This window comes from Caballeronia udeis, assembly GCF_001544555.2.
GTDB classification, from domain to species: Bacteria; Pseudomonadota; Gammaproteobacteria; order Burkholderiales; family Burkholderiaceae; genus Caballeronia; species Caballeronia udeis.
On sequence record NZ_FCOK02000007.1, the window covers coordinates 1 to 57,671 of the forward strand.

The window sequence follows — 57,671 nt, forward strand, 5'->3', positions numbered from 1 at the left end:
ACTTGCCTTCAACCGGCACGTTCATTTGCTTCGATGTCGCCGTGACCGTGCTTTTGGCCGTGTCGACCTGGGCTTGAGCGGCGCTGGTGAATAGAGCGGTGGCGGCGCAAGCCGCTAATAACCATCGGTACAAGGGTGTTTGCATATCAGGCTTAGGATCGTAATCGATGCAGCATGGTATGCGAGCAGATATGCGGCGGATAGCCACACGGCAGGAACAGATTGTTCTACGGGTGAAGATAATGGAGGAATGGGCAACACGGACTCAGTCGGCGCCAGGTCAAACCAACGCACAAAAAAAGCGCAGCGCCAAAGGATCACCCGACAATCCCTTCGCACTGCGCATCACCATCACCGCCCCCAAACAGGGGCCGGTGATCAATACAACACGTTCTTCGCCACCGGCTGATCAATATTGCCTTTATCGACCATGACCACGCCCGTATCGACAAACTTCGGCGGCGACTTCTTCTCAATCACGCCAATCACCGTCTGAATGCCCTTGTAGCCCATCTGATACGAGCCTTGCACTGCTATAGCTTGGATCGTTCCGTCCTTCACGAAGTTCTGCAGATCCGCATTGCCGTCGAATCCAACCGCAATCACCTTGCCGGCCTTGCCCGACTGCGCCAGCGCGCGGCCCATCCCTACGGCCGTCGGCTCGTTCGCCCCAAAAATTCCTTTCAGGTCCGGGTTGGCGGCAAGCACGTCGGTCGTCTGGTTAAGTGCATTCGCCATTTGCGACTGCGAGTAGAACGGTCCGACCACCTGCAACTTCGAATGCGCCGCCAGATACTTGCGGAACCCGCCCACGCGCCCCACTTCGGACCCTGCGCCGGCCACATACGACATCAACGCAATCTTGCCCGTCTGCCCCACCCGCGCGATCAGCGCCTGAGCGCACATCTCGCCGGCCTTTTCGTTGTCGGTGGAGAGGAAAGCCTGGTAATACGGCTTGCCCGAATCGGACAGCGCCGAATCAATGATCACCACCGGAATATGCGCTTCCCATGCCTTCTTCACGGCGGGCACCAGCGCGTCCGGGTCCGACGCCGCCAGCACGATCCCCGCGACTTTCCGGTTCACCGCATTCTCGACCATGTTCACTTCGGCGGCTATGTCGGATTCGGCGGCCGGGCCCTGGAAGGTCATCGTGTAACCCTTCTCGGAAGCCAGGGCAGCGGTCGCGCCCTTGTTGACGTTCTGCCAGTAATTCGAATCGGCGCTCTTCACGATCACGGCAATCTCGCCGCCCGCCGCAAACGCGCTGCTCGCAGCGACTGCAAGCACAGCGGTAAACATCGCCTTCGTAGTCAGTTTCATGTCTCGCTCCTGTTGATTTTGTAAGACCCCGTGGGCCCCTCTTGCTCTCTTCTACATCGCGAACGCTCCAGGCGCGTTCGATGAAACTCATCTCCGGTTCCGGATCTGGTCAATCCACACCGTCCCCAAGATAACCAGGCCGATGATGATCTGCTGGATGAAACTCGATACCCCGTTCATGTTCAGTCCATTGCGCAAAATACCGATCACGAACGCGCCAATTGCCGTGCCGGAGATCGTGCCGACGCCGCCCATCAGCGACGTCCCGCCAATCACCGCGCTCGCGATGGCATCGAGTTCGTACATCACGCCTTCATTCGGCTGCGCCGTCACCAGCCGCGACATCAGCACGCATCCGGTCAGCCCCGCGAGCGCGCCGGACAGCACATAGGTGAACAGCTTCACGCGATTCACGTTCACGCCGGACAGCCGCGCCGCTTCCGCGTTCGACCCGACCGCGTAGATGTGCCGCCCAAGCGAGGTGCGGCTGAGCATGATGGCGACCAGCACCGCCAGCACGACCATGATGATCACGGGATACGGAATGCCGGGAAACACGATGTCGGGAAAACCGTCCGAGCCCATGCGGACCACGCGAAAAAGCGAGCCGTTGCCGAGTTCGGCGAAGGAATCGCCAAGCCCCGAGACTGGCCGAGCACCCGTGATCTGCAAGGCCACGCCGCGTGCGACAAGCATCATGCCCAGCGTGGCAATGAACGGCGGCAAGCCCATGCGCGTCACGAACAAGCCGTTGAACGCGCCGCAGATCGCACCCACGATCACGCCGCCGAGCATGCCTATGGGCACGGGCACGCCGGCTTTCACGAGCAACGCGGCGGCCACGCCTGATAGCGCGAGCACCGACCCGACCGACAAGTCGATACCGCCGGTAATGATCACGCACGTCGCGCCGAGCCCGAGATAAGCGATGGACGTCACCTGCAACGCGACAGTCATGCCGTTGCCGAGTGACATGAACGCGTTGCTGGTCGCAGAGAACACGACCACGAGCATCACCAGGCTTCCCAGCGCCGCGAACTTCTGGATCAGGTCCTTGCGGCGTTCCCGGGCGCGGGCACGGTCGGCGTGCGCCGGGTCGGTAGTCATCTCAAGCATGGGCGATCCGTCCTGATGCGTAGTGCATGATTTCTTCCTGATTGGTTTTGCGGGTCTCGAGCACGCCCGCTATCCGGCCTTCATGAAACACGGCCACGCGGTCCGTCATGCCCATGATTTCGGGCAGCTCCGAACTGATCAATACAACGCCAATGCCCTGCGCCGCGAGCCGGTCCATGAGTTCGTAGATCGCGTATTTCGCACCGACGTCGATGCCGCGCGTGGGTTCATCGAAGAACAGGATCTTCGATTCGCGGAACAGCCATTTGCTGATGACGACTTTCTGCTGATTGCCGCCCGAGAGATTGCGTGTGATCTGGTTCACGCCCGGGGTACGAATCCCAAGCGCATCGATATATTTGCGCGCAACCTTCGCCTCCTCCTCGAAGCGGATAAAACCGCCCGCGCCTGACACGGCTTCCACGTTCGCGAGCGTGATGTTCTTCGCGACCGTCATCTGCAGCGCGAGGCCATTGCCCTTGCGGTCCTCCGAGAGATACGCAATGCCGTTGCGGATCGCGTCGATAGGCGAATGGATCGAGAGCCGCCTACCTTGCAACTGGACTTCACCCGCCTCGACCGGATCGGCCCCGAACACGGCGCGCGCAACCTCAGTGCGCCCCGAGCCCATCAGTCCCGCAAACCCCAGGATTTCCCCGCGACGCAACTCGAAGCTCACCGGTCCGAACACATCGCGGCGCGTGAGGCCGCTCACGCTCAGCAGCACGTCATCCGTCGGCTGCGATTTGCGTTCGGGAAAGACATCGTCCAGATCCCGGCCGACCATATGCGACACCACTTGCTCGATGGTGGTGGCGGCGAAGTCATCGGTGGAAATGGTGCGGCCGTCGCGCAGCACAGTGACGCGATCGGCAATCTCGGCGAGCTCGTCCAGCCGATGCGAGATATAGACAATGCCCACGCCCGCCTGCCGCAACTCCTTGATGATCCGGAACAAATGCACGGTCTCGGATTCAGTCAGCGACGACGTGGGTTCATCCATGATCAAGAGCCGCGCGTTGAGCGACAGCGCCTTCGCAATCTCGATCATCTGCTGCTGCGCGACCGACAACGACCCAACCAGCGTGCGCGGCTTCAGCGACAGGCCAATGCGATCAAGAGCCGCCTGCGAATCGGCGGCGAGCCGCACCCGGTCGATGAAAATCCCGCGCTTCGGCTCCCGCGCCAGAAAGATGTTTTCCGCGATGGACAGATGCGGGATCAGGTTCAGTTCCTGGTGAATGATCGCGATGCCCGCTGCCTGCGCCTCGAGCGTGGACGCGAAGTGGTGCTCGCGGCCGTCGATGTAGATTTCGCCCTCGTCCGGCCGGTATTGGCCGCTGACGATCTTCATGAGCGTCGACTTGCCCGCGCCGTTTTCACCGCAAATGGCATGCACCTCGCCCGCGCGGACGTCGAAGCTGACGTTTTGCAGCGCGATCACGCCAGGGAAGCGCTTGCCGACGCTGTTCAGGCGCAGCAGGGGCTCGTCCGGCATCGCCTGTGGGCGCGCGGAAGGCTGCATGCGCTGTTGGGCTGCCACGTTCATCGCTGGGCCTCGTCGACTCGTATGAGCATTTGCACCGGCGTTGTCTCCTCGGCAGGGTCACGGGTCGTGGGGGCTGGCGCCGATCATTGTTCAGGCACCAAAGTGGTCAAGCCAATTTTATGTTTCCGCATCTGGCCTTACCTGTTGCGAATGATAATGGCGTTATGCCTACTCTGGAATCGCGGTATTTACCCTTATATTCATTGGCATGCCGGTCGAGCGATGCTGAAAGCAATTGGTCAAGCCACCTTACTGGTCAAGCCACCTTACACTCGGATCCCGGCACGATGCCCCTACTCCCCATGACGACATCTGTAAAACTGGTTGAAACGCGACGGCTGTATCAAACCATCGCCGATCAGATCAACACGCTGATCCGCCACGGCAGTTTCCCGGCGGGTGCACGCCTGCCGCCCGAGCGTGAGCTGGCGCAGCAACTGGGCGTGTCGCGGCCATCGCTGCGGGAGGCGTTGATCGCGCTCGAAATTCGTGGGCAGGTCGAGATCCGGATGGGCTCAGGCGTGTACGTCTGCGACGGCGGTACCGAGGAACCGCCGTTGACCTCCATGGGCGAAAGCCCTACCGAGTTGATGCAGGCGCGTGCGGCCATTGAAGGATGCGTGATCGTGCTGGCTTGCACGCGGCTGACGCCGGACGGAATGGCACGGCTGCAAAAGAGCGTGGAGTCGATGCGTGAACTGATCGCGGCAGGACGCTCGCCGCTGGAACCCGACCGGCAGTTCCATATGACGCTGGCTGAAATTGCGGGAAATTCAGTGCTGACCCGGCTGGTCGGCGAGTTATTCGATGGCCGCAACGACCCGATCGCCGCCAAGGTGAGCGGACTCGCGGAAAACATCACGACATGGGGCGTCGCGCTCTCCGAGCACGAACGGATCTTGAGGACGCTGGAAGCCCGCGATCCGATCGCCGCACAGGCCGCCATGCGGTCGCATCTGAAGGCGTCGGAAGAACGCTGGGTGGGCGGCGTTTGACTGCTTGAAGCGCGGCCCAAGCTTTCAATCGAATCTCCGCGCACCTTCCCGGCATCCTCCAGCCCTGGAAAATCAGCCCGACGACTCACCAAAGCATGGAGAGCGCGCAGAGGTGCAGTCGCAATCTGCGAAAACGGATTGAGACATGTTATTGAGAATAATTCTCGTGTAAAAGTTTACGATGCGCGGGGCATCGCCGTCCTTCACGGGCGGTCGCCGTTCCGAACGATGCTGCGTAAAAACATGGGCAAAGACAGCAGGAATGTCCGTGCCTTCATCACGCCTTCACCATGCAAACGGCCCGCTTGAAGCGGGCCGTGGATGACGAAAAACGTGCTGCGGGAAACAGGAATCTGGAAGCCGAAGCGAGGTGAAGATCAAACGAGCGGACGTTTGAACGCGCCCGTCTGCAGCCCTTGCGCACTGTGTCACTTCCAATTCGCCGCTTCCATTACTGCCGCTTGGACGCCTCCTTCTTCAGTTTCTTCGCCTCTTTCTTTTCTTTCGGCGATTTGACAGCGACCTTCTTCTCGGTTTTCTTCGCGTCCTGGCTCTTACTCATGATGTGCTCCGTGGTTGACCTTGCATTATTGCCCGAGCCGTTACGCTTTGGAACATGAGCGACATAAAAATCCATCGCCGGAACCGGCTGCACGACTCGAGGCTAAAACAAAAACAGTGCTAAAACGCTTAATCGATTTTCGAGCGCAGCTCTTGCGCGCTCACTCTCAACGCCTGGTAGCCGGACCGTGCGTGCTCAGGCAAATCCGGATCGCCGATAAGCGTGCCCAGCGTCTCGATCACGCTATAGAGAATGCCCTTGGCCGCGCCTGCGGCCATGGCGCCCGACGCGTAGGAATGATCGACGTGGCTGATGGCGGCATCGAAGTGGTCCTGTTCGGGGGGCTCGTTCACCGCGGGCTTGACCGGGTTCTCTGTCGAGTTGGGTTCCATGATGGTCGACCTCTTCTGGTTAATACTTCATGACTGCGACGTCTTGACTAAGACGTTGTTACTGCGGCGTTTTGTCGTGCACGACCATCAGCCGCCAGGTGTTAGTCGCTGATCGGCTGGATCATGTGCACACGACGCTCCGTCGCGGGTTCCCGAACCGGCGCGCCGCATTCAGTGAGCAGCTTGCGCAGTTCGAGGATGACCGGGAAAACCTCATGGTTATGATCGGCGCCTTGCCGGTCATGCGCTTCCTGCTCGCGCTCCACAATCCATCGATCTTCCTTGAAGATACGCTCGGTGAACCACACCAGCAACGGCCATGCTGCATCCAGGATGCCCGGTATTTTCGGCCGGCGGATGGACAGCAGGCCAAACGTCCGGTTGGTGCGCTGCTCGGCATCCAGGGGCACGTACGCGATCCACAGGTCCATCACCATCGTCTGGTCCTTGGTGCGGATCCGGAGCGTCTGGTACGGATACTCGGTGCGGATCGTCATCACGTCCTTGTTGTTCTCGTCGGGCTTCGTGCCGCGCTTCTGGCTGAACACCAGCGCCTCGCCGATGGGTTGCTTGCCCTCCTCGCGCGCGAACGTGTAGTTCACTTCCACCCAGTCGTCACCGCGGCTGCGACCGACCGATCGCGCCTTCATCTGGCCCATCTGCTTGCGATGCAGGAACTGATGGTTCATGTCCATCAGGTTCTCGTGCATGAAGCTGTAATGGCACTTCACTTCGCGCCCGAAGCGGCGGGTTTTGTAGGCTTTGTCGCCAACCGAACCGAGTGCGGGAAACGGCGTGGTCTCGGCGAGCAGCGGGTCGCCAGGGAAAATGAAAATCAGGCCGGCTTCTTCGCGGCACGGATACGAGCGCACGCCGTTCGGCAGGCGTTCGCGCCCGAGATACGGGACGTCGATACAGCGGCCGGTGCAGTCGTAGGTCCAGCCGTGATAACAGCAACGAATGGATTCGCCGTCGACCACGCCCGCATGCAACGGCACCTGCCGATGCGCGCAGCGGTCTTCAAGCGCGAACACCTTGCCGGTTTCCGTGCGCACGAGCACGACGGGGTCGCCCGCAAAACGAACGCCATGCGCCTTACCGCGTTTTACTTCCCGCGACCAGGCTACCGGGTACCAGTGATCGGGGTGGATATCGACACGGCGCAGATCGCGCGCCGGCGGTTGAATTTGTTGTGACGGAAGTTCGCCTGGAGCGACATCCTGTTGCAGCGCTACATGCATGTACGATGCCTCCGCTTGAGGGTATCGGCAAAAAAGGACCAAAAAACGGACGAAAAAGGTGCTTTGAGGAGACGTTGCAACCAAAGGCCTAACGCAGTCTACACGAGAGGACCATTGAGGCACGACACGGGTTGGCTGCGGGCATCGGAGGCGGGCTGGACGGGCCTGCGCAGGCGGTGCGGCGGCTTTTTGCGGCACTTCTCCGCTCGGCCGGAGCCCATTCTCATGATATTTTTGCAACGTCCTTTGCGAGCTCCCCTGCACCGTCCATCCACCGATGCGGAACCATTCAGGCGTGCTCCTGATCGAACCGCCCGGCGCTGGATCCGGCTGCCTGAATCTGTCCACTGAGTCTGTCCACTGAATCTGTCCACTGAGTCTGGCTACCTGAGTCCGGTGGCTTCAGCCTCGATACATCAGAATCGTCAGATGCCGGTGCGCCTGAATATGAGGCAGAAGTTGTTCGCGGGCATGGGCACGGCTTGTTCCATCCACAAGTCTGCGGCACGCCCGAGCTCCACCACGTCTTCCATATTCCGAACGCCCCAGGCGGGGTTGGTGGCACGAAGCTGGTTGTCGAAGGCTTCGTTGCTCGGGGCGGTATGCGCTCCGTCGCGCTTGTAGGGTCCGTACAAAAAGAGCACGCCGTCGCTTGCCAGGCGCTCGCGGGCCCCCTGGAAAAGCGCTTGGGCTGCCTCCCACGGCGCGATATGGATCATGTTGATGCATACGATTGCTGCAAGCGAATCCGGCACGTTCCAGGGCGTCGACCGGACATCCAGGGCGACCGGCGCGTTGAGGTTGGCGAGTGAAGCGTGCTTGCGCCAGGCTTCAATGGAGGCGCGCGAAGCAGCGTCGGGATCGCTCGGTTGCCAGGTGACGCCAGGCAGCGCGGCGGCGAAGTGGACGGCATGCTGCCCCGTGCCGCTCGCGATTTCCAGGACCACGCCGGCCTCGGGCAGGACACGGCTCAGTACCTCGAGAATAGGTCCGCGATTACGTTCGGCAGCAGGCGCCGAGCGGCGGAGGGTATCGGAATTATCGGCGTTGTCGGGGGTCACGGTGCGTTTCCAGATGAAGTGCTGGCGAGCGTATGCGCGCGATAGGCCGAGGTCAAGCAAAGCGCAGCCGGTAGCCTTGCGGCGAACACGAGGAAAAATGCCGATGATGACTGACGAATGACCAAGGACACGAGCCCGACCGGCCTGCCGATGAAGACGCACCCCTTAGAATGACGCTCCGGACACGCTGTCAGGACAGGAAGCAAGGTTGACCGGAGAAGGCGCGAATCCTGCTATCCCGGTGCGGCCTGCCGCCAAACCTGTGTATCCTGACGCACTGGTGGAAACCGCGAACGACCGCAGGACCGCTGCCGAATGGAAGGAAAAGAACCGAACGCGCCGCCTGCCCTCGAACGCCAATCGAACGCTGCACGCAATACCAACCGAACATCGCCCGACCCGGCGCGCCGCATCAATCCCGGCATCGAATAGCGGCCGCACCCGTCCATGCAATCCGAATGGAGCCTCCCATGCAACCCGATTCACCCGCCGGCAAGCCCGGACAGAGCCCGGAACCCTTGAGCGACGATCTCGTTGATTTCGCGAGCGAGGTCTTCGACGTAGCCCGCCGCGGCGACGCCGCCATGCTCGAAACCTTGCTGCATAAAGGCCTGCCGCCGAACCTGCGCAACGACAAGGGCGACACGCTCGTCATGCTCGCGAGCTATCACGGCCATGCCGATGCGGTGCGCGTGCTGCTCGAACACAAGGCGGATCCGGACCTGCGCAACGACAACGGCCAGACCCCGATTGCGGGCGCGGCGTTCAAGGGTTACAAGCCGGTTATCGAAACGTTGCTGGAACATGGCGCGGACGTGGAAGGGGCATCGCCGGACGGACGTACCGCGTTGATGATCGCGGCCATGTTCAACCGCCTGGAGATGGTTGAATTCCTGATCGAGAAAGGCGCGAACCCCGACGCGAAGGACGCGAACGGCTTCACCGCACGCGACGCCGCCGCGAAGATGGGCGCACCCGATACCGTCGCGCGGCTGGCGCAGGCGACCGGGGCGAAGTTGCGTCCACCGGGCGTTTGAGCGAAGCCGGACGACACGAGCGCAGCCGCTCTCGCGCGCCGGTCGTCCGATCCTTACGTTCCTGATCGCCCCTCCCCCAACCCCAAACGCCGTCGATAACCCGCGCGACGGCGCACGAATTTACTGAAGGCAGTCCCGCAACATGGAGCTCTTGTGATGAGTGGCGGTTTCCCGCTTCGAGCGTACGAGTGGCACTGGCGAACAGTGGCCCGGTCGCTTGCAATCCTCCTTGTCCTGGCGGTCATGTCGGGATGCAGCCTGTTCCCGGTTCAAGCACCCGCGCCGATCGTCGACTTGTCGACGCCGCAGCCGGCGAGCGAGCCGGAAGTCGTGGAGCCGGAAGAAGTACCTGCATCGGCGCCAGTCGCGACGCAACCCGCGGTCGAGCCCAAAGTGCCTCGCCCCGCGCCCAAACGCCGTGTGGTCGTGCCGAAAAAACCGCCGCCGCCTCCGCCGCCGCCCGTCGAGGAAAAGGCGCCGCCCACACCGCCGCCGCTGCTCACCACGCGCATCATGCAGCACGAGCAGATCCGCGGTTTGCTCGACAGCGAGATCCAGCGACCGGACGGCAAGGTGATCGGCCGCGCGGTGGACATGTACGCCGATGCCACCGGCAAACCGAAGATCATGATCGTGAACCTGTCGGGGTTCCTGGGCGTGGGAGACCGCAAGGTGACCTTCCCGTGGACCGCGTTCCGCTTCAATCCGGCCACGAAAAAAGCGCCCATCACGTTCGCACTGCCAACGCCCGGCAGCAACGGTGCGTCGAACGCGGCAAAGGCAAAAGCTCAGGATGCATCGGCGAGACCGGGCTCGGTCAACGACATTCCGCCGACGCTCGCTCAACTCATCGACTCCACTGTCCTGCAGAAAAACGGCGCGCGGATGGGCCGCGTAGTCGACGTACTGGTCGATGCCGATGCGCAACCCCAGGCGCTCGTGATCGATCTCTCCGATTCCCTCGCCGCCGACAAGCGGCAAGTCGCCGCGAACTGGCCCGACCTGCACGTGGTCTCGCGCAACAAGGTAACGCAATTGCAACTGGATTTCACCGACGCACAGATCAAAGCCGCCCCAACGTACTCGCCCGATCAGCCGATCAAGATCGTTTCGCCCGTCGTCCCGCCACCGGAACCTGCCGCGTCGCCTGAGCCAGCTTCGGCTGCGGCTGCGGCCTCCTCCGGCCCGGGATCGGGTGCGAAAGCCGGTGCGGCGGCCGTTGCGCGCCCCTCGAAACAATGAGGACGATCTGAAATATGGTAATTGCACGAAGTCTGCGCGCGCTCGATTGGCTGAACTTCTTTGTCGCGAATGTGCAGACCGGCTTTGGGCCGTTCATCGCTTCCTACCTCGCCGCGAACAAATGGACGCAAGGCGAGATCGGGCTGATGCTGAGCGTCGGAACGATCAGCGCGATGGCGAGCCAGCTGCCGGCCGGCGCGCTCGTCGATGCGTTGCGCAACAAGAAAGGCGCTGCTGCCGCCGCAATCATCGCGATCATCGTGAGTGCATTGCTGCTCGGCGCGAGCCCCACGTTTGTCGCCGTGTTCGCGGCCGAAGTGCTGCACGGCTTCGCGAGCTGCATGCTCGTGCCCGCCATGGCCGCGATCTCGCTCGCCCTCGTCTCGCGCGCCGATCTCGGCAACCGGCTTGGGCGCAATGCGCGCTGGGCATCAATCGGCAGTGCGCTCACCGCGGCGTTGATGGGCGTGTTCGGCGAGTACCTGTCGCTGCGGTCGGTGTTCTTCCTGACCGCGGCGCTGGCGTTGCCCGCGCTCGTCGCACTGAACATGATCCATCACGAGATGGCGCCCGTCGTGCCGCGCATGAAAAAGGCCGCGGCGAAAGCAGGGGCAAGCATTGCTGAAGCGGTAAGCGCGGTCGGAGAACGGCCCGAAAGCCTGCGTGACCTGGTGCGCGATCCGCGGCTCCTGACCTTCGCGGCATGCGTGGTGCTGTTCCACCTGTCGAATGCGGCCATGCTGAACCTCGCCGCAGGCGAAGTCACGGCGCACATGGGCGACAACGTTCAACTCGTGATCGCGGCGTGCATTATCGTGCCGCAGTTCATCGTGGCGGGGTTGTCGCCGTGGGTCGGGCGGCAGGCGCAAAACTGGGGGCGCAGGCCGGTGCTGATCCTCGGTTTCTCGGCGCTGCCGTTACGCGCACTGCTGTTCGCAGCCGCCAGCAGCGCGAGCAGTCCTTACCTGCTGGTGCCCGTGCAGATGCTCGACGGCATCAGCGCAGCCGTGTTCGGCGTGATGCTGCCGCTGATTGCAGCCGACGTGGCCGGCGGCAAGGGCCGGTACAACTTGTGTATTGGATTCTTTGGGCTGGCGGCGGGCGTTGGGGCGACGCTGAGCACGGCGATTGCCGGGTTCGTGGCGGACAAGTTCGGCGTGAACACCAGCTTCTTCGGACTTGCCGCGGCCGGTGCCTTGGCCGTGGCGCTGGTGTGGCTGGCAATGCCGGAAACCCGCGATGCCGCCGCCAACGAAGAAGCCGCCAAGCAGAAGGAAGCGACCCCGGCGGCTTGACGAGCTTGAGTGAGTTGAGTGAGTTGAGTGAGTTGAGTGAGTTGAGTGAGTTGAGTGAGTTGAGTGAGCAGACAGGACGCGCCGGGCTTGAAAGATTCAGCCCAGCGCGTGCTCATGTTGCAATACGACCTGCGATGCCAGCCACGCATCGATCTGCTCGTCTGAAAATCCGTACTCGCTCAGTACGTCGATCGTGTGTTCGCCCAGCATGGGCGGTGGCATGCGAACCGAACCTTCGGTCATCTCGCTCATCCCGATCGCGCTCGCCGCCTGCTTCAGCTGGCCTATCGTGCCATGTGCGACTTCCTCGACCAGTCCGCAATGCACCACCTGCGGATCCGCGAACACGTCCGCGAGGTTATTGATGGGACCCGCCGGAATGCCGAGCCGTCTCAGATCCGTGGTCCACTCGGCGCGCGTGCGCGTGCGCAGTTTTGTATCGATGACCTCCTTGAGCGCCTCCCGGTGCTGTTCCTGATTGCAGGATTCGGCTGGGCGTTCTACCTTCATGCAGGGCTGGTTCCGTTCATGGTGCTGTCGTTTTTCATCGGCCTGGGCGGGGGTAACGCGCCATGTATGCGCTATGGTTACCCGAGCAGTATCCGTCCTCGATCCGCGCCACCGCGTTTGCCTTTTCGACATTGATAGGACGGTTTTTCGCAGCGGGCGTCAGCCTTTGCCTGGGCGTTGCCGTGAGCCATTTTGGAACGCTCGGCACGCCGATCGCAATGACCGCATGCATATTCGTTGTTGGAATCATCACGTTGCGACGGGCAGTTGAAACACGCGGCGCACCCTTGCCTGACTGATCTTTGGCACACTGAAAAAACATGACGAATACCGGCACCATCCCAGGGTTTTCCTGTTCGCGGCACGAGAGCGTTGTCACGATCCAGCTCACGCGTGTCGAGCAACATAACCGTATCGATCCCGCCGATCTGGCCGGACTCAGGGGAACGATTGCATCGGCGGCGAACGATGAAACAGTCATAGCGCTGGTCGTCACCGGCACCGGCACGACCACGTTCAGCTCGGGTTATACGTTGTCAGCGCTGGCCGAGGGCAATATCGACGATTCGTTCGAAAGCTTCCTGAACGAGCTGGAAGCTTGCCCCCTGCCTACTGTCTGCGCGCTCAACGGCAGCGTCTATGGCGGTGCAACGGACCTCGCGCTGTGCTGCGATGTGCGCATCGGCGTGGAGGGCACGCGCATGTTCATGCCGGCTGCCCGTATTGGCTTGCACTATTACCCCGACGGCATGCGCCGGTACGTGCGCGAGCTGGGGCTGGCTCAGGCGAAACGGCTCTTTCTTACCGGCATGACGCTGGACGCGCCCGAGATGCTGCGCATCGGCTTCCTGACCGAGCTTGTGCAACCCGGGCAACTGAACTCGCGCACGGCGGAATACGTCGATGCGCTTCGCGCTTGCGTACCGGACGCCGTACGGTCAATGAAGCGTCAACTGACCGCTATTGCCAATGGAGATTCCACGCTCAGCGCGGACCGGTCCGCCTATGAGCGATCGCTTCAAAGTCCGGTCATCGCCGAGCGCATCAAGCAACGCCGCGCCTGACTCATTTCAATGGTTCAAGCGTGCCGAGCAACGTGGGAATCAACTCGCTGACGGTCGGATGAATATGCATCGCGCGCTGCAGCGTGGTGTACGGCACATCGGCATTCATGATGTCGATGAACGTATGGATGGCCTCATCAGCCTCAATGCCGAGCATGGCCGCGCCGAGGATCTTCTTCGTTTCTGCGTCGACCAGCACCTTCATGAACCCGTCCGTCTCGCCGCGCTCGCGAGCCCGGCCAACGCGCGACATCGGCATGGTGGCGATCAGCGCGCGCCGCCCGTCCCTGCGTACTTCCGCCTCGCTCATCCCCACGCGCGCCAACGGCGGATCGATGAAAACGGCGTAGCACATGATGCGCGAATCCACGCTGCGCGCCTCCCCGTCCACCACATTCGACGCGATGATTTCATAGTCGTTGTACGACGTATGCGTGAATGCACCGCGTCCGTTGACATCGCCAAGCGCCCAGACGCCTTCGGCCCGGGTGCGAAGCTCTCCGTCCACATCGATCAGACCATGCTTGTTCAACACGATGCCCGCGTGCTCCAGACCGAGGTCGTCCGTGTTCGGTGTGCGTCCCGTTGCAAACAGCAAATGCGACGCTTCGATGCTTTTCTGGTCCTGCATGGGGTCCTGCATCTGTTCCCTCAGCGCGATCCGAATCCCCTTGCCTGCCGGTTCGAGTTTCGACGCCTCGGTGTTGAACAGAAATTCCACACCCTCCCGCGACATGATCTTCTGGACCTGTTCAGCGAAGTCCTTGTCCTCACGCGCCAGCACACGGTCCCCCCTGACGAGTACCGTCACGCGGCTGCCGAAACGCCGGAACATCTGCGCAAATTCGAGCGCGATATAACTTCCGCCGACAATCGCCAGATGCTCCGGCAACTCGGTCAATTCGAGGATGGTGGAATTCGTAAGATGTGAAACGCCGGCCAGCCCGTCGACGTCCGGCACGGTTGCACGCGTGCCGGTATTGATGAAGATCGCGTCCGCGTCGAGCGCCTGTTGCTGGCCGTCGGGGCCTGTCACGCTGATCGAATGCGGACCCGTAAAACGGCCGTGACCGTTGAACACGACCACGCCCGGCGTGCTGCGCAACCACTTCTCCACGCCGTCGCGTGACTGCGCGATCACGCGGTCCTTGCGCGCCTTGACCTGCGCCAGATCCACCCGCACGTCCCCTTCCACGATCACCCCGTAGTCGCCTGCATGACGTGCCACGTGCGCGGCGCGCGCGCTCGCCACGTAGGTCTTGGTCGGCGTGCAGCCCACGTTCACACACGTGCCGCCGAACAGATGCCGTTCAATCACGGCGGTCCGCCGGCCGCTCTCGGCCAGCTTGACCGCGAGTGGGCCACCGCCTTGTCCGGTGCCAATCACGATAGCGTCGAAGTGCTGTGACATGCGAGTCTCCCTGGTGAAATATCAGGCCAGATCAAAGCGGATCAGTGAACAAACGTGGCGTTTTCGCATGGTAGCTCGCCATGGACCATCCCGCTGCGCGAATACACCTGCCTTTCAGTGCGTTTTTCGCATGCGCGGGTCGAGTTTTAATCGCTTGTGGCCGACTGTCGCGCCGATAAAACTACCGCCATTCACGTCGCGGACCGCCGCGGCACTACACCTTTCCTGGCAATCACGATGCGCACTTACCGTAATTTCATCGATGGCCGTTTTGTCGAGCCGCAATCCGACTCGTTCGCCGATGTCGATAACCCCGCCACCTCGGCGGTCATCGCGCGCGTCACGCTGGCGTCGCAGGACGACGCCCTGAGCGCGGTGGCAGCCGCTTCGCGTGCCCAGAAGACGTGGCGAGCGCTGACCGCGATTGAGCGCGCAGAGCATCTGCGCCGTTTCGCCGATGCCATCGTCGAGCGTGCCCCGAAGATTGGCGCGGCGCTCGCGCTGGAGTCCGGCAAGAGCGTAGCCGATTCGGAGAACGAAGCCCGCTACGCCGCCGACATCACGCGTTACCACGCGGAATGGGCCCGCCGGATTGAAGGCGAAGTCATTCCCAGCGATACCGCGAACGAAAACCTCGTGCTGCATCGTGAACCGATTGGCGTGGTGGCCTGCCTGATCCCGTTCAACTACCCCGTGTATACCCTGCTGCGCAAGGTCGCGCCCGCGTTGATCACGGGTAATACGGTGGTTGTTCGTCCGAGCAACAACACGCCGGCGTCGGCATTTGAAATTGCCGAAGCCGCCCAGCAAGCCGGCTTGCCCGCGGGCGTCTTCAACGTGCTTGCAATGGACCATGCCACCGCCGGGGCGGTCTGCACCCATCCGGCAGTGGGCATGATCACGCTGACCGGCAGTGTCAACGCCGGGCGCATCGTGCTGGACTATTGCAAGGCGAACATCGCCAAGCCTTCGCTCGAACTGGGCGGCAAGGCGCCCGCGATCATCGAGCCCGATGCGGATCTTGAAGCGGCAGCGAGCGCCGTCGTGGCGTCGAAGACAACACATTGCGGGCAGTTATGCACGGCCATGGAACGCGTCTACGTCCACGCCAGCGTGCATGACCGTTTCGTCGAACTGTTGCGCACGAAGATGCATACAGTGAGTTTCGGCGATCGCGCGCAAGATGCCTCGAAGATGGGTCCGCTGGTCAGCCGCTCGGCCCAACGCAACATTCACGCAATGGTTGAACGCGCCGTTGCCGAAGGCGCGACTATCGCAACCGGCGGCGTGTTGCCCGAAGGCCCCGGCTATTTCTACCCGGCGACGCTGCTGGTCAATTGCCGCCATGACATGGAAATCGTGCGCGAGGAAATCTTCGGGCCGGTGCTGCCGGTGATCTCATACGACACGCTCGACGAAGCCCTCGCCATGGCAAACGATCATCAGTATGGCTTGTCTTCCGTGCTGTACACCGAGAACTATCGTACCGCGATGCGCGTGGCCAACGAGATCGAAGCCGGCGAGCTGTATGTGAACCGCACGCCTGCCGACCCGTACCAGGGCTTTCACGCAGGCTGGAAACGCTCGGGCCTCGGCGGCGATGACGGCAAGCACGGCATGCTCGAATTCACGCAGACGCGTCTTGTCATCATGAAGTACTGAGCCTGCGACACTTCAACCCTCACACGAACATTTATAAAAGCGGCGTTCATTGCGAGCAGCCGTAGGAGACTTATTATGGAAAAAACACTGACCGGCATCACCCCGCCAATCGCCGATACAACACGCGCGCAGCGATACATGCAGCTTATGCTGCTGGTGATTGCCGCGGGCGCGATCTATCCGCTGCTGTATTTGCGTCAGGTCTACCAGACGCCAATGCTTGAGTTCTTTCACATCGACAATAGCCAGCTTGGTTATTTGTATTCGATACTCGGCACCGTTTTCCTGATCAGCTATCTGCCGAGCGGCTGGCTTGCCGACCGTATCGCGCCGCGTTTCCTGATCTGCTTTTCTCTGATTGCAACCGGCGGACTTGGGCTCGTCTATTCGACCGCACCGAGCTTCCCCGTTTTGCTCGCCGTGTTCTGCTGCTGGGGTCTGACGACGGGCCTGACCTTCTGGGCCTCCATCCTGAAGCGCGTGAAGACCATTGCCGCACACGACGAACAAGGCCGGTTCTTCGGCCTGCTCGACGGCGGACGCGGTTTGATCGAGGCGTTGCTTGCAACTGTCGCGCTGGTTATCTTCGCGACCGCCACGGAAAAGCACGGCCTGCCGACAAACATCGGCTTCAAATACGTCGTCTACTTGTATTCGGCCGTCTGTATTGCGTTGGGATTGTTGATGGCGCTGGTAAAAGAACCGCCCGCCACGCAGCAGGAGCAAGAACAGGCAGTGGAGAATCGCAAGGGGCACCACACGCTGTGGGGCGATCTCCTCACGCTGATGCGTATTCCGCAACTGTGGCTGATGGCAGCCATCGTGTTCTGCGGTTATCAGATCTTCTGGGCCACTTACAGCTTCTCGGCTTACCTGCAAGTCGGCGACCTGAAGATGAGCGTGGTCATGGCCGGTACGCTCACCACCCTCAAGCTCTGGATGCGCCCGATTGGCGGCATTGGCGGCGGTTATCTTGGCGATCGTTTCTCCACGCTCGGCGTGTTGACCAGCGCACTGTTTCTCGCGGCGCTCGGATTGGTTGCATTGGTTGTGCTGCCCACGCTTGGCCATATCGATCCGCGTGCCGGCGTTGCGATGATCGCGGTGGTGGTGCTGGTGATCGGTATCCTGACGTACGCCATTCGCGGACTCTACTGGTCGCTGCTCGACGAATGCGGCATTCCGTTGCGTATCACGGGCCTCGCCATTGGCCTCGTTTCGCTGGTCGGTTATTCGCCCGACGTGTTCCTGCCGCTCGTGAACGGCTGGACTACTGAGCATTTCCCGGGCCTCCTCGGCTACCAGTTCTACTTCTCTTACATCGCTGCGATCAGCGTGATTGGCGGCATCGCCGCACTCGCACTCAAGCGCATGCGCACGACTGTTGCAAAGGACGCCCTCCAATGAAAATCGTCTCTCTCGAAACGCATTTCGTCGCTGTGCCGCCGCCGCACCTGGGCGGCATGTACTGGATCTTCGTGAAGCTGAAAACCGCTTGCGGCATTGAAGGCGTGGGCGAAATTTATTCAGCGACGTTCCATCCGAAAGCGATGGCGCACATTATCGACGACGTATTCGGACGTTACCTGCAAGACCACGATCCGCACCACGTGGAGCGTTTTTTCCGCGAAGCGTATTCGAGCGGCTTCACGCAACGCCCCGACCTCACGATGATGGGCGTGGTCAGCGGGCTTGAGATGGCGTGCTGGGACATCATTGGCAAGGCGGCGGACAAGCCGGTGTATGAGCTGCTGGGTGGCCTGGTCAACGAACGGCTGCGCTCATATACGTATCTTTACCCGAAGAATGCCGCAGGCGAATACGACTACGACGACGTCGATCTCGCCGCTGAATGTGCGGTGCAGAATGCGGATCGCGGTTTCACCGCGGTCAAGTTCGACCCCGCCGGCCCGTACACCGCGTACTCGGGTCACCAGCTTTCGCTCGACGTACTGGAACGCTGCGAGACCTTCTGCAAGCGCATCCGCGAAGCTGTTGGCAACCGATGCGACCTGCTGTTCGGCACGCACGGGCAGATGGTGCCCTCGTCCGCCATCCGCCTCGCGCAACGCCTCGAAAAGTACGACCCGCTGTGGTTCGAAGAGCCCGTCCCGCCCGGCCAGGAAGAGGCCATGGCGCAAGTCTCGCGACATACCAGCATCCCTATCGCGGCGGGTGAACGGCTGACGACCAAGTACGAGTTCTTCAAGCTGTTGCAAGCGGGCGCGGCGTCCATTTTGCAATTGAACGTAGCGCGCTGCGGTGGCTTGCTCGAAGGCAAGAAGATCGCTGCGCTCGCCGAAGTTTATTACGCGCAGATCGCCCCCCATTTGTACAACGGGCCCATTGGGGCCGCTGCGAGCATCCAGCTTGCCGCCTGTACTCCCAACTTCCTGATCCAGGAAAGCATCGGCACGTGGGACGGTTTTCACGCGGAGATTCTCAAGACGCCGATTCAATGGGAAGACGGTTACATCGTGCCGTCCAAGGCGCCGGGATTGGGCGTGGAATTGAACATGGACGTGGTACGTGCCCATTCTCCTTACACCGGCGAACGTCTGCACCTGCAGATGGCGTCCAGGCCTGCCGATGTCCGGGATTCCTCTCCGGCCAAAGGCTGAGGCCGAGTACATAACATGACTTACAAGCCATGACTTACGACTACATCATCGTCGGCGCAGGATCGGCCGGCTGCATTCTCGCCGAGCGGCTGTCAGCTTCCGGACAATACTCTGTGCTGGTGCTCGAAGCGGGCGGCAAGGCCGACTCGTTCTGGTTCAGGATTCCAGTCGGGTTTGCCAAGACCTACTACGATCCGGGCTGCAACTGGATGTATTACACCGAGCCGGAAGCGGAGTTGGCGGACCGGAAGATCTACGCGCCGCGCGGCAAAGTACAGGGCGGGTCCAGCTCCATCAACGCGATGATCTACGTGCGCGGCGCGCCGCGCGATTTCGACGACTGGGCCGTCGCGGGCAACGCGGGCTGGTCGTATAAGGACGTGCTGCCGTTTTTCCGCAAGCTGGAAACCCACGCTGCCGGCGACACCACGGTGCATGGTGCGAGCGGCCCGATCCACGTGACGTCGATGAAACGCGGCATCCACGCCATCACACGTCACTTCCTCGATGCCTGCAATGAAATGGGCATTCCGCGCAACGACGACTTCAACGGCTCGAAGATCGAAGGCGCCGGCGTCTACGATGTGAACACGCACAAGGGTCAACGGGCGTCGAGCAACGTGGCGTATCTGGAACCGGCGTTGAAACGCTCGAACGTACATATCGAACATCACGCGCTGACTTCGCGTGTGCTGTTCGACGGACTGCGCGCGACAGGGGTCGAGGTATCGCAGAACGGTGTCAAGCGAACGTTCCATGCCAGACGTGAAGTGCTTTTATGCGCGGGTGCGGTCGACACGCCAAAGCTGCTGCAACTCTCGGGCATCGGCCCGAAGGACCTGCTCGCACGTCACGGGATTCCCCTCGTGCATGCGCTTCCTGCTGTCGGCCAGAACCTGCAGGATCATCTCTGCGCGAGCTACTACTATCGCGCGAACATGCCTACGCTGAACGGCGATTTCGGTTCGCTTCTCGGCAAGCTGAAACTGGGTCTGCAGTACCTGCTGACACGCAAGGGTCCGCTTGCCATGAGCGTGAACCAGGCCGGTGGATTCTTCAGCATGGACCCGGCCAGCCCGCTTGCGAACCTGCAGCTCTATTTCAATCCGTTGTCGTACCGGATTCCGAAATCGAACCGCTCGCAACTCACGCCCGAACCGTATCCCGGCTTCCTGCTCGCGTTCAATCCGTGCCGCCCGACGAGTCGCGGATCGATCGAGATCGCATCGCCGGATGCGAAGGACGCCGCGTTGATTCACGCCAACTACCTGACGACGCAAAAGGACATTGACGAAGTGATCCAGGGCAGCCGGCTGATCCGCTCGATCATGCAGGCCCCGGCGTTGCGCGCGGTCACGGTGGAAGAAACGCTGCCGGGCGCGTCAGTCGTGCCCGATGGCGACGACGCGGCCATGCTGCAGTATTTCCGCGAGAACAGCGGCTCGATCTACCACCTGTGCGGTTCGTGCGCGATGGGTCCGGACCCGCAGACTGCGGTAGTGGATGAGCGTCTGCGCGTGCATGGCATCGAAGCCTTGCGTATTGTCGATGCGTCCATTTTCCCGAACGTCACGTCCGGCAACATCAATGCCCCCGTGATGATGGTGGCGGAAAAAGGCGCGCAAATGATTCTCGCCGATGCCGCTGAACCCACCTTCGTTCAACGCGAAGCGCTTGCCGCCGCTTCGGCCTGAAGCCACTGCTGGAATAGCCGCTGCGTCCCGCTTGCGCGCTGCTCGGGACGCAGCACGAACCAGTACGATTGCCGCCCTTCCACCTCCACGTCCAGCACTTGCCGCAATTGCCCCGACGCCAGTTCGGCCGCGATCATGTGGCGATCGGCAATGGTGATGCCCATGCCGTCAATGGCAGCTCGTATCGATAAATCGAGCAGGTCGAATTCGTGGCCGTTGTCCGTGTCCACGCCTTCTATACGCGCGGCGTCCAGCCAGTGCTGCCACGTCAGGTACCGCTGATCCTCGCCCGATAGAACATGCAGCAAGGTGAAGCGGTTCAGCTCCACCGGCACGTCCACTCCCTCACGATCGAGCAATGCAGGCGACGCCACTGCAATGTGGCGTTCGTGCATCAGCAGGGTACTTTCGAGGTTGTTCCATTCGCCATCGCCGAAACGCACCGCGCAATCGAGCCGGTTCGAATCCGCGATGCCGTCGTTCGCGCGCGTAGTGATGCTCAGGTCCAGTTGCGGAAACGCTTCGCGCAAGCGCCCGAGGCGCGGCACCAGCCAGCGTGCGGCAAAGGTCGGCGGGACGTTGATGCGCAGGCGGTTGACGTCGTTTTTCTGGCTGATCGCGCGGACTGTCAGTTCGATCTTGTCGAAGGATTGCTGCAGCGCACGCAGCAGCACGCGGCCGCTGGGCGTGAGGACGAGATGCTGGTGACGGCGCGAAAACAGCGCCTCGCCGAGCTGCTCCTCCAGTTGCCGGACCTGCCGGCTGACCGCGCTCTGCGTGACGTTCAGCAGCTCGGCTGCACGGGTGAAGCTGCCGGTGGTACCAGCCGCCTCGAAGGCTTTGAGCGCATTCAGCGCGGGCATTTTACGTTTCACGATGATCTGGACGGTTCGTTTGGCTCGCGACGTGCCGGCGTGCAGCGAGCGGGTGCGCGCGATTCTACTTAGCCGGCAGCCCGGACTGTGATCAATGATGGTTCCGTCACCGGGTTGGCGCCCTGCAGGCGCATCATTGTGCCCGAGCCAGGGCATGACGCGGCAAGCTGGTACGCGCGAGTTGACGGGTAAAGCCTGGTGCGTAGCGCGCAGCGAAACCCGGTCATCAACGTCGATCGTATGCGAGTCCCCCGCTGATGCCTTAAAACCGCGCTGGCAGGCTGGGTGGCATGCCCCTTGCTCCTGAACGCGTACGCTGCATCCACCTCAGGCTCTCATGACCGAAACGATATGGTTTCTCGTCGTTGGCGGTGTGCTCATTTTCATGGGGCTTGCCAGCTCGACGTTCAAGCAACTGCCGATCAGCAGCGCCATGGTGTATCTGGCCATCGGTTTCGGCATAGGCCCGTTCGGCATCGGCCTGCTGAAGCTCGATCTGCTGGGCGACGCCGCCTTGCTGCGCCGGATTACCGAGGTCGCCATGCTCGTGTCGCTGTTCGCGATCGGACTGCGCCTGCGCGTGCCGCCCACCGACCGCATCTGGCTCCTGCCCGTGCGCCTTGGCCTGGTCGCGATGGTGGCGACAGTCGCCATCATGACGCTGGCGGGAGTCTATCTGCTGCACATGAGCTGGGGACCCGCGCTGCTGATTGCCGCCATGCTCGCCCCCACCGATCCCGTACTCGCCCACGACGTGCAAGTCCAGGTTCCAGGGGACGTCGACCTGCTGCGCTTCTCGCTCACAGGCGAAGGCGGACTGAACGACGGTATCGCCCTGCCGTTCGCGTTGCTGGGCATCGCGGTATGCAACTACGAGGCATCGCCGCGGCAGGCGCTGAGCTGGCATTTCGCCAGCGATGCCCTCTGGGGTGTCGCCGGTGCATTGGCCGTGGGCTGGCTGCTGGGAGACCTTGCCGTGCGGTTGATTGCGTGGCTGCGCAGTCGCCATGGCCTGGCTCTCGGGCCCGAAGGTTTTTATGCGCTGGGCTTGATCGCGCTCGCGTACGGGGTGGCCGAATTGATCCATACGTATGCGTTCCTCTCCGTGTTCGCAGCGGGTCTGGCAATGCGGCGCGTCGAACAGAAAGCGAGCGGTGACAAGTCGGCGCATGAAGCGGTGGGCCTCATCGATACGGAAGACGTCGGCGCAACCGCCTCCGATCCCGATCGCGCCCATGCGTTTGTCGCGGAACGGGTACTCGGTTTCACGATCGAGCTCGAGCGAATCGCGGAAGTTGCGGTCATGCTGATGGTGGGCAGCGCGCTTGCCAACGTTTGGGACCAGCTGTTTACATGGCAAGGCGCCGCCGTGGTCGGGCTGTTGTTCTTCGTGGCGCGGCCGGTGTCGGTGCAGGCTTCGTTGCTGGGGTCATCGGCGACGCGTTCGCAACGGCTGCTCACCAGTTGGTTCGGGATTCGCGGCGTCGGGTCGTTTTATTACCTGATGTACGCGCTTGAGCACGCGCCTCGCAGCGCCGCGGAACCGCTTGCACCGCTGGTGCTGGGGGTAATCGCGGCGTCGGTAATCCTGCATGGCATTACGTCGACGCCGCTGATGAATCGATATAGCGAGTAGTTTGTCAGTGTGCCGCTCCCGGGCAAACAACTACCCGCGCAGGGTCAGGCAGCCTGGAGTTGCCGGACAACGCCCAGCGTGCTCGCTCCTTCGTACAACTGTCCAAACCGGTTCGCGAGGAACGCTTCCAGCGGCACCTGTTCCTGACGGATAAAACCACTCTGTGGCAACACGCCTTCACGGAACAGATCCAGTTCCGCGCAGATCGCACCCGCGGTCGTGATCTGGATCGCGCTCATTTCCACGCCGCATACGTTCTTGGCGAAAATCTTGCGCGGGAAAACATCCTGCACAAGGCGCCCGTCGCGCATACCCGTTGCCGTGACGAATACCAGCACCACGTCCTGCGCCGTCGCCGGCACAGCGCGCCGCAACATCGCCTTCAATCCGTCCCGATCACTCGACATGCGCAAGTCGTCGAGCAGGAACTTCATCAGCTCGCGATGCCCCGGATAACGCACCGACTTGTAATCCAGCGTCTCCACCTTGCCGGCCAGCGTCTCGCACAACGTGCCGAGCCCACCGGACGTATTGAACGCCTCGTACTCCGTACCATCGAGCGAAAAATGCTCCAGCCCTTCCAGCGGCTGCACCCATTGCGTACTGCCGTCGCGGATCGCCTCGCACGGCTGGCAATACTCGTTGATCAACCCATCGATGCTCCAGGTCAGGTTGTATTTCAACGCGTTGGTCGGGAATTCAGGCAACGCGCCAACCCGCATCTTGACCTCGCGCACCTCGGCGAAGCGCTTGGCCAGGTCATGCGCCACGATGCCGATGAACCCCGGCGCCAGGCCGCATTGCGGCATGAACGCATGGCTCGAGTCGTCGGCAATCGCGCGGATCGCATGCGTCGCCCGCACGTCTTCAGTCAAGTCGAAGTAATGCACGCCGGCCGCTTTCGCCGCCGTCGCCACGGTCACGGCGAGGTAATACGGCATTGCATTGAGGAGCGCGTCGAAACCCTGGAGCGCGAAACGCAGCGCATTGGCATCGGCGGAATCGACATGGCGGGTGGAAATACCCTGCACTTCAAGCAACTCGAGCGCATGGGCGTCGCGGTCAAAAACGACCACGTCATAATCGCCGGTTTCACGCAGCAAATGAGCAATGCTCTGGCCAATCAGGCCGGCGCCGATGAGGGCTATTTTCATGTTTATCTCCTTGATGGGCGGTCAATGGGCAAATCTCCGACCACCAGTTTAGGAGCGCATGAATATTGATAAAAGACGCAAAATGATGCGGATCGACCATCAGTTTCGACGTTTTGACGATTATTTACGACAAATTGCATGAAATCGCTCAGCCACGCCTGACGAAGGGGTTTCTTAACCCAAGCCGCCGCGATCCACCTTGCGGGCAAGAATGATCGATGTCGTCGTGCGTTCAACGCCTTCCAGGCCACCGATTTCATCGAGCAGATCGTTCAGCCGGTCCGGGGAATCCGCTCGCAGCCACGCAACATAGTCGAACTCGCCGCTCACGGCGCAGAGCAGTTGCATCTCGGGCATCCTGGCGAAGCGCTTCTGCACGTCGCGGCCATACTTCGGCGCCAGTTTGATGCCCACGTAGGCCTGGATGCTGGCGTCGAGCACGTCTTGTCCCAGCCGCACGCCATACCCTGCTATCACGCCGGTCTTTTCAAGCCGCGCAAGCCGCGCGATCACCGTCGTGCGCGCAACGCCGAGCTGACGCGCAAGCTCGGACACACTTTCCCGGGCGTTCTCCTGCAAGGACGCGACGAGGTTCCGGTCGATGTCATCGAGCTGATCGAGGCGCGGCGGTCGCATAAAGCGTGATCCTTTTGTTTGGTTTTGTCTAAATCGGTGAAAGTGCTGCATGCAGTCATGCACGACTTCATGTACGACATCCTGAATCAGGCAAAAGCTTGAAACAGAAAGACATTAAAACACGGCAACATCAAACTGCGTCCGCCCTTGCTTGTTGGTTAAACTCCTACCCCTGCGAACCCGGCTTGCTCTCTCAACACGTTTTTTTCGCAGACGTATCGGTTGTAAGCAGTTGTGGCAACCAAAGCAACGGCACGCGCTAACGTGATATTAATAGCGCCGTCGGCCAAACATCACACGTTATCTTTTCGTGTATTGCTTGCCCCTTCTTAATGGACCCAAGGTGTCACTCATGAAAAAAACATTCGTTGCACTGGCTGCCTCGCTGGCCCTTTCCACGGCATTCGCCCAATCGTCGGCTCCGGCAGCACCTGCTGCGCCAGCAGGCGCATCGGCACCGGCCATGGCACACGCCCAGGAACGTGAGGCGCGCGTTGAGCAGCGCATTTCGGAACTGCATGCCAAGCTCAAGATCACCCCGGCCCAGGACGAGCAATGGAACAAGTTTGCCGACGTCATGCGCGACAACGGCCACACCATGGGTGAGCTGTACCGTCAACGCATGGCGCTGAGCGACAACACGAGCGCGCTCGACGACATGAAGCAGTACGAGCAGATCACCCAGGCGCACGCGGACGGCACGAAGCGTCTGGTCGAGGCCTTCGAACCGCTGTATGCAAGCCTTTCACCCGAGCAGAAGAAACTCGCCGACGCAAGCTTCCACCAGTCAGGCAAGCGGGGCGAGCACAAGGGACGTGAGCCGCATCGCAAGGCGCCGGCAACCGCAGCGGCTGATGGCGCTTCGACCACAAAGCCTTGAGCCTTGCGGTAACGGCTTGATCTGAAGACTGGACTGCACGCGGGTTTTCCAGTTAAAACCCGTGAAAAAGCGCTCGCATCGTGGTTTCGATGCGAGCGCTTTCACATTGCGGTATGCACAACAGGGAGCTTGGCGTTACGATCGCGGATTATTCACGTTTCAGTGTTTCCATGACATCCGCATGACACCAATCACCCTCGCCCATCTCGACCTTACCGCTGACCCCGCCGCGCATCGCGTGGTGAAAGACGAAACCGTCGCGGTCCAGTTTGCTGAAGAACCGGGCTCGCTGATGAGCCTGGAAGGTCCGAACCGCTACGCGCCCGGCGATGCGTTGATCACCGGCGCGACCGGCGAGCGCTGGGTGGTATCGCGGGATCGGTTCGATGCAAAGTACGCCGCGCACGACGGTCTTACTCATGGTCATCCCGGGACATACCGCAACGTGCCGGTCGCGGTCCTCGCCAAGCAAATGCACGAAGCGTTTTCAATCGCGCGTTCGGAAGCCGGCGATGTGCTTCACGGCGAAGCGGGCGACTGGGTCATGCAATACGCGCCGGGAGACTATGGAGTAGTCAAGGCCGCCCGTTTCGCCAAGGTTTATAAGCGCGTTTTATAGTCTCCATAGCCTCACCAAGGCCGGGCACTCTGTGCGCGCCAGACGTGACGCTTACGCAAAATCCTCGCCTATATCGATCTCGACCGTGCGCGGCACCGTTTCCCCGGCTGCGTACATCTCCTCGAGCGAGCCCAGCGTGGCTTCCACATAGGCACGCAGCACCGCATAGCTGCGCGCGTGCAGACGCGGCGGCATCGCCCTGTAACGTGCGAGTGCGGCGGGATCGAAGCGGATATCAATCGCTATACGGCGCGCCGTCGCCCCGAAGCGCATCGCCACGTAGTGAATCACGAGTGAGAGCTGGCCGTCGTCGCCGGGGCGCTCGGCGAATTGCGTCTGCTCCGGGAACAGGTCGTTGACCACGCGCGCCAGCAATTCGATATCGGCACTCGGGCAGTCGTATTGATATTCGTCGTCCATCTCAGTCTCCGGCTTCTGCACGCGCCGTACGCGCCGCTCGATTCGCGGCTGCCGCCACGCCCAGGAAATAGCGCCGCAGCGCACGCATCACGATCAGGCCGAACACGAGATACACCGCGTCGGCGGCAAGCAGCGGAATCAACTGCGCCTGATACAGCGCAACCGGCAACGCGATCAGCGCGTGCGCAACGATCATGAACGGCAGCGTAAAGCGGAAACGTTCACGCAGCATGTGCCACATTCCCACCGACAAGCCCACCTGGAACACGAATGCGGCGGCCCGCTCGACCAGGAACAACGCGGCGGATTCCGGCGCGAGACTGCCGAGCACGGCGTGCAGCCGCAGCAGCGACTCGGCCGGGACGCTCGTGAAGTACTGATCGAGCATGCCGCGATCGGCGAGCAGCGCGTAGAGGATCCACTGCAGTTGCACCAGCACGCCGACAAGCCAGGCCTCCGCGCCGCCGTGGCCGATTCCATAACCCAGCGCCGTGCCCGGGCGCTCCAACGAAGTGGGATCGCGCTTGATCAACCACTTCATGCCGGCATAGCGCCCGACCTCCTCGCAAATACCCGTCGCAAGCGCGCCGTAGATCACGAAAATGGCCGGATTCATCAGCAGACCGACGGTCGTCGCATTGCTCAGCACGAGCCCGTGCAAGCCACGTTCGATCACCATCGAAAACAGTGCGAAGACCGCGATTCCGACAATCGCGTCACGCCGCTCGAAACCAAACCGGGGTTTCGTCTTGCGATACAGCCAGATGGGCAACGCGGCAATCAGCAGCGTCGCGAGGGTGAGACAGACCAGCGTCAAGGCACTTACCATTAATTAAATTTCCTCAAGAACTATGTGCCGCCATGATTCGTTGGTGACGACGCCATTGCAGACGTCGATGCCCGCACGACCAGTTCGCCCGGCAGCAGGCATTCTCGCGCCGCCACGACCGCACCTTCAATGCGCTCGTGCAGGAACTCGACGGCGCGCTCGCCTATGCTATAGGTCGGCTGCCGCACGGTCGTCATTCCGGCCAGCTCGGCCCACTCGGAGTCGTCGATACTCATTAGCGCCACCCGCCGCTGCCAGTCGACGCCATGACGATCCTTCAGGTGCAGCGCAACCCGCAATGCGACCGGCGCGTTCGCCGCGAACAGCGCTATGCGGCGGTTCTGCCGTTGGGCGGCGTCGATGCGCGCATCGATTTCAACAAGGGTTTCGTCATTATCCAGATCGAGCACGATCGTGGCGCCGGAGACTCTGGAAACGCCGAGCGCGCCGATAGTGTCACGAAATGCCGCTTCGCGCATGCGCCGCGAGCTGACCTGCGCGTACGGCTGGACGACAAACAGCAGTTCATCGAAACCCTGGCTGACGAGATGGCGGATCGCCATCCGCACCGCTTCGGTATTGTCCAGACCGACCATGTCGGTGACGAGCCCTTCGACTGCACGATCCACCAGCACGACCGGCACACCGCCGCGAGTGAGCGATTCCAGCGTATCCTCCTTCACGCCGAGCGCATTCACAATCACGCCCTCCACACGATACGTGGTCAGCAGTTGCAGGTATCGACGCTCCAGGTCGACCTCGTTCGCCGCGTGGCAGATCAGCGGCATATAACCATACGCGTGACAGGCTGCTTCCACGCCCTGCAGCACCTCGACGGAGTACGGATTCGTGAGGTCCGCGACCAGCATCCCGACCAGCCGGTTGCGCCCGCGTTTCAACCCGCGCGCCATCTGGTTGGGGCGGTAATCGAGCTTCGCGATCGCCTCTTCTATACGCTCGCGCAATTCTGTCGACAACACCCCCGTCTCGCCGTTCAGATAGCGCGAAATGCTGGTCTTGCCGGTGCCAGCTTCGCGCGCGACGTCGGTGATGGTCGCGCGCCGGTCATTCGAAAAATTGTCTCTGGCCATGTTCTCGTTTGACACCCGATAAAAACAAAGCGCGCCAGGGCGCGCTTAGTCCTTTGCAGCAAGCTTCTCGTCAAGCCGCTCAGCGCTTCAATGCTTCCGGATTCACCATGTTGTTCGTCAGCGTGCCATTCAACGCACCGATCAGGTTCTCCGCGGCGTTCTTGTTCATCGCGTGGCGGGTTTCGTGCGTGGCCGAGCCAATATGCGGCAGCGCCACCACGTTCTTCATCTTGAGCAACGGCGAGTCGGCGGGCAGCGGTTCCTTGACGAACACATCGAGGCCCGCGCCCAGGATCGTACCGTCCTGCAACGCTTGAATCAGCGCATCTTCATCCACCGTCGGTCCGCGCGATGCGTTGATCAGGATCGCACTACGCTTCATTTTTTTCAGTTGCACGGCGCCGATCAGGTTGTGCGTCTCGGCGGTCAGCGGAACTTGCAGGAGCACGAAATCGGAGGTCTCCAGCAACTCGTCGAGGTCGACTTTCTTCGCGCCGTAGTCCCGTTCAGCCTGCGCATTCGGGCTGCGGTTGGTGTACAGCACGTTCATCCTGAAGCCTAGCGACGCGCGCCGCGCTACCGCACCGCCAATGCGCCCCAGCCCGATGATACCGAGCGTCTTGCCCTGAACATCAACGCCAAAATACTCTTCGCCGATACTCTTCGTCCACTGGCCCGCCTTCACCCACTCTGCAAGTTCCACCACGCGGCGCGCGCTCGCAAGGATCAACGCGAAAACCGTATCCGCCGTGGATTCCGTCAGCACGTCCGGCGTGTTCGTGAGCAAGATGCCGCGGCGGTTCAGGTCGGCGATATCGAAGGCATCGAAACCAACGGAAACCGTCGCCAGCGCCTTCAGCTTCGTCGCCCCTTCGAGCATGGCCGGCGTGATCTGCGTGCTCGCGCCGATCGCGCCATCCGCATCCTTCAACGCTGCAACAAACGCGTCGTGCTGCTTCGGGTCGACGGTCGTGACGTCCGCGTGTTCCTGGAGATACGCAAGCACGTCCGCCGGCAACGACTTATACGCGACGATTTTCCTTTTCATCGAAACAGGTCCTGTGGGATCAAGATAGGTTGGTGTCTCAAGCACGTGTAGCCAGTTTAGCGGCGGCTGCGACGGGCTGCGGTTTCACGACCAGCGTCAGTATGACGGCCGCCACCAGAGCAGCGCTCATGAACACATACGACGCCGCCGGCGAGCCCGTCGCGCCGTTCAGGTACCCGACCACATACGAACCGACAAACGATCCGAGCGCACCCATGCTGTTGATCAACGCCATGGCGCCGCCCGCCACGTTCTTCGGCAACAACTCAGGCACGATCGCGAAGAACGGGCCGTACGGCGCATACATGGCCGCACCCGCAATAACGAGCAGCGCATAGGAGCCCCAGAAACTCGTCGATCCAAGCAGGTACGATCCCGCGAAGGCGAATGCGCCGATCAGCAGGAACGGCCACACGAACAACTTGCGGCGCTCGAGTTTGTCCGACGCCCACGACGCCGCGATCATCGCAATGGTCGCGGCGAGATATGGCACGGCCGACAACCACCCCGTCTCGACCATGCCGAACGTGGACGCGTTCTTGAGGATCGACGGCAGCCACAACACGAAGCCGTACACGCCGATGCTCCAGCAGAAATACTGCGCGGACAGCTTGATCACCGCGGCGGATTTAAACGCCTCGCCATAGTTCTTGACCGGTTTGATCGCCGCTTGTTCCGCGCGCAGCGTGTTGTCCAGATCGCGCTTTTCCTGGTCGGACAACCACTTAACCTGCGCCGGCTTGTCCTGCACGATGAACCACCAGATCACCGCCCAGATAATGGCCGGCGCGCCCTCCACCACGAACATGTGGCGCCAGCCGAATGAATTGATTAGGTAACCCGATACCACCGACATCCACAACACCGTCACCGGATTGCCCAGGATCAGGAAGGTGTTGGCGCGCGAGCGCTCGGATTTCGTGAACCAGTTGGAGATGAAGATCAGCATCGCGGGCATCACGGCCGCTTCCACGACACCGAGCATGAAACGCAGCACCATCAGCGAGGGGATGTTGGTGACCACGCCGGTCAGCGCGGCGCAGCCGCCCCACAGGATCAGGCTCACGAACACGAGCTTCTTCACACTGCGACGCTCGGCGTAGATCGCGCCGGGAATCTGGAAGAAGAAATAGCCGAGGAAAAACAACGCGCCGATCAGCGACGCCAGCCCCTTGCTGATACCGAGATCGTGATTGATACCGGCCGCCGAAGCGAAGCCGAAGTTCGCACGGTCGAGATACGCGAGGCTGTACGTGATGAACACGATCGGCATGATCGTCCACCAGCGGCGCACCGCGAGCTTGACTGTACTGGTATTGGCACTGGCTGGTTGCATGATTGTCTCCGTCCTTGGCTCTTTGCTCTATGAAGCGGCTATGAAGCGCCCTTATAAGGCGACGTTGGCTGCTGCCGCGCCGCTGGCTTGCGTCCCGTTGCCGCCCGCTTGTTCCAGCGCATCGAGTTCGGCGCGGGTCGGGAGACCTTCGCTATCGCCAATCACCTGGATCGCCAGAGCGCCGATGCGGTTCCCGCGTGTCAGTGCGTGTCGCACGTCGCGCCCTTCCAGCAGCGCGCTCACTATGCCGACGGCGAAACCATCTCCCGCGCCGACCGTATCGACGACATTTTTCACGGGGATCGCCGGCACCGTGCCTTCGTCCTTGTCCGCGGTCCGGAAGTACGCGCCATGCGCCCCGAGCTTGACCACCACGCCCTTCGCGCCCTGATCCAGATAGAACTGCGCAATGTCCTCGGGCTTCGTGAAACCCGTCAGGATCTTGCCTTCGCTGACGCCCGGCATCACCCAGTCTGCCAGCGCCGCCAGCGCGTTCAGCGACTCCGCCATCGCTTCGCGCGACGGCCACAGCGTGGGACGCAGGTTCGGATCGAAGGAGATGGTCTTGCCCGCCTTGCGCATCTCCCGCGCCATGTGGAACCCGAGCTCACGCGAGGTCGCCGAAATGGCCGGTGCGACGCCCGTCAGATGCAGGTGGCGCGCACCCAGCACATAGTCCGCCACGTAGTCGTCGAGCGACAAATGGCTTGCCGCCGACCCTTTGCGGAAATACTCGATCGCCGGATCGCTGCCGTCATCATTCTTCGATTTGAGCTGGAAAGCGGTCGGATAACGCTCGTCGATGGTCACGCAACCCGCGTCGATTCCTTCCTGCGCGAGCACGTCGAGTACGTACCGGCCGAACGAATCCTTGCCTACGCGGCTCATCCAGCCGACCCGGAAACCGAGCCGCGACAAACCGATCGCAACGTTCAGGTCCGCGCCGGCCACGCGCTTGGTGAACTGGCCGACCTTCGCGAGATCGCCGGTCTCGGCGGCGACGAACATCGTCATGGCTTCGCCGTAGGTCACGACATCGAGAGAGGTTTTCATAAGCGGTCCTTCGTCATTCATTGAGGGGTGTGCAGGCAAATTTTCAAGCCAATGCAAGTTGTCTGACGTAGCGCGCAGCATCGGCCGCGAGATTGTCCTGGTCGAATGGAAATTCGATACCGCGCGGAACATCGGCCGGCAGAGACGCCAGCAACGCGGCGAAGTGCGCGTCGTCGGTTGCGGGGGCCGTCGCGAAACGTCGCGCGCCTTCACCCTGCACCGCTTTGCAATGCACGTAACCCACGTATTTGGCCAGGCGCCTCGCGGCTTCCAGCGGATCCTGCTGCGCCCATTGCCAGTTGCCGGTGTCGAAGGTCATCGAGAGCGTGTGCGAGCGGTTTTCCAATGCTTCGAACAAAGTGGAGAACGCATCGATCGTGCCGCCCGCTTTCAGCTGGCCGTTCTCGACGACAACCTGCGCTTTGGAATTTCGGATACCGGCGATCAGGCGATCGAGTGTCGCGGAATCCGTCGCCGTGCCGGCGCTTTCTGACCCGCCGAGCTGGAATTTGACGATACGCGCACCAAGCGCAGCAGCTTCGTCCAGTGTCTCCTCTATCGCGCACTCGTCGAGGGCGCCGGTATCGTCGAAAAGGGTCGCGGGGGTGGAATAAACGGGCCAGATGCCGGCCGACCGGATTCGCTGACCGAGTTCGTACAAGGAAGCGGGCTGCGATTGAGTCTCTCTGGAGAACAATTCGCGGCGGACTTCGAAACCGGCCGCGCCTGCTTTTGCTGCGACTTCGCCCCAAGCCGCGTGGCCGTCGCGGCGGATCATTTCCGCGCCAAATGCACTCGCCACGATCACCACGGAGACAGCCGCATCAGCTCGGGTATTTTTGATCAGATTTCCAGAATTGCCGTGTTCCACAGCGGAATTTACCTTTAACCGGCCAATGGAACCGGTTCCAAGAACAAATTTCAAAAAAGACGCGTGTCGCGTCTGAGTGTTTCGGCATGATGCGCCCGAGGGGTCCGGGCGCGCTATTCTGGAATTCCCTAGGGCGTCTTCTTCTCGCCCCGAAACCACGCTGTCAAACTCGCTGCAAACCGCTTTCAAGCCTATTTTTCAGCCCCATCCGCCACGCACAGCGCGTAAAACCGCGCCGCTGCCCGCGACGCCGCCGCTCCATGCGGCATTAGGATCGAAAACCGCCGCGTCAGCGGTTCCGGCGCGATTCGCAAACGCTGCAACGCGCCGTCCTCATGGCGCATCGACATCGCCGACACAAAACCAATTCCCATTCCCGCTCGCACCGCTTCCTTCACGCCTTCCACGCCCGCGATTTCCAGCGCGACCCTCATCTGCACACCTGCCCGCGCGCACGCGCGTTCGACCAACTGGCGCACGCCCGACCCGCCTTCGCGCAGGACCAGCGAATGGGCGCACACCGCTTCCAGGGTCACCCCGCCCGAGGCGGCCGCCAGCGGATGCCCGCGCGGCGCAATTGCCACGATTTCGTCCTCGCGCCACGGCGTGGCTTCAGTTCCGGGCGGCAGATCGGCGCCCACCGGCCCTTCGATCATCGCGATATCCAGTGAACTCAGTGCAGCGACAATCTCGGCCGTATTACCGTCGATCGTGTGAACCGCCACATCCGGATGCTGCCGATGAAACTCCGCGATCAGGTACGGCAACAGGTAACTCGCGGGCGTCGTGCTCGCGCCAATCCTCAACGTGCCGCGCTCGAGCCCCCGCAGCGCATTCCGGTACGCATGCGCCTGCCCGACGGTCTCCCGAATCCGCGTGGCATAAACCGCGAGCTGTTCGCCGGCGGCGGTCAGCCGAATGCCGCGGCCATCGCGCTGATACAAAGGCTCGCCGAATTCGTCCTGCAATTGGCGCAATTGCCCCGATACAGCCGGCTGCGACAAATGCAGCGCAAGTGCTGCCCGGCTGATGTTCGCGTGCTCGGCGACAGTGGCGAAAGTTATAAGCTGGTCTGCGGTCATAGTGGTTCAACTATCGGCTGAGCGGATAGTTTACATCCTAAATGACAATTTTTCATATCGTTATATCGAGAATAGGATTAGCCACGTCAAATCGAAACGGAAAAACCCGTGAACTCGCTCGCCACTCCTGTCGCATCCCACGCAACTCCAACCGGTCAGACGCGTGGTCAACTGAACGGTATCTTGTTCGTCGCATTGTTCGCCGCCGCCGTCACGCAGTTGGCGGCGCTGCCGTTCATCGCAAATCTGGGACTCAGTCCGCTGATCATCGGCATTGTTGCCGGAGCTATCTACGGCAACGCACTGCGGGACGGCATGCCGGAAAGCTGGGCGTCGGGCGTGAACTTCTCCGCCCGCAAGCTGCTGCGTATCGCAGTCGGCTTCTTCGGACTGCGCGTGAGCCTGCAGGAAATCGCGCAGGTCGGGCTGCCGGGGCTGACGGTGTCGGTGCTGGTGGTGGTGAGCACGCTCGCCGTCGGCACGTGGGCAGGCATGAAGCTGATGAAGCTCGACCGCGACACGGCCTTGCTGACAGCGGCCGGCAGCGCAATCTGCGGGGCCGCGGCAGTGCTCGCGTTCGAATCAACCTTGCAGTCGGAGCCGCATAAAAGCGCCATGGCGGTCGGCAGCGTGGTGCTGTTCGGCACGCTCTCCATGTTCCTCTACCCGCTCGCGTTGCACCTCGGCTGGCTGCATCTGGACACGCTGGGCGTTGGCCTGTTTTTCGGCGGCACGATCCACGAAGTGGCTCAGGTGGTCGGCGCGGCCAGCAATGTGAGCCCGGAAGCGACGCATATCGCGACCATCGTGAAAATGACGCGCGTGATGCTGCTCGTGCCGGTGCTGCTCGGCATCGGCATGTGGATCAACCGCTCGCGTAACAACGGTCAGGCCGACGGTAGCGGCACCAGGCGCAAGCTGGCCATTCCCTGGTTCGCGCTCGGCTTCCTCGCGCTCGTGATCGTGAATTCGTTGCATGTTTTGCCAGATACCGCGACGCACACGCTGAACACGCTCGATACGTTCGCGTTGACCATGGCGATGACCGCACTGGGTATCGAAACACGGATCGAGCAGATTCGCCGCGCCGGACCGCGCGCGCTGGTGACCGGCGCCATCGTCTATGCCTGGCTGATCGGGGGAGGACTCGCGATAACCATGGGCGTCGAGCGCCTGCTCGGGTAACGTTCGTAGAGGTGCCGCTTACAGGAACAAAAGCCCCACCCGCGTGGGGTTTTTGCTTTTCAGCGAAGTGACAAGCGTCATGCAAGCGTAACGGCACGCACGTTGCTACCCTTCTCTTTTTGGGTTTCCAGCAATCACAACCGCGAGGATATTGCCGATGGCCTACGAACTGTATTACTGGGACGGTCTTCAAGGCCGGGGCGAATTCGTCCGGCTCGCGCTGGAAGACGCCGGCGCGGATTATGTCGACGTTTCACGGGGCGCGAAGAAGGACGGACAAGGCACGGGCGCCATGCTGAAGATCATGAACAGCAAGACCGAGCCGCACATTCCGTTCGCCCCGCCATTCCTGAAGGATGGAGAACTGATCATCCCGCACGTTGCGAACATCCTGCAGTATCTCGCGCCGAAGCTCGGTCTCGCGCCGAAGGACGAAGGGCTGCGTTATGTCGCGCACGGCTTGCAGTTGACAATCACGGACATGGTGGCGGAAGTCCACGACACCCATCATCCGCTGGCAAACGGCCTTTACTACGAAGACCAGAAGGACGCAGCGAAGAAGCGCGCGAAGGATTTCATCGAGAACCGGGTTCCCAAGTTCATCGGCTATTTCGAGCGGGTGCTTGCGCAAAATCCCCACGGCGACACGCAGGTGATCGGCAACACGACCACCTACGTGGATCTGTCGATATTTCAAGTTGTCGAGGGCCTTCACTACGCTTTTCCCCGCGCAATGAAAAAGTTCGGCGGCCTGTACCCGCGCGTCACAGCGTTGCACGATGCCGTGCTGGAACGGCCGAATATTGCGGCTTATGTCGAATCAGAACGACGGATTCCCTTCAACGAATCCGGCATCTTCCGCCATTACCCGGAACTGGACCAGGACGCCTGAGCCAGCCGGACTATCGCTGATAAACGTAATCACAAGGAGCATCAGATGATCGAAACAATCCCCGCCTTCGGACTCGGAACCTTTCGCGTGGACGCGGAGAAAACCGCCAAGGCTGTCACGAGCGCACTGCAACTTGGCTATCGCCATATCGATACCGCGCAGCTCTATAAGAACGAAGAAGCCGTCGGCAAAGGTGTGCGCGATTCGGCCGTGCCACGTGAAGATATCTGGGTCACCACGAAGGTCTGGCACGACCGGCTGCGTCGTGACGATGTCGTTAAAAGCCTTGTCGAAAGCCATAGGAAGCTGAACATCGGCACGATCGATCTCGCGCTGGTTCATTGGCCGTCGCCGGATAGCGTGGTGCCTATCGCCGAATCCATCGCGGGTTTTCAGGACGCACAGAAACAGCAGTTGATCCGGTATTTCGGCGTGTCGAACTTCACGGCGCCGTTGCTCGAAGAAGCGTTGAACGCGCCCGGCGGCAAGGGCATTGTGACCAACCAGTTCGAAATCAGCCCGTTCCTCGCGAACCGCAAGCTGGTGGAGGCAACGCAAAAGCTCGGCGTGAAGGTGACCGCGTATATGCCGCTCGGCGAAGGCCGCGCGCACAAAGACCCCACGTTGGTTGCCATCGCGAAGAAGCATGGCGTGACGCCCGCCCAGGTGACGTTTGCGTGGCTGCTGTCACGCGATATCGTGGTGCTGTCGGCATCCACGAATCCGGAACATCAGCAGGTGAATTGGGACTCGCAGAAGGTGAAATTGGACGCCGACGATATCGCGAAGATCGATGCGCTCGACGAAGGCCAACGAAACGCGAAGCCGCCATTTGCGCCGAAGTGGTGACTTCGCGGATTGACGCAGGAAAGAGAAAGAGCCTGGCTTCGCTGTAGCGAGGCCGGGTTTTCAGAACCCGCGCCGCTTCACCATTCAGCCCATTCAGCCCAAATGGGTCCGCTTCTCGCGTGCGGGCGCGACATCGTTCGTAGAAAGCGCGTGGACAATGCCGCAGTCCGTCGCCGATTCTTCCGTTGTGCATTGCCCCCTCAACGCAACCAGTTGCGCCTTGAGTTGCGTCAATTCCTCGATTCGCCTGTCCACATGAAGAATGTGTTCATCGACGAGCGAATTGATTGAGCCGCACGGTTCGCCGGGCGCATCGGTTGCGCTGAGCAGATTTCGGATCTCGTCATGCGTCATATCCAGTGCGCGGCAATTACGGATAAACCGCAACCGTTCCGCGTGCGCTTCCGTGTAATTCCGGTAATTGGAATCCGTCCGGTTGGCGTGCGGCAACAGGCCCTCTTTCTCGTAGAAGCGGATGGTTTCAGTCGTGCACTGAGCCATTTTCGCCAGTTCACCAATTCTCATTTGCTTGCGCTCCCGGTCAACGCTTGACCTTGAAGTGACTTCAGGGCGTCTACTGAATCATACATTGCCTCTGGAGGCCACATGGTTGATCGTTTCCCTGCTATCAAGGCCGCCCCGCTGGACCATGACGCGGCGTGCTGCACGCATGCTCACGTTGAGGTTGCCGACAATGCGGAGCGCTCGCCGGCCAAGCCGTCAGGCGACAATTTATTACCTTCTACCGCGGCCGAGGACACCCGAAGCGTCTTTCTCGTTGAGGAGATGGATTGCGCCGCAGAGATCGCGCTGATCCAGAACAAGCTGTCCTCACTGCCCGCCGTTAGCGACATGGACTTCGACATCATGCAGCGCCGGGTGACAGTCAGGCACGCGCCCGGACAGCAAGAATCCATCTCTCAGGCGATTCACTCCCTGGGTATGTCCGCGGCGATTATCGACCCTGATAGCACAAGCAAGGATGAGCCTCCACCGAAGCGCCGTCGCGCGTGGCCGCTTGCGCTGGCTGGCGTCGCAGCAGTGGGTTCCGAGATCCTGAGCTTCGCCGCGCTTAGCGCTTCCATGTCGAACTGGCTTCCCGCCTGGTTGCCGCAGTTCAGACCTGCCTGGCTGCCCTCATGGGGTTTGCTGACCTCGCTACCCAGCGCTATAGCGGCAACGCTTGCGCTGATCGCCGTCATTGTGGGTGGCCTCGGCACCTATAAGAAGGGCTGGATCGCGCTGCGTCACGGCAATCTCAATATCAACGCGTTGATGAGCATTGCCGTCACGGGCGCGCTGATGCTCGGCCAGTGGCCGGAAGCCGCCATGGTCATGGTGCTGTTCAGCCTCGCTGAACTGATCGAATCGAAATCGCTTGACCGGGCACGCAATGCCGTTGGCAAACTGCTGCAACTCTCGCCGGATCGCGTGACCCAGCAACAGGCCGATGGCACGTGGAGCGACGTCGATTCCCGTCAGGTCGGGATCGGCGCCATTGTGCGCGTCAAGCCCGGCGAGCGGATAGGACTTGACGGTGTCGTCACGTCGGGTCGCTCGGCGGTCAATCAGGCAGCGATCAGCGGTGAAAGCCTGCCCGTCGACAAAACCCCCGGCGACGCCGTCTTTGCCGGAACGCTGAACGCGTCAGGGTCGCTTGACTATCGCGTCACGGCCCGCGCCGATGGCACCCTGCTCGCGCGGATTATTCATGCGGTATCGGCGGCGCAAGCGTCAAAGGCGCCCACGCAACGTTTCGTCGACCAATTCGCGCGTATCTACACGCCTGTCATCTTTGCGCTCGCCCTGCTCGTGGCGATCGTACCGCCCATGCTGTTCAGCGGCGCATGGCAGACCTGGATCTACAAGGCGCTCGTGCTGCTCGTCATCGCCTGTCCGTGCGCCCTGGTCATCTCGACGCCGGTGACGATCGCGAGTGGCCTGGCGTCTGCCGCCCGCAAGGGAATTCTCATCAAGGGCGGCGTCTATCTCGAAATGGGACGCACGCTAACCGCTCTCGCGTTCGATAAGACCGGCACCATCACGCGTGGCGTTCCCGTTCAGACGGACGTCCACATCATGAGTGGCGCCGACGCGCAGTTTTGCGGCCTCCTCGCTGCCAGTCTCGCGGGGCGCTCGGATCACCCGGTGTCCAAAGCGGTCGCACAAGCGGCAAACATCGAGGAATTGAACCGCGTCAAGGTCGAAGCGTTTGAAGCACTGCCCGGCCGCGGCGTGCAAGGCGTGCTGGACGGGCGCAGCTATGCGCTTGGCAACCGACGTCTCGTCGCGGAGCGCGGCTTCCTGAGCGTTGACACTGCCGCGCGTCTGGATGTACTGGAAAGCGAGGGTAAGACGGCCGTCATGCTGATGGATGAAAAAGGCGTGCTCGCGCTGTTCGCTGTCGCCGATGAAATCCGCGAGGGCAGCCGCGACGCGATCGCCGCGCTTCGCAAGCTGGATGTCCGCACCGTGATGCTGAGCGGCGACAATGAACGCGCCGTTGCGGCCATCGCACGGGAGGTCGGTATCGATAAAGCGTACGGCAACCAACTGCCCGAAGATAAACTCGGCGCCATAGCGGCCCTTGCTGAAAACGGCGCGCGGGTCGGCATGGTCGGTGACGGCATCAACGACGCGCCCGCGCTCGCGCGCGCGGATATTGGCTTTGCGATGGGCGTCATGGGCTCGGACGCTGCGATTGAAACGGCCGATGTGGCGCTGATGGACGACGACCTTCGCAAGGTGGGCGTGTTCATCGGTCTATCGAAAGCGACGCATTCCATTCTGGTCCAGAACATCACGCTGGCGCTCGGCATCAAGGCTGCATTCCTGATCATGGCGCTCGCTGGCTCCTCGACACTCTGGATGGCAGTGGTCGCCGACGTAGGCGCCAGTCTGCTGGTAATTGGCAACGGCCTCAGGCTGTTGCGCAAGTAACGCCGAAGCACATGGAGAGTCGGGTTTGTGACGTTTTTTCTGCTGCGCGAATGATATCCTTGCCCGCACATTCGCCGACTCGCTCCAACATTCAAGCTCACGTGCTTTCATTCCTGCTTAAACTTCGCACCCGGGCCCAGATCCGGTTCCGTTTCTCCGAAGCCCACACCATGCTCGTGTGGGCCGTGATTGTCGGCGTGGCCGGCGCATTCGCGACTTCGGCGTTCCGCGAGGGTATCGACGAATTGCAGCGGCTCTTCGGCGGCGCCAACAGTAACTTTGTCGAGATGGCGACACGCCTGCCCTGGCCCGTGCGCGTCGCACTGCCAACGGCGGGCGGGCTGATCGCGGGCGTGTGCCTGCTGATCGCGCGGCGTCGCAACTCGGGTCAGGCGAATGCCGACTACATGGAGGCCGTAACCATTGGCGACGGCGTCGTCCCGGTCTGGCAAAGCATGTGGCGCAGCATCTCGTCGCTGTTCACTATCGCCAGCGGCGGTTCCATCGGGCGCGAAGGCTCGATGGTGCAACTCGCGGCGCTGTGCGCGTCGCTGATTGGCCGCTGGGTCCACTTCGACCCGCCGCGCCTGCGTCTGCTTGTGGCCTGCGGTGCCGCAGCCGGGATCACCTCGGCGTACAACGCGCCTATCGCCGGCGCGTTCTTCGTCACCGAACTCGTGCTCGGCTCCATGGCCATGGAAAGTTTCGGGCCAATCGTGGTGTCCTCGGTGGTCGCGAACATCACCATGCGCGAGTTCGCCGGCTATCGGCCGCCTTACGAAATGCCTGTATTCCCGACTGTCACCGGCGTAGAAGTGCTGCTGTTCGTCGTGCTCGGATTGCTCTGCGGCGTGCTGGCGCCGTATTTCCTGCGCCTGCTGGCTGCGTCGAAACAACGCTTCGCCAAGCTGCCCCTGCCCTTGCCGATCCGCCTGGGATTCGGCGGCCTGATTGTGGGCGTGATCTCGATCTGGTACCCGGAGGTCTGGGGCAACGGTTATGAAGTCGTCAACTCGCTCCTGCATCATTCGTGGACCTGGGAAGCGCTGGCTGCAGTGCTGTTCTTCAAGATCGTCGCGACCGCGGCAACCGCGGGTTCCGGCGCGGTCGGCGGGATCTTCACGCCGACGCTCTTCGTGGGCGCGGTGGTCGGCTGCCTGTTCGGGCTCGCGGCGCATACGATCTGGCCGCACTCCACGTCCGCACCCTTTGCTTACGCGATGGTCGGGATGGGCGCGTTCCTCGCTGCCGCCACGCACGCGCCGTTGATGGCAATCCTGATGATCTTCGAAATGACGCTGAGTTATCAGGTCATGCTGCCGCTGATGCTCTCGTGCGTGGTGGCATTTTTCATTGCGCGGGCATCGGCGCAGACATCGATGTACGAGGTCACGCTGCGCCGCAACCGCGATGAAAAAGAGCGCATGCGGCTTGCCGCCACGCAGATGCGCGAACTCGTGAAACCGGCTGACACGGTCGTGCCGCTCGACGCAGACGTGAAGACGATGACCCGCGTGTTCCTCGAGTATCCGGTGAAGTACCTTTACGTCGTGGATTCGGACGGCCAGTTTCGCGGCGTGGTGGCGCTCAAGGACATCACGTCCGATCTGCTCGAGGAACACGACACCGAGGTGAAAACCGCTGAAGATTATCTGCAAGCTCATTTCGATGTCCTTACACCGGACATGTCGCTGGGCGAAGCGCTGCAGCATTTCCTCGCGTTCCAGGGCGAACGTCTGCCGGTCATCGATTGCCCGACCCGGCCGGTGTTACTCGGCGTGGTCTACAAGACATCGCTTCTCGATGCTTACTTCCGTCTGAACCCGGCATCGCGTTGAAATTTCCCGACGCGTGCAAAATTGCGGCAATACCTGCTTGCCCCGTGAAACGCACGCTGAAGACCGGATTCTAGAATTCGCTTGAAGAACGGGCGCCGGCTCCGCTTGAAGGAAGGCTTGGCACGCAGGTGCTATTCATCAGGTGAAGCGCCTGAAAATCGCACAAATCGATTGGCATGGCGTTTGCTCGATTCCCCGCTACTATTCTCCGTACGACCTTGTATTTCTGCTGCTTTTGCACCGCTTGCGTACGCGTGTGGACTTAGTGTCTGGAGGGTTGAGCGATGAAAACCTCAACAGCTTTATCAATGGTTCTGGTATCCGTGTCGTGTTACGCCGCGCCTATCCGTACGGACGACGCGGGCATTTATGCTGCTCGCCAGGCGCAAGCGATGCGTGCGGAGCTTGCCATTCGCGCCAATGCCCCGCCAGTCGCGCCGCCCGCGCCGGACGTGCGCGCACAGGCACTCGATCACGCGCACTGGTTTCAAGTAGAGATACCGAAATCGCACTCGCCCAGCCACGGCATGGCAAGCCAGGTGATACAAGTGCAGACTTGACGTTCCGCCGTGAGCGCAACGACTCGGATGGACCAATAAGACAATCAAGGGCACCGATGACCGATACGCACGTGAATGCCAGCTTGAACGACGAACCGATCGACGATGAAATCGCAGAGGTCCTGCGCGACCTGACCTATCCGACCAACAAGGATGGCATTGTCGATGCGGCGCGCGCTGCGGGCGCAAGCAACGACGTGATTGCCGTGTTCGATGGTTTGCCTGAGCAGGATTATGCGAATGCCGACGCCATAGAGCAGTTGCTGGGAAGCAATGGCGGTTCGGGGATCGCAATATAAGCGGGCTTAGCTCAGGCAGCGTTCTCAGGCGGCGTTCTTAAGCAGCGTTCAGCTCGCCCGAACAAGCCTCAGGCCACCTCGGCTCCGAACACCACCCGGCTGAAAAATTTTGCCAGGACGGCTTCGGACATTTCGCTGCCACAAGCCTGCGGATCCGACGTGTAGAAAAACTGCATGCCATCAATCAAGGCCGTCAGCCCGAGCGCCAACTGCTCCGCCGGCATGGGCAACGGCGTCCCTGCCCGCTCTGAAAACGCGACAATGTACGCAGTCGTGTGCTGCAACAATTCCCGGATGAATGCATTGAATTGCGCGCGAAATTTCGCATCGCGGCTCGACTGCAATTTCGCTTCCACCCACAGCAAAAAACACTTGTTGTCGCGGTAGCACTCACTGTAGTACTGCAACAGGCGGGCTTCCATGTCGGCCCGGCTCGCTTCGCCATCGAAGATGGAATGCAGGCGGCTCATGATCCCGTCGTGATCGCGCTTGAGCAGTTCCAGAAACAAGGCCGACTTGCTGCCGAAGTTCGAATAGAACGCACCGCGCGTATAACCCGCCGCCGCCGCAATGTCCTCGACACTGGCGGCAACAAACCCCTTCTTCATGAAAACAGCTTGGGCGGCGTCAAGCAAACGCTGACGCGTTTGATCACGGCTTTGCTCCCGGGTAAGGCGAATTCGTTTCATCTGTCGAGTTTAGCATCTCAAAATTGGATTATGATACGGCTTTGATTTCAGATTCACAGTTGTATTAGAATTCATCGCGTATCTGACGGCGAGGTGCTGGGAAGCATGGTGGGCGAAGCATGCCGCCTGTTCAAGTACCCCGCCCCAAATAGCGCCTCATCTTGAAAATGCGCAGCGGCATATGTTGACGCTGCGTGCCGCACGTGTGTGCAAGTCCGTCTTGCAGGCACGGGAAGCCTTTGCGCCGAGGTCATTCGTGATTCTGCAAGTCTGTCGCCGCATGTCGGCGTCTTCACTGTCATTGTCATCACTCCGAGCGCGGTTGATGTCAGCCATGTCGGCCGGGTTGGCCATTTTGCCCGGGTCGGGCAAGGTTTCCAGGCAGCGGGGATCTTCTCCTGTTCGCCGTCCCCTTGCGTGGTCGCTCGGCGTGGTTGCCCTGCTTGCGCTCAGCGCATGCGGCAAGAAGGAAACGCCCCCGGCGGCGCTGCGTCCGGTGGTCGCCATGGCGGCCGTTGCCGATACGCACAGTGTGCAGTCGTCGCTGCCCGCCACCATCGAAGCGCGGTACTCAACCCCGCTGTCGTTTCGCGTAGGCGGGAAGATCATCGAGCGGCGCGTGCGTCTTGGCGACAGCGTGAAAGCTGGCGAGATCGTGGCGAAGCTCGACCCCGCCGACAATGCCAAGAACGCCGCGAGCACGGCCGCGCAACTCTCCGCCGCCCAGCACCAGCTCACTTATGCAGAACAGCAACTCACGCGCGACCGCGCCCAGGCGCAGGAAAACCTGATCGCCCGCGCGCAACTCGAACAAACCGAAAACGCCTACGCAGCCGCGCTCGCGCAGCGCAACCAGGCACAAGCCCAGGCGGCGTTGTCGGCTGATCAATTGAAATACACCACGCTGGTCGCCGACCGCGCCGGTGTCATCACGGCGGAACAGGCTGACACAGGACAGAACGTGTCAGCGGGACAAGCCGTCTATAACCTGGCGTGGAGCGGTGAGATCGACGTGGTGGCGGACGTGCCGGAAACCACGCTCGGGTCGCTCACGGTCGGCCAGAAAGCCAGCGTGACGCTCGCCGCGCTTGGGGGCAAGCAGTTCGCGGCCCTTGTTCGCGAGGTGTCTCCCGCCGCCGATCCCCAAAGCCGGACCTATCGCGTCAGGATGACGCTTGAAGCCCCCACGCCGGACGTCCGGCTGGGCATGACGGCCGACGTGGCTTTCGCGCGTGTGTCTGCATCGGGTGCATCGGGTACGTCGGGTACGTCAACGCAGGCGTTCACGCTGCCCTCCACTGCGCTTTTCCACGCGGGCAAACTGCCTGCCGTCTGGGTCGTGAAAGCAGACGGGGCGCTTGAATTGCGGCGCGTGGATGTGTCTCGATACGGTGAGCGCACCGTGACGGTGTCAAACGGCATCTCGCCCGGCGAGCGCGTGGTATGGCAAGGAGTCCATACCGTGTCCGCCGGAGAGAAAGTACGCGTGGTTGCGCCCTTGCATCCGGAAGATTTCGCGTCATGAGCGGCCACGAACGAGATTCATCGGACGCCGCTGCATCGGCAGCCGCTGCCAACGCCGCTGCTGCAGCCTCGGGCGATTATCGTCACGAAGAAGGCAGTTTCAATCTCTCCGCCTGGGCCTTGCGCCATCAGGCGCTGGTCGTCTTCCTGATCGCCATGGCGACCCTCTTCGGCGTCCTGGCGTACACCCGGCTCGCGCAATCGGAGGACCCGCCGTTCACCTTTCGCGTGATGGTCATCCAGACCTTCTGGCCTGGAGCCACTGCACAGCAGATGCAGGAACAGGTCACGGACAAGATCGCGAAGAAATTGCAGGAAACGCCTGCAACCGATTTCCTGCGCAGTTACTCCCGCCCCGGTGAATCACTGCTGTTCTTCTCGATGAAGGACGGCGCGCCCGCGAAGGACGTGCCCGAGGAGTGGTATCAGGTGCGCAAGAAAGTCGGGGACATTGCGTACACGCTGCCAAGAGGCGTGCAAGGTCCGTACTTCAACGACGAATTCGGCGATGTCTTTACCAACATCTACACGCTGGAGGGTGACGGGTTCTCGCCGGTGCAACTTCACGATTACGCCGACTCGCTGCGCACAGTCCTGTTGCGGGTGCCCGGTGTGGCGAAGGTCAATTACTTCGGTGACCAGGAAGAGCGCGTTTATATCGAAATAGCGAATACGCAACTCACGCGGCTTGGCATCACGCCGCAGCAGATTGCGCAGGCTATAGACGGCCAGAATGCCGTTGCGCCCTCGGGCACGCTGAATACGCCCGACGACCGCGTGTTCGTGCGGCCGACCGGCCAGATCACCGACATGGCAGCGCTAGCCAATACGCTGATCCGCGTCAACGGGCGCTCGTTTCGTCTTGGCGACATAGCGACCATCAAGCGCGGTTATCTCGATCCTGCCGCCACGCAGATGCGCTCGGGCGAAAAGCCGGTGCTGGGTATTGGCATCACGATGCAGCCGGGTCAGGACGTCGTGCAGCTGGGCAAGGCGCTCGACGCGAAGGTCGCCGAGTTGCGTGCGCAACTCCCCGCGGGGCTCGTGCTCAACGAAGTATCGAGCATGCCAAATGCGGTATCGAAGTCGGTCGATGACTTTCTTGAAGCGGTCGCCGAAGCCGTCATCATCGTGCTGATCGTGAGCCTGGTGTCGCTTGGCGTACGTACCGGCATGGTGGTCGTGATCTCGATCCCCGTTGTGCTCGCGGTCACCGCCCTCTTCATGTATCTGTTCGATATCGGCCTGCACAAGGTCTCGCTCGGAACACTGATCCTCGCGCTGGGCCTTCTGGTCGACGACGCGATCATCGCTGTCGAAATGATGGCGGTAAAGCTCGAACAAGGCTGGATCCGCTCGCGTGCCGCGGCCTACGCCTACACCAGCACCGCGTTCCCCATGCTCACGGGCACGCTGGTAACAGTCGCCGGTTTCCTGCCGATCGCGCTGGCCAAATCCAGCACCGGCGAGTACACACGCTCGATCTTCGAGGTGTCGGCCATCGCGTTGATCGCGTCATGGTTCGCAGCGGTCGTGCTGATTCCGCTGCTCGGCTACAAGCTCTTGCCCGAGCGCAAGCGTGAGGCGCATCACGCCCACGATCATGAACACGATATCTACAACACCAAGTTCTACACTCGTCTGCGTGGCTGGCTGACATGGTGTATCGAGCGGCGTTTCGTGGTGCTGGGCATCACGCTCGTGCTGTTCGTGATCGCGTTGGCGGGGTTCACACTTATCCCCCAACAATTCTTTCCGAGCTCGGACCGCCCCGAACTGCTCGTCGATGTCCGGCTGCAGGAAGGCGCCTCGTTCGAGGCCACGCTGCGCGAGACGAAACGTCTTGAGAAGGTGCTGGAGGGACGCCCCGAGATCGATCATGTGGTGAACTTCGTGGGCTCCGGTGCGCCGCGTTTCTATCTGCCGCTCGACCAGCAGTTGCAGGTGGCGAACTTCGCGCAGTTCGTGATTACGGCAAAGTCCGTGGAAGATCGCGAGAAGCTCGCGCGCTGGCTCGAGCCTGTGCTGCGCGAGAAATTTTCGTCCATTCGCACGCGTTTGTCGCGGCTCGAAAACGGTCCACCGGTTGGCTATCCGGTGCAGTTCCGCGTAAGCGGCGACGATCTGCCGACGGTGCGCGGTATCGCCGAAAAGGTCTTTGCTGAAATGAGCGCGGACAGCGGTACGGCCAATGTCCAGTACGACTGGGATGAACCGTCGGAGCGCTCGGTACGCTTCGATATCGACCAGAAGAAGGCGCGTGAACTCGGTATCAGTTCGCAGGACGTATCGGATTTCCTCGCAATGCAACTGACGGGTTATACCGTCACGCAGTATCGTGAACACGACAAACTCATTAGCGTGGACTTGCGTGCGCCGAAAAGCGAACGGGTCGATCCGGCCAGGCTTGCCACGCTTGCAATGCCTACGCCTAACGGACCCGTGCCGCTGGGAACGATCGGGCACGTGGTGAACGACCTGGAATATGGCGTGATCTGGGAACGCGATCGTCAGCCGACCATCACCGTGCAATCGGATGTGAAGCCGGGTGCGCAGGGTATCGACGTGACGAATGCGATCGAAAAGAAGCTCGCCACGTTGCGCGCCGGCTTGCCGGTGGGGTACCGCATAGAAGTGGGTGGCCCGGTTGAGGAGAGCGCGAAGGGCCAGTCGTCGATCAACGCACAGATGCCGATCATGGCGATCGTCGTGTTGACGCTGCTGATGATCCAGTTGCAGAGCTTTGCGCGCGTGATGATGGTGGTGCTGACCGCGCCGCTCGGGCTGATTGGCGTGGTCCTGGCGTTGCTGCTGTTCAACAAGCCGTTCGGGTTTGTCGCCATGCTCGGCGTAATCGCCATGTTCGGGATCATCATGCGCAATTCGGTCATTCTCGTCGACCAGATCGAGCAGGACATTGCCGCGGGGCATCCACGCTTTGACGCCATTGTCGGCGCCACCGTGCGGCGTTTCCGGCCGATCACGCTGACCGCCGCCGCTGCCGTTCTTGCGCTGATTCCGCTTTTGCGCAGCAACTTCTTCGGCCCGATGGCGACCGCGCTGATGGGCGGAATCACGAGCGCGACCGTGCTCACGCTGTTTTATCTGCCGGCGTTGTATGCGGCTTCGTTCAGGGTTCGGCATAACGAGCGCGCGGGGTTTAAAGATCCGGACACGCCCTCCGCACCCGATCGCGGTCAAGGAGGCCAGTCATGAAACACGCTTATCTGACTGCACTCGGATTCACCGCCGCTCTTGCAGCCTGCACGTTCGGCCCGGACGGAAAACCGCCCGTCATGCCCGCTGTGGCCCATTACGGCGCCGACGCGCAACCAGTGCGCACCGTGGCGGCCGAAGGGGTATCGCAAAGCTTCGACGCCGGTGCAAAACCGGTGCCCGAGTGGTGGAAGCTGTACCGTTCCGAGCCTTTGAACGCACTGGTCGATGAAGGCTTGCGCAACAGCCCGAGCCTGGCCGCGACGGACAAAACCCTCGCTGCGGCGCGCGAACAACTGCGCGCGCAAGTCGGCGAGTCGATGCTGCCGAGCATCGACCTGGGCGGCCAGACGGACCGTGAACGTGCAATCGGCGTGCCGAACTTCGGGCCGCCCACGGCGCTCTACAACCTCTTTGTCGGCCAGGTCCGGGCGCAATACACGTTCGACCTGTTCGGCGCGGCGCGTCTTGCGGACCGGGCGCTGGCCGCCCAGGTAGACAGCCAGTCCTGGCAATTCGATGCCGCCCGCCGCGCACTCGCCGCGAACATTGTCACGGGCGCGATCGGCGCGGCGTCGTTACGCGCGCAAATCGATACGACCGAGCGGCTGATCGTCCTCGCCGACGAAGACGCACGGGAAACGCAGCGCCGCTACGAACTGGGCTCGGCGTCGCGTTCGGACGCGCTCAACGCGCAATCAAACGCCGCCGCGCTCGCCGCTTCGCTGCCGGCGCTACGGGCTCAGTGGCTTGCAACGCGTCATGCGACGGCCGTCATGATCGGCCGTACACCGGATCAGGCGCCGCCGGATCTCGATCTCGCGTCGCTCACCGTGCCAGGCAATGTGCCGGTGGTCGTGCCATCGGAATTGCTTGCCAGCCGCCCGGATATCCAGGCCGCCGATGCGCTGCTCAAAGCCGCCGCCGCGCAGGTCGGCGTCGCGACGGCGCAGCTGTTCCCTAGCTTGTCGTTATCGGCATCGATGGGAAAAGGGGGCTTTAGCTGGCCAACCGCTTTGTCGGGCGCAGGCGCGATCTGGAGTGTAGGCGCGTCGCTGTCACAACCGCTGTTTCATGGCGGCGCATTGCTTGCCCAAAAACGCGCGGCGCAGGCGAGCTACGAGGCGGCCGTGGCGCAATACAAGCAAACGGTGCTCACCGCGTTCCGCAACGTGGCGGACTCGCTCGCAGCGCTCGAGCAGGATAACCAGGCACTCAGTTTCTCCGATACCGCCAGCCGCACGGCAATGAACGCGTTCACGGATTCGGCTGCGCGTGAGCGGCTTGGGGCGATTCCGCCCTCGGCGTCACGTGCGAGCGAGCGCCAGTATCGCAATGCGCGGCTCGATGCTATCCGCTATGAAAGCGCCCGCCTGAGCGACACCGCGTTGCTGTTCCAGGCCATGGGCTCTCCGACCGGCAGTGCGGCGAATCTTGCCGCTGCGGCGAAAGCGGCGGAGACAGGGAAATAACCGCGGCCGGGTCGCATTCCAGCCCGACGTGTAGAAACTGAAGCAGGCGCCATATGCAAAGGGCTGTTCCGACGCGAGTCGGAATGGCCCTTTGCACATCATCAGGACAACCGGACAATCCCGCGCATCGCTGGGAGAAGCCAGGGATCAAAGACATCGAATGTCACAATTCAGGGTCGCCGAAACATCCCGCTGTTATCCAAATGCGCCCATAACCTCCCCGCAACTCAACTTCTTCGCCGAAACCTTCCACTATTCGGATAAGTCGCGTTATTTCGGACTGCACTTTCCCATAGGCTTGCGGGCTTTCGTGTATTCAAGGGAAATGCCATGTCTCGCCCATCGCTCCGTGACCTGCTTCGGCTCGTTCATTCAGGACTGGAAAAAGTCGCGCTGGCGTGCGCTGCATTTGGTTTGATGCACGCAACAGCCCGCGCGGGAGAATCCGCCTCTGCCGACGTGCCCGCGGGTGAGCAATGGGGCAGTCGCGCCGCGCCCCAGCTCGCTGCCGACGACCCATGGAGCAACCCCGCAGCACCCACTCTCGCACTTGACGATGCCTGGAGCGCACCGGCCGCCGATCGGTTCACATCGTCCGGACAAATCCACGCTGCGTTGCCAGCATCGCCAGCGTCACCGGCGTCTGCATCAACGCAGGAGGCGCGACCGGCCGCAACGGAGAATGCGCCACGCTCGGTAGCAACAACCGTCCGGGAGGCACCCTCCGCTCTCGCGAAGGATCGCTCCGACTGGAATGAAACACCGCGTGGCCGTTCGCCCGGTCTGATCGCATCTCATGACGCGTGGCTCAAGCGCAGCACGCCCGTCGCTAAACCAAGCGAACCGGCGAAAGCGCCGGTCAGCGCCCCCGTTCAGCCGACCGATCCGTGGAGCGCTCCCTTGACCGGTCTCGTTGCATCGAACGATGTGGTAACAGCTGCCGCGGTGGCTTCTTCCGCTGCCGTCAGCGTCGGCTCGCACCCGGGTTTCGCAGTCACGCCCCACGTCAGGCTGTTGCGCGTCAGCGAGGCTCCAGGGGCTTCACGTGCTGAGGGATCGTCAACGGTTTTGGCAACCGGCCGGCCGATGCATCGACGGACCCGTCCGATTGTTCACAGCACCTCAAATTCGTCCCGATCATCCGGGACAAGGCGCGCAAGAGCCACCAGAGCGCCTACGCCCGCATGGTGCCGATCAGTTTCCGCATGCGCGCGGCATCGGTGAAAGCGTCGTTGGCGAGGCGAGCGGAACTGCTCCCGGCCGCCCCGCTCAATTGCCGACTTCCACCCGATTGCGCCCGTCACGCTTCGCCCGATACAAAGCCAGGTCGGCTGCTTCGATCAATTGCTTCATGTCTTCGCCGGGCTGCGGCACCTGCATGACGCCGCCTACGCTGATCGTCACCCGCCCACCGGCGGAACCCGTATGCGGCACTGCCAGCGCCTCCACCGCCATGCGGATTTTTTCACCGAGCAGGCGCAAGCCGCCAGCCGCGGTGGACGGCAGCACCACCGCGAATTCCTCGCCGCCAAAACGCGCGGCAAGATCAGCGGGACGGTTCAGGCTCGATTCAATCGCGCGCGCGACGAGCTTCAGCACGTCGTCACCTGCTACATGTCCGTAGGTGTCGTTGTACGACTTGAAGTTGTCCACGTCGATCATCAGGAAGCCGAGCGACGACTGTTCGCGCGCCGCGCGTTTCCACTCTGCGCTCATGTAATCGTCCAGGCAGCGGCGGTTCGACAAACCCGTCAGCCCATCCGAATTGGTCAGGCGCTGCAGTTCCAGATTGGTTTCGAGCAGTTTTTGCTGCGATTGCCGCAACGCGAGATACGCCTCGTCGCGCTGCAGCAGGTTCAGATACGAACGCGAGTGATAGCGGATCCGCGCAATCAATTCGATGCTGTCCGGCAGCTTCACCAGATAATCGTTGGCGCCCGCGGCAAACGCGGCGCTCTTGATGCGCGGCTCTTCCTTCGTGGACAGCACAATGATCGGAATGTCGCGCGTTGCCGCGTGCTCGCGGTATTGACGCACCAGCGTCAGTCCGTCCACGCCCGGCATGACCAGATCCTGCAGGATCACGGTCGGCCGCGTGACCTGCGCGACATGCAACGCGTCCTCGGGGTTGGCGCAGTAATGAAAATCCAGCCGCGGCTGATCCGCCAGCGCGCGGCGCACCGCTTCCGCCACAATGGTCTGGTCGTCGACCAGCAGCACCATGACCGCGCTCTCGGCGGCGCTGGGCGCATTCAGCGCATCGGCAAGCAGATCGGCGGCCGTACGCGCCTCCTTTGCGGCATCGAGGGGGGCCGCCGGGCTTTCCGGACGAGATTCCGGGCCGGCCTGCTCGCGCCGTGCGCGCTCCGCCAGCGGATCTGCATTTCGATGTTCCATGACTGAATCCTGTTCTGAGTCGAGTTCGAGCGCGTCATTTGCGCGACGATGCAAACGCCTTTTGCACGGCATTCGCGATATTCGGGAGCGGCAGGATGGCTACCGCCGCATTCAGCGCTGCGGCTGCTTTCGGCATGCCGTACACGGCGCATGTCGCTTCGTCCTGCGCGATCGTGTGATAACCCTTGGCGCGCATGGCCGCGAGGCCCGCAGCGCCATCGCGGCCCATGCCGGTCAGCAGCACGCCGACCGCATTGCCGCTCCAGTTCGCGACCACGCTCTGAAAAAACACGTCGATGGACGGCCGGTACGGCGTCGCCAGCGGCTCCTTCGTGTAGCCGAGCCGCTGGCCGCTGCCGCAAAAATGCAGGTGGTCATTGGTCGCCGCGAGCAGCACGCAGCCCGGCTCCGGCCGGTCGCCCTCGCGCGCGACGCGTACCGGCAGCGTTGACTGTTCGTTCAGCCAGCCCGCCATGCCGGCCGCAAAGGACTGATCCACGTGCTGGACGATCACCGTGGCCGGCGCGAAGTCGGCCGGCAGCGCGGCCAGCAGCGTCGCCAGCGCGCTTGGACCGCCCGCCGACGCGCCGATCGCGAGCAGGTCGGTGCCCGAGGTAATGCGTGGCGCGGCTGCAAGCGGATTCGCAGCCGCTTTCGTGGCCTGTTGTGCGGCAATCTGGTCGATCTTGGCGGTCAGCGCCGCGATCCCGCGCTTCGCGTCCGGGCCGGCGAGCACCGGCGTGTCGACGGCATCCAGCGCGCCCGCGCCCATCGCCTCGTAGACCCGCCACGCATTCGCTCCTACATCCACCGTCACGATCAGGATCGCGCACGGCGTCTCGCGCATGATCCGGCGTGTGGCTTCCGTGCCGTCCATGTGCGGCATCACGAGGTCCATCAGCACGACGTCCGGTTTCTGCGCGGTGCAGTAGTCGACCGCCTGCGCGCCGTCGCTCGCGACCCAGATCACCTCGAAGTCGCGCCGGGTCGCCAGCGCCCCTCGCAAGGCGTCCACCGCCAGCGGCATGTCGTTCACGATCCCGATCTTCATCGCCCGCCTCTCTTTTTAGTGTTTTCTCACGACTGCGCTTCGCCAATCAGATCGCGCACGGCATCGAGCAAGGTCTGATCGTGGAAACTGCCCTTCGCCAGATAATAGTCCGCGCCGGCATCCAGTCCCCGCTGGCGATCCTCCGCGCGATCCTTGTAGGACACGATCATTACCGGCGTCTCGCGCAGTTGCGAATCGCGCCGGATCAGCGTCACCAGTTCAATACCGTCAAGGCGCGGCATATCGATATCGGTGATCACCAGGTCGAAACGCTCGCTGCGTACGGCGTTCCAGCCGTCCATGCCATCGACGGCAATGGTCACGTCGTACCCACGCCCGGCCAGCAGCTTGCGTTCGAGTTCACGCACGGTCAGCGAGTCGTCGACCACCAGCACGCGTTTTCTCGCCGCGGCGACCACGCGCGCCGTGCCCGGCGAGACACGCCCGAGCTCACCGTCGACGACCAGCTTTTCGACCGCTCGCAGCCAGTCGTCGAGGTCGGCGATGAGCAGCGGATCGCCGTTTTCCATCAACGCGCCCGCCGCGATGTTCGGTACCTTCCCCAGGCGCTTGTCGAGCGGCTGCACGACCAGCATGCGCTCGCCGAGAAAGCGGTCGACCACCACGCCGTAGCTCGCCGCGCCCTGCCCGATCACGACGACGTTGAGCGTATCGCTGACGGTATCGAAGGTGCCTGAGCGGAGGATCTGGTGAGCCGTGACGATGCCAAGCCGCCGGCCCTCGAACGCGAAATGCTGATGCCCTTCGAGCAGGTCGATCGACGCCCGCGGCAGCACCAGCGTGCGAGTGACGTGAGCAAGCGGCAGCCCATACGGCTCGCCGTCCACTTCAACAATCAGGCTGCGGATCACGGACAGCGTCAGGGGCAACTGCATCGCGAAACGCGTGCCGACGAGCGCTTCCTGCGTGACACGCAGGTTGCCGCGCACCTGCCGCACGACGTCCTGCACCGCGTCCAGGCCAACCCCGCGGCCGGAGACGTCGGTGACGGTGTCGCGCATGGAGAAGCCGGGCAGGAACAGGAATTCAAGTAGTTCGGTGTCCGTCAGACGTGCGGCCGTGGTCTCGTTGGCCAGGCGCTTCTGGACGATAGCCCGACGCAGCGCGTCGAGGTCCACGCCGCTGCCGTCGTCGCTGACACTGATGAAAAGCGAACCTGCGCTATGGCGGGCTTCCAGCGTAATCGTGCCTTCCGGTGGTTTGCCAAGCGCCCGGCGCAGCGGTGGCGCTTCAATCCCATGATCGACCGCGTTGCGCAGCAAATGGCCGAGCGGCGCTTCGAGCAGGTCGAGGATGTCGCGGTCCACTTCCGTCGCTTCACCGGCGATCACGAAGCGCACTTGTTTATCGAGCGAACGCGCGACGTCGCGGACCATGCGCGCAAAACCGCCAGTGGCATCGACGAACGGCCGCATCCGGCATTCGAGCGCTTCGTCATAGAGTTGCTGCGACAGATGCGTCGAGCGCCGGTCGTAGTTTTCCAGCTCGGCCAGCCGCTCGCCGAGCTGGCGATGCGCTTCCGCATTGAGACGGCGGACTTCATCCAGCGCATCGAGCGTGCGCGCGTCGAGCGCCGCGGTCGGAGCTGCCGATGCAGTCGAGGCCGAGGTCGCCGCCTCGGTCAGCGACTCGTGCAGGAAATCGAGCGCCCTGCTTGCGTCGCGCTGGATCCGCTTCACGCGCAACATGGATTGAGCGAATGGTTTGAGCCAGCGCGACTCAACCAGCGATTCGCCCGAATGACTCAGCAAACGGTCAAGCGTATCAGCACGAACGCGCAGCATGCGAGCCGGCTCACGCAGCTCGACGGAGCGGGCCGGCTGGTGAGATGTGCCTTCCACGGCCTCTGCGGCTTCCACTGCTTCCTGAGTTTCCTCAACCGCCGGCGCCGGGAGCGTCAGCTCATGCGATAAATCGACGTGAGCGTCAGCCTGAGGCGCTTCAAAAACGGATGAGGGCGGTGCGGTGGTAAGACCGTCCATCCGTGCATTCAATGCGTCGACGAATGCGTCCACGTCCATCTGCGACAGGGTTTCGTCACCCGACGCCTGGCCGATCCGCAAGATCAGGTCGACGCCGCTCAACAGCAAGTCGATCATGCCGGCATCGACTCCCACACGCCCTTGCTGCGCGCCGACGAAGCAGTCCTCCATCACGTGCGCAAGGCTCACGCCATCCGGCACACCGACAATCCGCGCCGCGCCCTTCAGCGAGTGTGCTGCCCGCATGCAGGCTTCAAGCGTCACCGGATCGCGCGGAGCGCGTTCCAGCGCGAGCAGGCCGTCACTCAGGATCTGCGCCTGCACCCGCGCTTCTTCACGAAACAAGTCGATGAGGGACGGCTGGCCGCGGCCTGTTTCAGCGCCGCTCATGTGAGGCTCCGGTTCAAGGTCTCGAAAAGTTTGGCCGCATCGAGCAGGCCCACCGTCCCGCCCTTCCACGCCGTCACCGCCAGCGCGTGCGACGCCGACATGCTGGCTATGGTCGCCGGGACGGGCTGAAAATCCGCACGAGCGAACCGATGCACGCCATCGACGGCATCGACGGGGAAAACGATGGGGTTGCCGGGGTTGTTGCCTGATCCGTCCAGCTCACCGGCTTCGCCGCCCGGCTCAACGACCAGCAGGCGCGCAAGATCCCGGGCGTCGATGCCATGCTGGTGGCCCTGCCGCTCAGGTCTGCGGCCGTCCTGCCCGACCACCGATGCAATTCCGAACAAGCGCGCCAGCGACGCGCACACGAGCAACGTCCCGCGCACGTTCACCACGCCGAGCACCGCCCGGTGGCGCCGGTGCGGCAGCGAGTGGATCGGCCGCAACTCGGCGACCTGCTGGAAAATCGTGGTGGGTAAACCCAGCCATTCGTCGCCGATGCGAAATACGAGCCACGACGTGGCATCCGCCTCGCGGGCCGCGTATTCACTCAGCGACTGCTCCGTCTGGCGATGCAAGCCCTCGTGTCCGAGCACGGCATCGGCGACTTCTTCACGGTCCAGCACGCGCGCCGCGGCGGCATCGTGCACAGGGCAGTTACGGCAGTGGATGTAACCGGCCAGACGCGGGCACGAACCGTCGCCGCGAACGCCGATGCGGTTCCAGCAGTCGTCGATCGGGGCATCGAAGCGCCACGTCGATGGTTCGGCCGAAGCTGAGACCAAATCAATATGCGCTGCTGTTTCATCTGCTTCGACGCTCACGAATTGCGGGTCGCGTGGATCACTCATGGCGGCCTCCTGATGAACGTTCAGCGCGTTCAGCACGTTCGGCCCGCGCCAGCAACAATTGCGCGCCCGCACGATCACCTTCGAGCCGGAGCACGGCGGCGAGATGCGTCAGCGCCTCGCCATGTCCAGGGGCGAGATAAAGCGCCCGTTTGTAAAAGCCTCTCGCGTCGCTTTGCTCACCCCGCGCATCCGCGATCACGCCGAGCAGGTAGTACGCGTCGGCGCTGGCCGGATGCGTCTCGAGATACCTCCGCGCGATATCGGCGGCTTCGGGCAAAGCGCCGGCGTCAGCAAGTACCTGAGCTTGCCTGAGCGTGCCCGGTTCGACGGCAACCGGCGCGTTCGTCGCGATTTCAGGCGTTGCACGCGGCGCACCGGTAGCGGGCGAGCCGAATGAGAAAGGGCGGCCGGGTGCATCGTTCAGGTTCATCGCCAACACGGCCCGATGGCCGAACGTATTGGTCACGCTGGCAGCCCCGCTCGATCCGGCAATCGGCGCCTTTGGCATCGCTACCCGCGCGGCGAGTTCCATTGCCCTCTCGGCACTGGCGATGGCAGCAAACAGCGCCCGCGGCCGTGGCCCAAACCCCTGTTCGTCCCAGCCGCGCTCACCGCCCGCCGCCGGCCGCGCGCCGCCCGCCAGCTTGTCCCCTAACCCGCCTTCCGGACGCCCGAACGCGAATGCCAGCACCAGCTTCGCCGACGCCATGCCTTCACGCATCATCAGCCCTGTCTCCGCCGGCCCGACAAACAGCATCCCGCCGGGCGCGAGCAGGCCGTCCAGTACCCGCATGGCCGTGTGCTGCGTCGCCCGGCCGAAATAGATCAGCACGTTGCGGCAAAAGACGAAATCGAAGGGTTCGAACGTCAGCGGATCGAGCGTCAGCAGATTTGCCTGGCGGAATCGCACCCGCTCCGTCACGGCAGGCAAAAGCCGCCACTGGTCGCCGGCCGGCACGAAAAAACGCTCGCGAAAACCAAGTCCGCGGGTACGGAACGCGTTGCTGCCGTAGTGCGCGTGACGGGCGATATCGAGCGCCCGGCCGCTGATGTCGATTGCATCGATGGAAAAGCGCTCGGGCGAAATTCCCGCATCGAGCATGGTCATGGCCGCGGTGTAAGCTTCCTCGCCCGTCGAGCAAGGCACGCTCAGGATCCGCACCGGCTTGGACGGCTGGTCGAGAAGCCGGACACGCGCCAGTCTGGCCAG

The 57,671-nt window shown here is 62.2% G+C and carries 49 protein-coding genes and 1 pseudogene (1 of these 50 running past the window's edge); 22 read left to right on the forward strand and 28 right to left on the reverse strand.

Annotation, left to right across the window (positions count from 1 at the left end; all coding sequences use genetic code 11):
• The 4 genes and pseudogenes from AWB69_RS49220 to AWB69_RS07245 all read right to left on the reverse strand — a co-directional run.
• A pseudogene (locus AWB69_RS49220) lies at positions 1–145 on the reverse strand (YceI family protein); the annotation flags it as partial.
• Positions 146–378: 233 nt separating this feature from the next.
• The gene (locus tag AWB69_RS07235; RefSeq protein WP_062083755.1) at positions 379–1,323 is read right to left on the reverse strand and encodes an ABC transporter substrate-binding protein; all 945 of its coding nucleotides are present in this window, start codon (positions 1,321–1,323) and stop codon (positions 379–381) included.
• 87 nt (positions 1,324–1,410) lie between these two features.
• A complete protein-coding gene (locus tag AWB69_RS07240; RefSeq protein WP_062083757.1) occupies positions 1,411–2,439 on the reverse strand; it encodes an ABC transporter permease in 1,029 nt (342 codons plus the stop codon).
• Positions 2,432–3,964: a sugar ABC transporter ATP-binding protein gene (locus tag AWB69_RS07245; protein ID WP_156528772.1), complete on the reverse strand. Its 1,533-nt coding sequence runs from the start codon at positions 3,962–3,964 to the stop codon at positions 2,432–2,434. Before AWB69_RS07245 ends, AWB69_RS07240 begins: the two co-directional genes overlap by 8 nt.
• Positions 3,965–4,275: 311 nt before the next feature.
• Between AWB69_RS07245 and AWB69_RS07250 the strand changes: the two genes are divergently transcribed.
• Positions 4,276–4,983 carry a FadR/GntR family transcriptional regulator gene (locus AWB69_RS07250; protein WP_231937015.1) on the forward strand — a complete coding sequence of 236 codons (708 nt, stop codon included), beginning with the start codon at positions 4,276–4,278 and terminating at the stop codon, positions 4,981–4,983.
• A gap of 690 nt (positions 4,984–5,673) precedes the next feature.
• Here AWB69_RS07250 and AWB69_RS07255 read toward each other — a convergent pair.
• The 3 genes from AWB69_RS07255 to AWB69_RS07265 form a co-directional block, all read right to left on the reverse strand.
• Positions 5,674–5,937 carry a hypothetical protein gene (locus AWB69_RS07255; protein WP_062083764.1) on the reverse strand — a complete coding sequence of 88 codons (264 nt, stop codon included), beginning with the start codon at positions 5,935–5,937 and terminating at the stop codon, positions 5,674–5,676.
• A gap of 101 nt (positions 5,938–6,038) precedes the next feature.
• Positions 6,039–7,178, reverse strand: a complete 1,140-nt coding sequence (locus tag AWB69_RS07260; RefSeq protein ID WP_062083766.1) for an aromatic ring-hydroxylating oxygenase subunit alpha — start codon at positions 7,176–7,178, stop codon at positions 6,039–6,041.
• A 425-nt stretch (positions 7,179–7,603) separates the two neighbouring features.
• Positions 7,604–8,239: a DUF938 domain-containing protein gene (locus AWB69_RS07265; protein ID WP_062084050.1), complete on the reverse strand. Its 636-nt coding sequence runs from the start codon at positions 8,237–8,239 to the stop codon at positions 7,604–7,606.
• Between the two features lie 470 nt (positions 8,240–8,709).
• On the opposite strand from AWB69_RS07265, the gene AWB69_RS07270 reads away from it, so the two are divergent.
• The 3 genes from AWB69_RS07270 to AWB69_RS07280 all read left to right on the forward strand — a co-directional run bounded on the left by AWB69_RS07270 (position 8,710) and on the right by AWB69_RS07280 (position 11,813).
• Complete coding sequence (locus AWB69_RS07270) at positions 8,710–9,276, forward strand: ankyrin repeat domain-containing protein (RefSeq protein ID WP_062083768.1); 567 nt, start codon at positions 8,710–8,712, stop codon at positions 9,274–9,276.
• A 156-nt stretch (positions 9,277–9,432) separates the two neighbouring features.
• A complete protein-coding gene (locus tag AWB69_RS07275) occupies positions 9,433–10,518 on the forward strand; it encodes a PRC-barrel domain-containing protein (protein WP_062083770.1) in 1,086 nt (361 codons plus the stop codon).
• Between the two features lie 14 nt (positions 10,519–10,532).
• The gene (locus AWB69_RS07280) at positions 10,533–11,813 is read left to right on the forward strand and encodes an MFS transporter (RefSeq protein ID WP_062083772.1); all 1,281 of its coding nucleotides are present in this window, start codon (positions 10,533–10,535) and stop codon (positions 11,811–11,813) included.
• Positions 11,814–11,909: 96 nt separating this feature from the next.
• Here the strand turns inward: AWB69_RS07280 and AWB69_RS07285 are convergent, their stop codons facing one another.
• Together AWB69_RS07285 and AWB69_RS51080 are read right to left on the reverse strand one after the other, a co-directional pair.
• Positions 11,910–12,323, reverse strand: coding sequence for a CoA transferase (locus tag AWB69_RS07285; protein ID WP_062083774.1), 414 nt, complete (start codon positions 12,321–12,323; stop codon positions 11,910–11,912).
• Between the two features lie 34 nt (positions 12,324–12,357).
• Positions 12,358–12,663, reverse strand: a complete 306-nt coding sequence (locus tag AWB69_RS51080) for a hypothetical protein (RefSeq protein WP_197500192.1) — start codon at positions 12,661–12,663, stop codon at positions 12,358–12,360.
• Here AWB69_RS51080 and AWB69_RS07295 point away from each other — a divergent pair.
• Positions 12,644–13,387 carry an enoyl-CoA hydratase/isomerase family protein gene (locus tag AWB69_RS07295; RefSeq protein ID WP_062083778.1) on the forward strand — a complete coding sequence of 248 codons (744 nt, stop codon included), beginning with the start codon at positions 12,644–12,646 and terminating at the stop codon, positions 13,385–13,387. The genes AWB69_RS51080 and AWB69_RS07295 overlap by 20 nt on opposite strands.
• 1 nt (position 13,388) lies before the next feature.
• On the opposite strand, the gene AWB69_RS07300 is transcribed toward AWB69_RS07295, so the two are convergent.
• Positions 13,389–14,798 (reverse strand): FAD-containing oxidoreductase, encoded by a 1,410-nt coding sequence (locus AWB69_RS07300; RefSeq protein WP_062083780.1) that lies wholly within the window; start codon positions 14,796–14,798, stop codon positions 13,389–13,391.
• 237 nt (positions 14,799–15,035) lie between these two features.
• Here AWB69_RS07300 and aldA point away from each other — a divergent pair, with 237 nt between their 5' ends.
• The 4 genes from aldA (at position 15,036) to AWB69_RS07320 (ending at position 20,775) form a co-directional block, all read left to right on the forward strand.
• A complete protein-coding gene (gene aldA / locus AWB69_RS07305; RefSeq protein WP_062083782.1) occupies positions 15,036–16,460 on the forward strand; it encodes an aldehyde dehydrogenase in 1,425 nt (474 codons plus the stop codon).
• Positions 16,461–16,535: 75 nt separating this feature from the next.
• On the forward strand, positions 16,536–17,867 hold the full coding sequence (locus AWB69_RS07310) for an MFS transporter (protein WP_062083785.1): 1,332 nt from the start codon (positions 16,536–16,538) through the stop codon (positions 17,865–17,867).
• Positions 17,864–19,081: a mandelate racemase/muconate lactonizing enzyme family protein gene (locus tag AWB69_RS07315; protein ID WP_062083787.1), complete on the forward strand. Its 1,218-nt coding sequence runs from the start codon at positions 17,864–17,866 to the stop codon at positions 19,079–19,081. Before AWB69_RS07310 ends, AWB69_RS07315 begins: the two co-directional genes overlap by 4 nt.
• Positions 19,082–19,110: 29 nt before the next feature.
• Positions 19,111–20,775, forward strand: coding sequence for a GMC family oxidoreductase (locus AWB69_RS07320; RefSeq protein ID WP_062083789.1), 1,665 nt, complete (start codon positions 19,111–19,113; stop codon positions 20,773–20,775).
• Here AWB69_RS07320 and AWB69_RS07325 read toward each other — a convergent pair.
• Positions 20,742–21,638: a LysR substrate-binding domain-containing protein gene (locus AWB69_RS07325; RefSeq protein ID WP_197500196.1), complete on the reverse strand. Its 897-nt coding sequence runs from the start codon at positions 21,636–21,638 to the stop codon at positions 20,742–20,744. The two genes, AWB69_RS07320 and AWB69_RS07325, sit on opposite strands and share 34 nt — an antisense overlap.
• Before the next feature lie 349 nt (positions 21,639–21,987).
• Here AWB69_RS07325 and AWB69_RS07330 point away from each other — a divergent pair, with 349 nt between their 5' ends.
• Positions 21,988–23,286, forward strand: a complete 1,299-nt coding sequence (locus AWB69_RS07330; RefSeq protein WP_062083792.1) for a cation:proton antiporter — start codon at positions 21,988–21,990, stop codon at positions 23,284–23,286.
• 44 nt (positions 23,287–23,330) lie between these two features.
• On the opposite strand, the gene AWB69_RS07335 is transcribed toward AWB69_RS07330, so the two are convergent.
• Together AWB69_RS07335 and AWB69_RS07340 are read right to left on the reverse strand one after the other, a co-directional pair.
• Complete coding sequence (locus AWB69_RS07335) at positions 23,331–24,440, reverse strand: saccharopine dehydrogenase family protein (RefSeq protein ID WP_062083794.1); 1,110 nt, start codon at positions 24,438–24,440, stop codon at positions 23,331–23,333.
• A gap of 174 nt (positions 24,441–24,614) precedes the next feature.
• Positions 24,615–25,076 carry an Lrp/AsnC family transcriptional regulator gene (locus AWB69_RS07340; RefSeq protein ID WP_062083796.1) on the reverse strand — a complete coding sequence of 154 codons (462 nt, stop codon included), beginning with the start codon at positions 25,074–25,076 and terminating at the stop codon, positions 24,615–24,617.
• Between the two features lie 352 nt (positions 25,077–25,428).
• Here AWB69_RS07340 and AWB69_RS07345 point away from each other — a divergent pair, with 352 nt between their 5' ends.
• Positions 25,429–25,956: a Spy/CpxP family protein refolding chaperone gene (locus AWB69_RS07345; RefSeq protein WP_062083798.1), complete on the forward strand. Its 528-nt coding sequence runs from the start codon at positions 25,429–25,431 to the stop codon at positions 25,954–25,956.
• Between the two features lie 181 nt (positions 25,957–26,137).
• The gene (locus tag AWB69_RS07350) at positions 26,138–26,575 is read left to right on the forward strand and encodes a PGDYG domain-containing protein (protein WP_062084054.1); all 438 of its coding nucleotides are present in this window, start codon (positions 26,138–26,140) and stop codon (positions 26,573–26,575) included.
• A 51-nt stretch (positions 26,576–26,626) separates the two neighbouring features.
• Here the strand turns inward: AWB69_RS07350 and AWB69_RS07355 are convergent, their stop codons facing one another.
• The 8 genes from AWB69_RS07355 to AWB69_RS07390 all read right to left on the reverse strand — a co-directional run bounded on the left by AWB69_RS07355 (position 26,627) and on the right by AWB69_RS07390 (position 34,305).
• Complete coding sequence (locus AWB69_RS07355) at positions 26,627–26,995, reverse strand: DUF3022 domain-containing protein (RefSeq protein ID WP_062083800.1); 369 nt, start codon at positions 26,993–26,995, stop codon at positions 26,627–26,629.
• A 1-nt stretch (position 26,996) separates the two neighbouring features.
• Positions 26,997–27,824, reverse strand: a complete 828-nt coding sequence (locus AWB69_RS07360) for a YhfC family intramembrane metalloprotease (RefSeq protein WP_062083802.1) — start codon at positions 27,822–27,824, stop codon at positions 26,997–26,999.
• 20 nt (positions 27,825–27,844) lie between these two features.
• Positions 27,845–28,915 (reverse strand): LacI family DNA-binding transcriptional regulator, encoded by a 1,071-nt coding sequence (locus AWB69_RS07365; protein WP_062083804.1) that lies wholly within the window; start codon positions 28,913–28,915, stop codon positions 27,845–27,847.
• Positions 28,916–28,994: 79 nt separating this feature from the next.
• The gene (locus tag AWB69_RS07370) at positions 28,995–29,963 is read right to left on the reverse strand and encodes an NAD(P)-dependent oxidoreductase (RefSeq protein WP_062083807.1); all 969 of its coding nucleotides are present in this window, start codon (positions 29,961–29,963) and stop codon (positions 28,995–28,997) included.
• 37 nt (positions 29,964–30,000) lie between these two features.
• A complete protein-coding gene (locus AWB69_RS07375) occupies positions 30,001–31,299 on the reverse strand; it encodes an MFS transporter (protein ID WP_062083809.1) in 1,299 nt (432 codons plus the stop codon).
• A gap of 51 nt (positions 31,300–31,350) precedes the next feature.
• Entirely contained in the window at positions 31,351–32,352 is a 1,002-nt protein-coding gene (locus tag AWB69_RS07380) for a sugar kinase (protein WP_062084056.1), read from the reverse strand.
• 43 nt (positions 32,353–32,395) lie between these two features.
• The gene (locus AWB69_RS07385; RefSeq protein ID WP_062084059.1) at positions 32,396–33,130 is read right to left on the reverse strand and encodes a sugar phosphate isomerase/epimerase family protein; all 735 of its coding nucleotides are present in this window, start codon (positions 33,128–33,130) and stop codon (positions 32,396–32,398) included.
• A gap of 284 nt (positions 33,131–33,414) precedes the next feature.
• Positions 33,415–34,305, reverse strand: coding sequence for a LysR substrate-binding domain-containing protein (locus AWB69_RS07390; protein ID WP_062083811.1), 891 nt, complete (start codon positions 34,303–34,305; stop codon positions 33,415–33,417).
• A 108-nt stretch (positions 34,306–34,413) separates the two neighbouring features.
• Between AWB69_RS07390 and AWB69_RS07395 the strand changes: the two genes are divergently transcribed.
• From AWB69_RS07395 to AWB69_RS07405, 3 genes are all read left to right on the forward strand, one after another.
• Positions 34,414–35,490, forward strand: a complete 1,077-nt coding sequence (locus AWB69_RS07395; protein ID WP_062083813.1) for a YeiH family protein — start codon at positions 34,414–34,416, stop codon at positions 35,488–35,490.
• Between the two features lie 157 nt (positions 35,491–35,647).
• Positions 35,648–36,382: a glutathione S-transferase gene (locus tag AWB69_RS07400; RefSeq protein ID WP_062083815.1), complete on the forward strand. Its 735-nt coding sequence runs from the start codon at positions 35,648–35,650 to the stop codon at positions 36,380–36,382.
• A gap of 45 nt (positions 36,383–36,427) precedes the next feature.
• Complete coding sequence (locus AWB69_RS07405; protein ID WP_062083817.1) at positions 36,428–37,231, forward strand: aldo/keto reductase; 804 nt, start codon at positions 36,428–36,430, stop codon at positions 37,229–37,231.
• Positions 37,232–37,324: 93 nt separating this feature from the next.
• Here the strand turns inward: AWB69_RS07405 and cadR are convergent, their stop codons facing one another.
• A complete protein-coding gene (cadR, locus tag AWB69_RS07410) occupies positions 37,325–37,756 on the reverse strand; it encodes a Cd(II)/Pb(II)-responsive transcriptional regulator (RefSeq protein WP_062083820.1) in 432 nt (143 codons plus the stop codon).
• Positions 37,757–37,837: 81 nt separating this feature from the next.
• Here cadR and AWB69_RS07415 point away from each other — a divergent pair, with 81 nt between their 5' ends.
• The 4 genes from AWB69_RS07415 (at position 37,838) to AWB69_RS07430 (ending at position 42,868) form a co-directional block, all read left to right on the forward strand.
• Entirely contained in the window at positions 37,838–40,171 is a 2,334-nt protein-coding gene (locus tag AWB69_RS07415; RefSeq protein WP_082913297.1) for a heavy metal translocating P-type ATPase, read from the forward strand.
• 101 nt (positions 40,172–40,272) lie between these two features.
• Positions 40,273–42,009, forward strand: coding sequence for a ClcB-like voltage-gated chloride channel protein (locus tag AWB69_RS07420; protein ID WP_062084063.1), 1,737 nt, complete (start codon positions 40,273–40,275; stop codon positions 42,007–42,009).
• A gap of 284 nt (positions 42,010–42,293) precedes the next feature.
• On the forward strand, positions 42,294–42,569 hold the full coding sequence (locus tag AWB69_RS07425) for a hypothetical protein (protein WP_062083823.1): 276 nt from the start codon (positions 42,294–42,296) through the stop codon (positions 42,567–42,569).
• Positions 42,570–42,625: 56 nt separating this feature from the next.
• Positions 42,626–42,868 carry a DUF2795 domain-containing protein gene (locus tag AWB69_RS07430; RefSeq protein WP_062083825.1) on the forward strand — a complete coding sequence of 81 codons (243 nt, stop codon included), beginning with the start codon at positions 42,626–42,628 and terminating at the stop codon, positions 42,866–42,868.
• A gap of 68 nt (positions 42,869–42,936) precedes the next feature.
• Here the strand turns inward: AWB69_RS07430 and AWB69_RS07435 are convergent, their stop codons facing one another.
• Positions 42,937–43,557 (reverse strand): TetR/AcrR family transcriptional regulator, encoded by a 621-nt coding sequence (locus AWB69_RS07435; RefSeq protein WP_062083827.1) that lies wholly within the window; start codon positions 43,555–43,557, stop codon positions 42,937–42,939.
• Positions 43,558–43,891: 334 nt separating this feature from the next.
• Here AWB69_RS07435 and AWB69_RS07440 point away from each other — a divergent pair, with 334 nt between their 5' ends.
• From AWB69_RS07440 to AWB69_RS07450, 3 genes are read left to right on the forward strand one after another with little or no spacing between them, the layout of a single operon-like run.
• The gene (locus tag AWB69_RS07440) at positions 43,892–45,082 is read left to right on the forward strand and encodes an efflux RND transporter periplasmic adaptor subunit (protein WP_156528773.1); all 1,191 of its coding nucleotides are present in this window, start codon (positions 43,892–43,894) and stop codon (positions 45,080–45,082) included.
• Entirely contained in the window at positions 45,079–48,297 is a 3,219-nt protein-coding gene (locus AWB69_RS07445; protein WP_082913298.1) for an efflux RND transporter permease subunit, read from the forward strand. Before AWB69_RS07440 ends, AWB69_RS07445 begins: the two co-directional genes overlap by 4 nt.
• The gene (locus AWB69_RS07450) at positions 48,294–49,769 is read left to right on the forward strand and encodes an efflux transporter outer membrane subunit (RefSeq protein WP_062083830.1); all 1,476 of its coding nucleotides are present in this window, start codon (positions 48,294–48,296) and stop codon (positions 49,767–49,769) included. The genes AWB69_RS07445 and AWB69_RS07450 overlap by 4 nt, the downstream gene beginning before the upstream one ends.
• A 1,269-nt stretch (positions 49,770–51,038) precedes the next feature.
• On the opposite strand, the gene AWB69_RS07455 is transcribed toward AWB69_RS07450, so the two are convergent.
• The 5 genes in view from AWB69_RS07455 to AWB69_RS07475 are tightly spaced (at most 34 nt apart) and all read right to left on the reverse strand, a layout consistent with a single transcriptional unit that may run on beyond the window.
• Entirely contained in the window at positions 51,039–52,166 is a 1,128-nt protein-coding gene (locus AWB69_RS07455) for a diguanylate cyclase (protein ID WP_062083833.1), read from the reverse strand.
• A gap of 34 nt (positions 52,167–52,200) precedes the next feature.
• Positions 52,201–53,217 carry a chemotaxis response regulator protein-glutamate methylesterase gene (gene cheB, locus AWB69_RS07460; protein WP_062083835.1) on the reverse strand — a complete coding sequence of 339 codons (1,017 nt, stop codon included), beginning with the start codon at positions 53,215–53,217 and terminating at the stop codon, positions 52,201–52,203.
• Positions 53,218–53,243: 26 nt separating this feature from the next.
• Entirely contained in the window at positions 53,244–55,610 is a 2,367-nt protein-coding gene (locus tag AWB69_RS07465) for a hybrid sensor histidine kinase/response regulator (RefSeq protein WP_062083837.1), read from the reverse strand.
• Entirely contained in the window at positions 55,607–56,461 is an 855-nt protein-coding gene (locus tag AWB69_RS07470) for a chemotaxis protein CheW (RefSeq protein WP_082913299.1), read from the reverse strand. Before AWB69_RS07470 ends, AWB69_RS07465 begins: the two co-directional genes overlap by 4 nt.
• Positions 56,454–57,671 carry the 3' portion of a CheR family methyltransferase gene (locus AWB69_RS07475; RefSeq protein WP_231937016.1) on the reverse strand. 366 nt of this gene lie beyond the right edge of the window, so only the last 1,218 of its 1,584 coding nucleotides appear in the window; the start codon falls outside the window, past its right edge — the gene reads right to left on this strand; its stop codon occupies positions 56,454–56,456. The genes AWB69_RS07470 and AWB69_RS07475 overlap by 8 nt, the downstream gene beginning before the upstream one ends.

Bases quoted from the DNA above. Each gene is read 5' to 3' on its own strand.
- AWB69_RS07235 (WP_062083755.1), bottom strand. From the start codon at position 1,323: ATGAAACTGACTACGAAGGCGATGTTTACCGCTGTGCTTGCAGTCGCT.
- AWB69_RS07240 (WP_062083757.1), bottom strand. From the start codon at position 2,439: ATGCTTGAGATGACTACCGACCCGGCGCACGCCGACCGTGCCCGCGCC.
- AWB69_RS07245 (WP_156528772.1), bottom strand. From the start codon at position 3,964: ATGCAGCCTTCCGCGCGCCCACAGGCGATGCCGGACGAGCCCCTGCTG.
- AWB69_RS07250 (WP_231937015.1), top strand. From the start codon at position 4,276: ATGCCCCTACTCCCCATGACGACATCTGTAAAACTGGTTGAAACGCGA.
- AWB69_RS07255 (WP_062083764.1), bottom strand. From the start codon at position 5,937: ATGGAACCCAACTCGACAGAGAACCCGGTCAAGCCCGCGGTGAACGAG.
- AWB69_RS07260 (WP_062083766.1), bottom strand. From the start codon at position 7,178: ATGCATGTAGCGCTGCAACAGGATGTCGCTCCAGGCGAACTTCCGTCA.
- AWB69_RS07270 (WP_062083768.1), top strand. From the start codon at position 8,710: ATGCAACCCGATTCACCCGCCGGCAAGCCCGGACAGAGCCCGGAACCC.
- AWB69_RS07275 (WP_062083770.1), top strand. From the start codon at position 9,433: ATGAGTGGCGGTTTCCCGCTTCGAGCGTACGAGTGGCACTGGCGAACA.
- AWB69_RS07280 (WP_062083772.1), top strand. From the start codon at position 10,533: ATGGTAATTGCACGAAGTCTGCGCGCGCTCGATTGGCTGAACTTCTTT.
- AWB69_RS07285 (WP_062083774.1), bottom strand. From the start codon at position 12,323: ATGAAGGTAGAACGCCCAGCCGAATCCTGCAATCAGGAACAGCACCGG.
- AWB69_RS07295 (WP_062083778.1), top strand. From the start codon at position 12,644: ATGACGAATACCGGCACCATCCCAGGGTTTTCCTGTTCGCGGCACGAG.
- AWB69_RS51080 (WP_197500192.1), bottom strand. From the start codon at position 12,663: ATGGTGCCGGTATTCGTCATGTTTTTTCAGTGTGCCAAAGATCAGTCA.
- AWB69_RS07300 (WP_062083780.1), bottom strand. From the start codon at position 14,798: ATGTCACAGCACTTCGACGCTATCGTGATTGGCACCGGACAAGGCGGT.
- aldA (WP_062083782.1), top strand. From the start codon at position 15,036: ATGCGCACTTACCGTAATTTCATCGATGGCCGTTTTGTCGAGCCGCAA.
- AWB69_RS07310 (WP_062083785.1), top strand. From the start codon at position 16,536: ATGGAAAAAACACTGACCGGCATCACCCCGCCAATCGCCGATACAACA.
- AWB69_RS07315 (WP_062083787.1), top strand. From the start codon at position 17,864: ATGAAAATCGTCTCTCTCGAAACGCATTTCGTCGCTGTGCCGCCGCCG.
- AWB69_RS07320 (WP_062083789.1), top strand. From the start codon at position 19,111: ATGACTTACGACTACATCATCGTCGGCGCAGGATCGGCCGGCTGCATT.
- AWB69_RS07325 (WP_197500196.1), bottom strand. From the start codon at position 21,638: ATGCCCGCGCTGAATGCGCTCAAAGCCTTCGAGGCGGCTGGTACCACC.
- AWB69_RS07330 (WP_062083792.1), top strand. From the start codon at position 21,988: ATGACCGAAACGATATGGTTTCTCGTCGTTGGCGGTGTGCTCATTTTC.
- AWB69_RS07335 (WP_062083794.1), bottom strand. From the start codon at position 24,440: ATGAAAATAGCCCTCATCGGCGCCGGCCTGATTGGCCAGAGCATTGCT.
- AWB69_RS07340 (WP_062083796.1), bottom strand. From the start codon at position 25,076: ATGCGACCGCCGCGCCTCGATCAGCTCGATGACATCGACCGGAACCTC.
- AWB69_RS07345 (WP_062083798.1), top strand. From the start codon at position 25,429: ATGAAAAAAACATTCGTTGCACTGGCTGCCTCGCTGGCCCTTTCCACG.
- AWB69_RS07350 (WP_062084054.1), top strand. From the start codon at position 26,138: ATGACACCAATCACCCTCGCCCATCTCGACCTTACCGCTGACCCCGCC.
- AWB69_RS07355 (WP_062083800.1), bottom strand. From the start codon at position 26,995: ATGGACGACGAATATCAATACGACTGCCCGAGTGCCGATATCGAATTG.
- AWB69_RS07360 (WP_062083802.1), bottom strand. From the start codon at position 27,824: ATGGTAAGTGCCTTGACGCTGGTCTGTCTCACCCTCGCGACGCTGCTG.
- AWB69_RS07365 (WP_062083804.1), bottom strand. From the start codon at position 28,915: ATGGCCAGAGACAATTTTTCGAATGACCGGCGCGCGACCATCACCGAC.
- AWB69_RS07370 (WP_062083807.1), bottom strand. From the start codon at position 29,963: ATGAAAAGGAAAATCGTCGCGTATAAGTCGTTGCCGGCGGACGTGCTT.
- AWB69_RS07375 (WP_062083809.1), bottom strand. From the start codon at position 31,299: ATGCAACCAGCCAGTGCCAATACCAGTACAGTCAAGCTCGCGGTGCGC.
- AWB69_RS07380 (WP_062084056.1), bottom strand. From the start codon at position 32,352: ATGAAAACCTCTCTCGATGTCGTGACCTACGGCGAAGCCATGACGATG.
- AWB69_RS07385 (WP_062084059.1), bottom strand. From the start codon at position 33,130: ATGATCCGCCGCGACGGCCACGCGGCTTGGGGCGAAGTCGCAGCAAAA.
- AWB69_RS07390 (WP_062083811.1), bottom strand. From the start codon at position 34,305: ATGACCGCAGACCAGCTTATAACTTTCGCCACTGTCGCCGAGCACGCG.
- AWB69_RS07400 (WP_062083815.1), top strand. From the start codon at position 35,648: ATGGCCTACGAACTGTATTACTGGGACGGTCTTCAAGGCCGGGGCGAA.
- AWB69_RS07405 (WP_062083817.1), top strand. From the start codon at position 36,428: ATGATCGAAACAATCCCCGCCTTCGGACTCGGAACCTTTCGCGTGGAC.
- cadR (WP_062083820.1), bottom strand. From the start codon at position 37,756: ATGAGAATTGGTGAACTGGCGAAAATGGCTCAGTGCACGACTGAAACC.
- AWB69_RS07415 (WP_082913297.1), top strand. From the start codon at position 37,838: ATGGTTGATCGTTTCCCTGCTATCAAGGCCGCCCCGCTGGACCATGAC.
- AWB69_RS07425 (WP_062083823.1), top strand. From the start codon at position 42,294: ATGAAAACCTCAACAGCTTTATCAATGGTTCTGGTATCCGTGTCGTGT.
- AWB69_RS07430 (WP_062083825.1), top strand. From the start codon at position 42,626: ATGACCGATACGCACGTGAATGCCAGCTTGAACGACGAACCGATCGAC.
- AWB69_RS07435 (WP_062083827.1), bottom strand. From the start codon at position 43,557: ATGAAACGAATTCGCCTTACCCGGGAGCAAAGCCGTGATCAAACGCGT.
- AWB69_RS07440 (WP_156528773.1), top strand. From the start codon at position 43,892: ATGTCGGCCGGGTTGGCCATTTTGCCCGGGTCGGGCAAGGTTTCCAGG.
- AWB69_RS07445 (WP_082913298.1), top strand. From the start codon at position 45,079: ATGAGCGGCCACGAACGAGATTCATCGGACGCCGCTGCATCGGCAGCC.
- AWB69_RS07450 (WP_062083830.1), top strand. From the start codon at position 48,294: ATGAAACACGCTTATCTGACTGCACTCGGATTCACCGCCGCTCTTGCA.
- AWB69_RS07455 (WP_062083833.1), bottom strand. From the start codon at position 52,166: ATGGAACATCGAAATGCAGATCCGCTGGCGGAGCGCGCACGGCGCGAG.
- cheB (WP_062083835.1), bottom strand. From the start codon at position 53,217: ATGAAGATCGGGATCGTGAACGACATGCCGCTGGCGGTGGACGCCTTG.
- AWB69_RS07465 (WP_062083837.1), bottom strand. From the start codon at position 55,610: ATGAGCGGCGCTGAAACAGGCCGCGGCCAGCCGTCCCTCATCGACTTG.
- AWB69_RS07470 (WP_082913299.1), bottom strand. From the start codon at position 56,461: ATGAGTGATCCACGCGACCCGCAATTCGTGAGCGTCGAAGCAGATGAA.